This is a genomic window from Chryseobacterium sp. RU37D, assembly GCF_900156075.1.
GTDB lineage: Bacteria > Bacteroidota > Bacteroidia > Flavobacteriales > Weeksellaceae > Chryseobacterium.
Genome location: NZ_FTMM01000017.1, coordinates 1 through 57671, shown reverse-complemented (window position 1 = coordinate 57671; position 57671 = coordinate 1). Strand labels below are relative to the sequence as shown.

Genomic DNA, 57671 nt, shown 5'->3' with positions numbered 1-57671 from the left:
TTGTTTTTGTAATTGAAAAGCACTTTACAAAATATATATATATTTGATCTATGCAAAACAGAATTTTTTCTTTTCCGCCGATTATAGATGATAGGTCTAAAATCTTAATTTTAGGCTCAATTCCAGGCGTGAAGTCTTTAGAAAAACAACAGTATTATGCTCATCCGCAAAATAAATTCTGGAATATTATTTTTGAATTACTAAATGAAAATTTTATTGACGATTATGCCGGAAGGATTAAAATTTTAAACAAACATCATGTCGCACTTTGGGATGTTATCGATTCCTGTGAGAGGAAAGGAAGCTTGGATTCTGAGATTAAAAATGAAGAAGCTAATCAGATCGGAGAGCTTTTAGAAAAACATCCGAAGATAAAAGCTGTTTTTTGCAATGGCGGAAAATCATATAAAAATGCACAGAAAATTTTAGGGAAAAACTTTCCGCTTCCCATCCATCTGCTGCCATCTACCAGCCCTCTTCATACCATTACTTTTGAACGCAAGCTTGAGGAATGGAAAGTTATATTGAATTATTTAAATGCTTAAGGGCAGATTCTTAAGTATTCCATCAAACCTTTTAAAAGCTGAATTTGATTTTTAGTACGATCCAGGTTATGTTCGGGATATTGTACGGAATAGTAGATGCTTCCATTCAGATAATCGGATAAAAACCGTATCATCTGGATATAAATGGCGGCCTGCCCTGCATAATCAAGATTTTCAGATTCTTCGGGAGTCAGTTTTTCTTTCAAATGAAATAGAAATCCATCTTTTACAGCCTCATATATTTCTGCATCAAAATTATTTTTGGCCTTACCGTCGTCTTCGTTGGTTTTGTTGGTATACGATTGTATCATGGTTCCAAAGTCGTACAAAATGGTAGACAGCATCACTGTATCAAGATCAATGACAGCAATAGGAATTTTGTTTTCACTAAAAAGGATATTACTGATTTTGGCATCGGCGTGTATGATTCTTGGAGGGAGCATTCCTGTATTTACCATTGTAATCCATTTTTCTGGTAAGGACAACAATTGATCAGCATAATCAATCTCATTTTCAGCATTTTTTATTAAAATAGGATCTGCGTTTTTTAATGAATTTTTATAATCCGAAATTCTCTTTTCAAAATTAAGAAAATCGGGAAGGGTAATTTCGAGTTTGGGTAATTCTCCTTCGTTAATGGTATTTAAAAAATAGCTGAACGTTTTAGCTGCCCTGAAAGCTGTCTCCTTATCCGGAACTTTCAGGAATGTAATGCTGGATTGTATATAGCTGAGCATTCTCCAAAAACAGCCGTTCTCATCTTTTACCACAAAATCATTGTGAAGCGATGCGATGGGTTCTACGACTTGAAGCTTGTAATCGGATTTATGTAATAATAGGTTGATTTCTAAATGGTTATTGACTATAGATCCTGGGTTTTTAAAGACTTGTGTATTTATTTTTTGAAGGATAAATTTTTCATCCTTATCGTTATTCTCCAGAATATAGGTAGAATTGATGAGCCCGTTGGCAACCGAAAACGTATGGTAATTTGTAGCATTGATAAATTGATTTACAATATTGTTTAATTCCATAAATTTTTAGGGTATTTTTTGTTTTCAATTTCTTTTTCAAGAAAGTTTTTCAAAATAATTTTGTCTTCAGGATAGGTCATCCCTTTCCATATTGATGATGAGGTTTTTACAAGAATATCAATTTCGTGTTGATTAATCATTTTCTGTAAAGCATCAGGAATGTAGAATTCGCTTGTTGGAGATGGGTTTGCCTTTATAAAATCCTGAAAATAAACCGCAAGAAAATCAAAAATTTTAGGATGAAACAATAAAAAATTCATTGATACCAAAGTGCCTGAGCTGATCTCAAAATCACGGCCGTTTTCGGTATAAATTACAGTTTCATTTTCTTTTCTGATGGAGGTCTGCTCGGTAACATCCATTAAAAAATTTTTAGAATCCAGGACACAGATTCCCCGGGCTACATGACCGTTATCACTTAACGTACTTTTTACAGGATAGGCAATAAGCTCAAATCGTTTTTTTGAAATATTCCCTGATGAAATTTCATCCGAGGCCAGCTGATAGTTTTCTTTCCCGTAAAAATCATCTGCATTAATCATCAAAAAAGGCTCATGAATGATATCTTTTGCACAAAGTACTGCGTGGCCTGTTCCCCAGGGCTTATGACGTTCAGCATAATCAAAATTTTCAGGAACATATTTTTCAATATCCTGATATACCCAGTACAGCTCAAAGTTTTTATCTTTTGAAATCTTATTGAGCCGGTCAATATAACTTTCCGGGACAAATCTGTTTATAACAATGATAATTTTATTAAATCCTGCTTCCAGGGCATCATACAGAGAATATTCCAAAAGAGGAGAGCCGTTATCCAGTATCCCGTCAACCTGTTTCAGGCCTTTGTAGCGGCTTCCCAGCCCGCCGGCCAAAATAAGAAGTGTTTTTTTATAATTCATCAGTCATGGCAAATACAGGTTTACGGTTTTTCCATTGTCCTTTTGTAAAATCCGGAATATCGATAATCTGTCCTCCTTTGACGATAGATTCCTCACTGAGTGGAGTAATAGAGTACCATGTTGCCAGATCATAGACATCCATCGGAAACTCTATATTTCTTTTAATACATTCTATAAAAGTATTCATGACAAAAAAATCCATACCTCCGTGCCCAGCGCCTATTGCCATGCTTTCATATTTCTTCCACATGGGATGGTCATATTCTTTCAGCCATTTTTCTGTATTATCCCATTTGTGGGTATGGTTCATTATTTTTTCGAAATAAATATTTCCCTGATTAAATTCTCCCCATCCGAAATCCTGCCAAAGCCCTTCTGTTCCCTGAACCCTGAACCCCAGATCATAAGGACGCTGCAGGCTTGTATCATGGGTTAGAAGTATGGTTTCACCGTTTTCGCATGCGATCTGAGTGGTAACAATGTCTCCCTGGTTAAATTTTACCTTAGCATTGGGGTGGTTTTCCCCGCCTTTGGCATGTTCCACAATGTATTTATGCAGCCCTACGGATTTTGAAGAGAAAGAAGATAATCTTGTCAGCCGGTTTCCTCTGTTGATATTCATTGTCATGGCAATTGGTCCTAAACCATGAGTAGGATAGAGCTCGCCGTTTCTTTTTACGTAATGTTCGGTTCTCCATTTTGCTTCACTAAAACCTTTTTCCCCAAACTCCACACCGGAATTGTATGGGGTAACACCATCATTAAATAAAACTCCGCGAAGATCATGCTGATAGCCGCCTCTTCCATGCACAAGCTCTCCAAATAGTCCTTTCCGTACCATATTGAGCACAGCCATTATATCTCTTCTATAGCATACATTCTCCATCATGAAGATGGGGATTTTTGTTTCTTCGTAAGCTTTTACAAATTCCCAGCAGTCCTGCAGCTTTATGGCTCCGGCCACTTCCATTCCTACGATTTTTTTTGCTTTCATTGCTTCTACTCCTTGTGTAAGGTGCCATTCCCACGGTGTCGCAATGACTACTGCGTCAATATTTTTCAGCTGTAAAAGATTTCGGTAATCATATTCACCATTAGAAAATTCTTTAGCGGCAGCCTTATTATTGGCAGCTAAAATTTTCTGCGAAGCGGCAAGCATAATTTTGTTGGGGTCTGCAAATGCAATGATCTCGACATCGTCTCGTTTGGCAAGTAGTTTTACATGTTCCTGTCCGCGAAGCCCGACTCCGATAAATCCGACGCGAACTTTTTTATCGGTTTTTATCTGAGCCAGATTGGCAAATAATGAATTAGGTAAAATAAGCGCTCCAAAACTCGCTAGAGTAGCGGTCTTAATAAAATTTCTGCGATTGGTGTTCATTTGTGTGTAATTTATTGACTTAAAAGTAATAAATATTTTGATAGATTTGTAAAAATAATGGTGTATTTTAACTGATTTTCTATTTTTTTTGTTTTTTGTTTTAAATTTTATTAAAAATAAAAAGAAAAAATATTTATATCTAATAATTTATGAATGGTTGGTGGATATTTTTTAAAGGATACGAATTTTAAATTTTTTGCATTTTATTAAAAATTTCATCTTATTGTATTAAAACATTCAGAAGAGATTATCCGAAATTAAGGTTTATTAAATTAGACCCGTTTACATTTTGAATCTTAATTAGAGGATACCTGCTTCTGCTTGCGATGATAAAAAATACAGAAAAAGAGGAAGGATTGGTTTTAATTTTTTTAAACGAGTTAAACAAAACGCGTTTCACTTAATCCCGAAATACAAAGATTCAAAATTTCCAGCGGGTTTAAGTAATTATAATATGGTTGTAAACAATACATAAAAAATAAATCACATTAGTTAGAATTTTATTATCTTTGTACAAGTAAAAAAAATATCTTCAAATTTTTAGTATGTATTTAGTCCTCTATTTATGGAGGGCTATTTTTTTAGTTAAAATTTAAAGATTTATAAATTTATTTCATATATAAATTCATCATAAATCAGTTGTAGATTTTTCCAATGAAATATTTTGAGATAAAGAAAGTAGATATTTATTTTAAATATCTGTAAGTATCTCAAACAAGCTGTTTTTTAAGCTTTTAACGTTAGGCGAAATATTTTTAATTCACTTAGAATTGCGATGAATAAAAATTCTATTCCTCTTTGAATCACATCTGTACTACTCTAAAAAAATACTTATCAAGCCGTTCTATTGAACAGTCTTTGTGTACGTGAAGTATTACTATAAAAAATAATAAATACAGCAAACTCCAATAGGAGCATTCTACTGGCGTTTTTACAAAGATGCTTAAAAAAATTTAATTCAGTTGGTAATTTGGGATTACTAAACTCAAGATAAAGTGAACATAATTTTGTTCAACCTCTTTTCTGTTGATCAGTTTATTTTTGTATTCGTAAGAATTAAGCTGTTTTATCAGGCCCTGGTAGATATCAAAATCTTCACCTTTTATTCTTATTCTGATATTACCGTCTTTTCTTGGGACAAGCACATCATCCAAAGTTCTTACCTTAAACAAAACCTCATAAAGCTTTGCGTTACGAGGATTAGATCCGATATACCTTTCAATTAAATTAACTTTAAACGAATCAAATAGAATTGTATGAAAAACAATTTTAGAGTTAGGCTCCTGAGTATTGAGCTCAAGTTTGTAGTTCATGAATTTTAAATTTTGGCAAATATATGTTTATTTATATCAAATTATAGTTCATTTTTCAATTCTTTTTATAGGAGAGGTATTTTTTTCTCAATAATTATGTGTCACATAATTTTTCTCATATAAAAATAAGAATTTTAAAAAATTGTGGTACAATGAGTTAAACTTTTCAATTTTATTCTGATGTAAAAATACAATAATTTTAACAGAAATTGGCGATCAAAAATAATAGTTCATAGTTAAAATTATTAATTTAATTATTACTTTTGCTGTATATTAAAAACACACTAGATGTTGAATTAAAAATAATAATTTTTTTAGGGTTTTTATAGTATGGAGAATTTTGTTAAAATCAAAGTGTTAAAGTAGATACCTAGATGGTTAATTTTTTTATCAACAGTTCAATCATTTATTTTTTCATCATAATTTTTTATTTGTTTATTGGAAATTTCAGCTGAACAGACCCCTAATAAAAAAATAAAAAGTAAAGAATCTGTTGTGCATTTAGAGCAAACACCATAAAATGGAATTTCAAATAATTGAGGAAGAATTTTACTTCCAAAATAGAGATTCAAAATACAAAATATTGTATAGTTCATCTCTTTTTACGAATAATCTCTTTTTATATTTTCATAATCAATTGGATTCCTAAATACACACAGGTTGTAAAGATACAAAAGCCGTTATTTTAATAAAAGTATTCTGGTAACCGAAGTGCCGACTTTGATGGCAGGTTGCCTGGCATAATCCGACAGGCGGTGTGGTTATGGATCAGACGGAATCGCCTATATGTGAGCTTGAACTTGAATTGCTGGGAAAATTTTCTTACCAGAAAATTAAGTATGCTCTGACGGATATTTCAAACCAGAACAGATTAGAGATATTATTCGAAGATTAATCTTATTGCGGTAAGAAAACAGGTAGCTATATAACAATTCAGATTTTTAAGTTTGAATAAAATTCTTGGAAGAGGTTTTTTTTGAATAAAAAAATAAAGTAAAGATAATTAATGGATTAATTTTTTTTTGCTGTTTTGTTTTTTTCGGAATGAAAATTGCTGCAAAATGATTTAACATAATATATTATTCCCTTAATAGTTTTATTATTTTCACTATTTAGTGATATTTATATGTTAAGTGAAAAATATACATAAATTTTATGTATTATGATATTGTTTTTAAAATTAAATAAGGTAGAGTGTAAATAGCATATGAAAAAAACAAATATTATTATTTACCTGATGATGGTATCGGTGATTTTACTATCGTGTAAGCCCAAACAGAATATGGTATATTTGTCCAATCATAATATGCAAGATGAGGTTTCCAGAGCCAAATTCCAAGGATTGCATATTCAGGAAGGAGATATTCTTCTGATTCTAGTTTCTGCATTAGACGAACTTGCAGTGAAGCCTTTTAATCTTAATACAGCTAACAAGGTGGGGAGTGATTCTAGTACTGGGATAAATCAATATGTGCAACCGAGTGAATATTTGGTAAGTGAAGAAGGATATATATATATCCCTGTTATGGGGAATATTTATGTTAAAGGAATGACACAAATACAGTTGAAGCAGGATTTGGAATCTCGTCTGAAAAAATATCTCACGGATCCTATGGTAAGTATCAGTCTTAAAAATTTTAATGTGAGCATATTAGGTGAAGTAAAAGATCCGGGTCAAAAAGAAAGTGTTTCTCAAAAGATTAATGTTTTTCAAGCATTGGGGCTTGCAGGAGATATGACAGATTTTGGCGACCGTACCAATGTAAAACTTATTCGTACAGGAGAAGACGGGGTAGATCAGGTGGTTAATATTGACCTTACAAGATCGGATGTCGTAAACTCACCTTACTATTACATGAAGCAAAACGACATCTTGTATGTTCAGCCGGATAAAAACAAGCAGGTTCAGGCCAATTCTAACCCAAATAGAGCACTTACATTCCAGATTATCGGTGCATTACTGACTGCGGGTACCTTAATTATTGCTTTAACAAGACGATAAAATATGCAGCAAGTAGAATTTCAAGCAGGAGAAGAAAAATTTAATATTAGAAATACAATTTCTAAATATTTATATAAATGGGCATGGTTCATTGCCTCTATTTTGATTTTTGTAACGAGTGCTTATATTTTCCTCAGGTATAGTGTACCAAGATATCAGACTAAAACCACCCTTAAATTTGATAAGAAACAAAACGATCTTTCCTCAGCTTTGGCAGACCTTGATAATCTGGGGATTGGTCTCGGAAATGCAGATGAGCTCAAAAGTGAAGCTGCTGTAGTGAATTCGAGACCGATATTGATGCAGGTAGTGAAGAATCTTAACCTGAATGTAGAATATTTCAGTACGGGAGAGATCAAAGATTCTCAGCTGTTTATAGATGCCCCTATCACGGCAAAGATTTTAACGTATAATGATAAAAAATTTAAATTATCTACATATACCATAACAAATATCAAAGGTGAGCAATTTGTTCTTAAAAACGAAAAGAAAGAAAAGATTATAGGGAAATTCAATACTCCTTTAGCATTGGATTTCGGAACTGTGATCATACAGAAAAGAGCTCCTTTTTCTTTAAAATCAGAATATAAAATCGTTTTTTCAAACCCCACTGAGAAGGTTAAAAAACTTGAAAAGACAGTACAGGTCAATTTGCCAGACGAAAAGGCTATGCTGATGGATATCACCCTGATAGGAACTCTCCCAGAAAAATCTGAGGCTATTCTGAATGAAGTAACCAAACAATATAATATTGATGGCCAGAGAGATAAAAATCTGCAGGCTCAAAATACCCAGGAATTTATAGATAAAAGGCTGGAAGTAATTACCAAAGACCTTTCTGGGGTTGAAAACCAGAAAGAAGACTTCCAAAACCGAAACCGTATTGTTGATCTTCAGGCGCAGGCAGAGCTTGCCCTTCAGAATACCAGTGAAAATACAAAAGTACTTCTTCAGCAGCAGGCACAGCTTGATCTTTTGAATTCGCTTTCTGCAGAGGCTTCAAAAGGCAATAATCAGCTGATGCCTTCCAATCTTGGGCTCAATCCTTCTTTGGAGCAATCAATTTCTCAGTATAACCTGTTTTTAATCAGCAGAAACAAAACTTTGAAGCAGGCAACGAACGAAAACCCTGCAATCATTGAGATGAACAGGGAAATTGCGTCATTAAAAGAAGTCATCAGAGATAATATCCGTGAGCAAAAGCAAAGTGTTCAGGCAGGTATTTCTCAGCTTCAGAATCAGATATCGACAAGCAATAATATTATAGAAAAAGCTCCCAGGCAGTCTAAAATCTACAGAGGGATTGAACGCCAGCAAAACCTTAAAGAACAGCTTTTCCTTTTCCTGCTTCAGAAAAGAGAAGAAAATGCGATCAATCTTTCTGTAAATGTTCCGAAGGCTAAAATTGTGAATCCGGCATTCACTCAGGATGCACCGGTATCACCTAAAAAAGATCTTATTCTTTCCGGGGCTTTTTTTCTTGGAATATTAATTCCTTTTGCTTTTTTTTATTTATTGTTCATGCTTGATGATAAAATCTACAACAGGGAAGATATTAAGCGGCGTTCCGGATTAGGTGTCCTGGTTGACATCCCTTCGCTTAAAGATAATGAAAACCACCTTGTTCAGAAAAATGACTTTTCCGAGCTTGCGGAAGCATTCAGGGTGCTTGTTTCCAATCTAAAATTTGTACTGCCGGTAAAAGATTCAGCTAAAGTTATCATAGTAACTTCTTCCGTGAAGGGGGAGGGTAAAACTCTTGTTTCGGTAAATCTTGCCTTAACGTTGGCAAATAAAAATGGAAGAGCACTTCTGATTGGTTCGGATATCCGTAATCCTCAGATCCAAAGGTATGACAGTGAGTCCGTAAAGAGAAAAGGTCTTACAGAGTATTTATATGATGAATCGATGAATGTTGAAGATCTTATTCATACATCAACCACGAATCTTTCATGTGATGTGATCTATGCGGGGATGATTCCTCCAAATCCTCAGGAGCTGCTTTCTAATGGGAGATATCAAAAGCTTATTACGAAAATGTCTTCTCAATATGCTTACATTATCATAGACTCTGCCCCGCTGATGTTGGTTTCCGATACTCTGAGTATTGCTGATACAGCTGATACCATACTATATGTAGTGAGATCAGGGGTATCTAAAAATATACTGATCGATTTTGCGAACGATCTGGTAAGAGATTCAAAATTATCTAATGTATCCTTTATCATTAATGATGTTTCGAAGCGTGCGGGAGGCTACGGATACAATTACAGCTATGGCTATGGTTATAACAATAGCGAAAAGAAAAGTTGGTGGAAGAAAATCTTTAAATCATAGAAATGCAGAAAATATTAATAACAGGAGGAGCGGGTTTTATCGGTTCTAATTTAACGGAATACTTTTTAAATAAGGGCTATCAGGTAGTTTGCTTAGACAATTTCGTAACAGGATACCGCCATAATGTAGAGCCTTTTCTTCAAAATCCAAATTATCAATTAATTGAAGGTGATATCTGTGATCTGGAGATGTGCCGAAAGGCCGTTGAAAATATAGATTACGTATTGCATCAGGCAGCGTTGGGCTCTGTACCGAGATCTATCAAAGATCCTATTAAAAGCAATGAAATCAATATTTCAGGTTTTTTAAACATGCTTGTTGCAGCTCGTGACGCTAATATTAAACGTTTCGTTTACGCAGCCTCGTCATCCACATACGGAGATTCTGTGTCATTACCTAAAGTGGAGAACGTTATCGGAAGGCCGCTTTCGCCATATGCCATTACAAAATACGTTAATGAATTATACGCAGATGTATTCGCAAAAACATACGGAATGGAATGTGTCGGCTTAAGATATTTCAACGTATTTGGTCGCAGACAGGATTCTAACGGGACTTATGCGGCTGTAATTCCTTTGTTTATTAAACAATTGATGAATCATGAATCTCCTAAAATCAACGGAACAGGAGACTATTCACGTGATTTTACCTATATTGATAATGTAATCAGGATGAATGAGCTGGCAATGTTTACAGACAATCCAGATGCAGTCAATACAGTATACAATACGGCAGTAGGTGATTGTACAACACTGAATGATCTGATTGTTTACCTTAAAAAATATTTAAGTGAATTTGATGAGAAAATAGCAGACATCGAAGCTGTACACGGTCCCAACCGCATAGGAGATATTCCGCATTCGCTTGCTTCCGTGGAAAAAGCAGAAAAATTACTGGGGTACCAACCTTCACACACTATAGAAAAAGGCTTAAAGGAAGCGATCAGCTGGTACTGGGAAAACTTAAAATAAACACTATTAATATAATATTTGTGGAAAAAAAACATAAGATAGCCGTTATCGGATTAGGATACGTAGGGCTGCCATTGGCAAGATTATTTGCTACTCAATATCAGGTTGTGGGTTTTGATATCAATAAGAACAGAATTGGTGAGCTGAAAACAGGATTAGACAGCACGCTGGAAGTAGAGAATGATGTCTTACAATCTGTACTGATTCAGGAAAATCCTTTTAATAATTCAACTGATAAAGGTTTGTACTGCTCTTTTGATATGAATGATATTAAAGATGCAGATATTTATGTTATCACGGTTCCGACTCCGGTTGACCAGCACAACAGGCCTGATCTTACACCTTTATACAAGGCTTCAGAAACTGTAGGCAAAGTATTGTCTAAAAATGATGTTGTGATCTACGAATCTACGGTATATCCCGGTGCTACGGAAGAAGAATGTATCCCGGTGCTGGAAAAAGTTTCAGGATTGAAATTTAATCAGGATTTCTTTGCAGGATATTCGCCGGAACGTATCAACCCCGGAGATAAAGAGCATACCGTAGAAAAAATTGTGAAAGTAACCTCAGGTTCAACACCGGAAATAGGGAAGGTGGTAGACGGACTATATAAATCTGTAATCGTGGCGGGAACTCATCTGGCTCCAACCATCAAGATTGCAGAAGCCGCTAAAGTAATTGAAAACTCACAAAGAGACATCAATATTGCTTTTGTTAACGAATTGGCAAAAATTTTCAATCTTCTGGAAATTGATACCCATGAAGTTTTAAAGGCTGCAGGTACAAAATGGAACTTTTTACCTTTCAAACCCGGTCTGGTAGGCGGTCACTGTATTGGTGTTGATCCTTATTACCTGGCTCAGAAAGCACAGGAAAAAGGCTATCATCCGGAAATTATTTTAGCAGGGCGCCGTCTTAATGACTCGATGGGACAGTATGTGGCTTCTCAATTGGTGAAAACCATGATTAAAAAGAAGATTACCATAAACGGAGCCAGAGTTTTGAACTTAGGAATAACATTTAAAGAAAATTGCCCGGATGTACGCAATACAAAGGCTGTTGACGTTATCCAGGGGCTTGAAGACTATTCTTTACACGTGACGACTTTTGACCCGTGGGCAAACCCACAGGAAGTGCAGCATGAATACAGCCTTAATGTGGTGAGTGAAATTCCCGAAGAGAAATTTGATGCGATTATCCTGACAGTAGCGCACAACGAATTCATGAATGTAAACCTGAATAATTATTTAAAAGAAGGCGGAATCATTTATGATGTGAAGGGAGTTTTACAGAAATGTGACTTCAGACTATAATTAGTTTAATTTAAAAAAGTATAGAAAGCAGCTTTAGGAAAGAAGAGGCACCCGATAAGGATGGAAGTACACCGATCATCAAAATTAGCTTTATTCGCTTTAAGTTTTTTGTTTTTCTTCATAGGTTTTTTAATCTATGGGAATAGCAATAATGACTTTTACGAAAATATTTATCTTTTGCCGGTGGGGTTGGGGTTTTTCTCCCTATTTATCTCTGACATTTTTGAAAAGCTTAAATCTTACTTCATTTTCTGGATCATTACTATTCAGCAGGTTATACGATATGCTGTGATCCCGCTTCTTTTTATTACCGGAGACAAATTAAAGTTTGGAAGCATAACGGTCAACGAGCCTTATGCTGTTGTGATGATGCTTATTGAGTTGCTATTCATATTGATAGCTTATCATATCTGTACTTTTTCGGGAGAAAAGAAGGCAAAAAAATCACATCTTGACTTTTTACCGCTGAATACCATTAATATAGGGTTATTTTTTCTTTTTATACTGATCATTGCCACAAACGGAAGCTTTTTACAGAAATTGAGTTTCGTTTGGGATATTGCAAAGTATTTAAAGGTGAAACTTTCCGGTGATCTTGAGAATGTTTCACCTTTAGTTAGTATTATGTTCCCGGTGATGAGGGCATATATCGTGCTTTTTATCTTTTCGGTAATTAATTCTTTCAAGATAAAGCAAAGAACAAAGCTTATCCTGTCGATACTGATGGTTTTGATTAACGCTACGATTATTATCGGGATTAGCCGTTTCAGTATTGTGTATGCTACCTTTCCTTTGGTGCTTTTGCTGGTCTATTTTTACCCGGCGTACAGGAAAAGAATAGTTAGCTACACATCTATTTTCTTCGGCTTGATATTATTGCTGGCTTCTGTGGCCAAGTTTTCAGGAGAAACAAAAAAAGCAGATGTAGGAGGTTTTTTCAGTCTTCATCAGCTTAATGCGTATTTCGGAGGGGTGGCCAACTATGCAATTGGATATGACTCTTACAAGAAAAATGTAGTAGAACCGTCTGATAAATATTATTATTTCATTTCTGATATTACACAGAATATCCCTGTTTTATCAAATTTTTCGAATGATAATTATAAGACCAATATTAAGTTTAATGATCAGATCTACGGTGCAGGGCGTTCCAGGGACCAGATTGTTCCGGTTTCTGTAGCAGGGCTGTATCATTTTTCGATTTATTTTTTTTACCTCTACATATTTGTATTGAGCATTTTGGCTTTCAGGTTTGAAAGAAAGGCTTACATATCAGATTCGCCGGTTCTATTTTTCCTATATATCATTTTAGCTTTCGGATGTTCCACGACGATGATGATTAATATCGGATCTCTTTCGGCGACATTATTTATCAATCTGCTAGTGTTTATACCATTCTTTACAATGATTAATAAATTAAATTTAAAAAAATGAAAAAGTTAATCTTCTTATTTTTTGTGTTCATATACTTTTTGGGAAACAGCCAGCAATATGTAAAAGACCGTTTTTCAGGATACACTACCGTTAAAAGTCAGTATTTTAAAACGGCAAAAGACCTTACATCTTATCTGCCTGCAGGTTTTTCCAAAACAGGAAATACAGATTATACTTCATACATTCAGAAAGGGATTAATGAAAATGCTGCGGTCATTATGCCGGATTTTCCTGTTCTTGTTAATGAAAGCGGACTTAATTTAAAATCAAATCAGAAAATCCTTTTTCAAAAAAATTCAAAGCTGATTATGAAGCCTAATGCCAAAGACCGCAACGGGATTCTTAATCTTTTTAACATTCAGAATGTTGATATTTATTACCCTAACCTCGTTGGGGACAAGCACAAGCATTTGTCAACCGCCGGAGAATGGGGAATGGGGATCTATATTTTATCTTCCAGCGACATCAATATCATCGGTTCAAACATCCAAAGCTGCTGGGGTGATGGAATTTGCATTGGAGGAAGAAATAACATCAGTTCATCCCACATCACGATTAAAAATTCGATCCTGAATGACCACCGAAGAAACGGGATCACCATCGGCGGGGTCACGAATTTAACAATTGAAAATGCTTACATCGCCAATACTTCCGGAACAAATCCTCAGGCGGGAATTGATATTGAGCCGGACAGCAATAATTACGACATACAAAATATAAAGCTCACCAATATAGAAACCAAAAATAACGGAAACTACGGGATTATAGTTTCGCCGGGCAATATGGTGGGTAAAAAGCAAAAAGACATTTCAATCGCGATTAATAATTTCAAAGACAACGGCTCTAAAATAGGCCTCGGAATGGCGGTAACAAGAGACAAGCCGAGTGTTGGCTTACCCATGCTGGGCGGGAATATCAGTGTAAGCAATTTTTCTTCGCAGAACAATTCTACGGGAAAATTCAGGTCATTCAAAGGGGCTTCGCATAAAGTAAACATCAATTTGGATTTCGGTAAGACGGGAGCGGCTTCCAAAAGCGTAACCAATTACGGGCAGAAGCTTAAAAATAATAACGAAACGATTACCTTAAAATAATGATCAACAGAATAAAAAAGATTTTCAATACGAAAGACAAGAAGGCCCTGCTGGAAAACTTCGTTTCACTGTCTGCACTGCAGCTGGTGGGGATGCTGCTGCCGTTGATCACCCTGCCTTATATCTTAAGGGTAATAGGTTTTGAAAAATATGGAGTTATTGTTTTTTCAGCATCGCTGATTGCATATTTTACGGCTTTGACTGATTTCAGTTTCAGAATTACAGCTACACGTGATGTGGCTGTTCACAGAGACAGCCCGATGAAGCTAAATGTAATTTACAGCAAAGTTTTAACGCTTAAAACCCTTTTCCTGATGCTTTCCTGGCTTATCATCGCGATAGCGGTTTACATTTATCCGCCTTTTTACGAAAATAGGGAAATTTATTTTTACACGAGCCTGCTTTTGCTGGGTTACGTTTTGTTTCCGGAATGGTTTTTTCAGGGGATTGAAAAAATGCGCTATATCACTTATCTGAATTTAGGAATTAAACTTTTCTTCACGCTCTGTGTTTTTATTTTTATTAAAAAGCAAAGTGATTTCTGGATTTATCCGCTGCTGCAAAGTGCGGGATATATCGGGGCCGGTCTGGTGGGACAGTTTCTTCTAATGAAAAAATATAAGCTAAAATTTATTTTTCTGCCTTATAAAACGATTGTAGAAACAATTAAGGTTAATTCGCCGATTTTTATTAATCAATTTGTACCTACGCTGTATAACAATACCAGTACATTTCTGCTGGGGATTTTCGGGACGGCGCAATTGGTGGGGATCTATCAGGCGATTTTAACGGTTATCAATCTGATTGTGGCTTTAATCGAAATTCTTTCCCGTGTGTTTTTTCCTTTCCTGAACAGGAAAAAAGATACTTTTCAATGGTATAAAAACATGATGCTGATCACGGTAAGCGTAATGATCTTCGGTGTTTTAGTATTTAATAAACTTATTTTCTGGTACCTGAACATCAGCTATGATCATGCCTTCTGGATTTTGCTCATCCTTTCTATAGGACTGTTCGGGTATACCTTGTATAATATTTTCGGACTTAATTATTTTATAGTGCACCGCGAGGATAAGCTGGTGATGAAGAATACACTGCTGTTTTCGGTAGTCGGCTTTTTCATTACCATTCCGATGATCAGGTATACTACAATTTTCGGTTCTGCCATAAGTTTAAGTCTGGTAAGATGTTTAATAGGTTCAAGTTTATTTTTAAAATGGTTTAAGCATGATTCTAAAAAAAATCTATAACAAATCTCTAAACATTTTCTTGAACGGATATTATAAAAATTTAAAGGGAATTAACCTTTTGGGAAATGTTCATTTTAAAGCGGCTCCTGTAATTGTTAAACATCAAAATGCTAAGATAACAATCGGGAAAAATACTGTCATCAATTCCTCAAAAAGGAATTATCATATCAATATGTTCTCCTCTTGCAAATTATTAGCAGACCGCCCGCAGGCTGAGATCATTATTGGTGAAAACTGCAGGATACACGGAACCTGTATTCATGCCGTGAAAAAAATTATCATAGGAAATAACTGCTTAATTGCGGCAAATACTAATATCATCGATTCCAATGGTCATATTCTGGCAATGAATAACCCGATTGAACGATTAACAATTGCCGATGAAGGCAGGCCGGTAATCATAGAAGATAATGTCTGGATAGGATCTAATGTGATTATCCTTCCCGGGGCTACTATCAGAAGAGGATCAGTAATTATGGCCGGAAGTGTGGTAAAGGGAGAGGTACCTCCAAAAAGTATATATGGAACAGACTCATATAAAGTGATTAAATAATATGGATAAAATGAACATAGCAGTACATCACCGTAAAGGTAGTTTTTCTGATCGCTGGATAGAGTATCTGGAGGCAAACAAAATACCCTATATTTTGGTCAATGCTTTTGATAATGATATAATAAGGCAGATGAAAGTGCATCAGGTAACACATTTTATGTGGCATTTCAATCAGAACTATTTTGAGGATATGCTTTTGGCCAGAAATTTATTCAGGTCTATCAGTCAGATGGGTGTAAAGACATTTCCTAATGAAGATGCTTACTGGCATTTTGATGATAAAGTAGCACAGAAATACCTTTTGGAAGCATTGGATATCCCTTTGGTAAAATCAGATGTTTTTTATCATGAGAAAGAAGCGGAAAATTATGTTGAAAAAGAAACGTTTCCGAAAGTTTTTAAGCTGAAAGGGGGAGCCGGATCTATTAATGTAAAGCTTATAAAAACAAAAGGTCAGGCTAGAAGAATCGTAAAACAAGCTTTTGGAAAGGGCTTTCCTGCATTCGATTCTAAGGCTGTTTTCACAGATACTATCGAAAGATTCTGGAGGCAGAAAAATGTTCACAACTTTCTTAGGATTGTAAAATGGGGCTACAAAGGAATTTTTATAGATAAGCAGTATAAAGTTTTTCCAAAGCAGAAGAACTACGTGTACTTTCAGGAGTTTATTCCCAATCTTACCTATGATATAAGGCTTATTGTGATTGGTGAAAAGTGTTATTACCTTAAAAGAAATACAAGGGATAATGATTTCAGGGCATCAGGAAGCGGAATGTTGGAATTTGAGCCCGGAGGATTCGATACTAACGCAGTGGGTATAGCTTTTAAAGCTGCCCGTAAGCTGAATATGATCTGCGTGGCCTATGATTTCATATTTGATACTGATAATAATCCTCTAATTGTGGAGATTAGCTACGGATTTCAGCCATATATATACGATCAGTGTTTAGGATTTTATGATATAGACTTGAAATGGAATGAGACAAAAGTTAATGTAGAATGTGAAATGATTCATAATTTTTTAAACTAAATTTTATAAATGTGTTGATTTTTATTTTAAAATATTTTATATGTTAATAAATTTTTAATTTTATTAGTTTATTCAACTTATTGTGAAATATTTTTTCGTATATTTGCTTAGCATAGTAAAATAATAAATCAAAATACGTTTTATTTAAAAAAAATGTCTTGTGAATGAGATTTTTACCTCGTTACTATATAATATCTTAACACACAAATTTGAAAAAAATCATCTTATTTAATGAAAATAATTCAAAAATTCAGAATTGCTCTGAAAATATTTGAAGTTATTCTTCATGTAAAGTTTAAAAAACTTGTAACCTAATTTTTATCTGATTACTGCTAATAAAAAAGTAATAGAATAGAATATGAATATAATATTCCTTGAAGCCGTTCAAATTCATGGTGGTGCCCGTAAGAGTACCATCGAACTGGCCAGGAGACTGAATGAAGAAGGGCACAACTCAGTTGTTGTAGATTTCTGGGGCAATTGTACTGATTTTGTAGAAGACGTAAAAGCGAATGATATTCCGATTAAAATATTAAAGAAAAATAATACCCCGATTGTGATTTTTAGCTCCAAAAACCCAGTGATAATACTGAAAAACATCACTTTATTTCTGTTGGATTGGATGAAACTGAAAAAAGAATTCAGAAATTATCAGAAAGAATTCAAAACCGATGTGGTTATTGTTAATAATATAAAAACCAATTCCATACTTAGAAAAGGAAAAGGCTATAAGATCGCTTATTTTGCCAGAGGATGGTTTGCTTACCACTCGATAAGCTTTCTAAAGAAGCTGATGTTTAAGAATAATTCTGATTATTTTATCGGAGTTTCCCAATCCACGAGGCAGGCCATCTTTACCGGAGGGTTGGCTCCATTAGAAAAAATATTTGTAGTGCCGAATGCTATTGATTTAGCTAAAGTTGAGCAATACAGAAAAGACAGACAGGCAAGAACGGATAATGATCCTATGGTGATTCTGCATTGCGGCGGATTTCTACCGGCGAAAGGGCAGGGGATGTCTATTGTTTTAGCAAAAAAATTAAAGAAAGCGGGTGTTAATTTCAGACTGATTTTAATGGGAGCCGTCTATGATACCTCTGCTTCAGAGAATTTTTTGAAAAAGATCCTCCAGGAAATTAAGCAGTATAGCCTTGAAGATAATGTAGAAATCCTTCTCAACCAGAAAGATCCGTATCGTATTTTCATGAATGCCGATATTCTCATACATCCATCTGATACCGAGGGTTTGCCTCGTGTAATTATGGAAGCGCTCGCTTTTGAGATACCGGTTATCGCTAATCCAGTAGGTGGAGTTACAGATTATGTGCTGCACAATTTTACAGGATATATTGCCACACACAACAATGCAGATGACTACTTTGAATATATCTATAAGCTGTACAATGACAGGGTTTTATATCAATTTATTGCAGGCAATGGAAAAGCTTTGATTGCAAATAATTATGATAAGAAAAATCAAGTGGAAGAATTTAATAAAATCTTTGAAAAAATGGGAAAATTATGAAATTAATAACTGTTTTTACCCCGACTTTCAACCGAGATAAAACACTCGGAAGGCTGTATGAATCATTATGCAGACAGAGCAGCCGAGATTTTAAATGGATCATTGTAGATGATGGCTCTATAGATAATACTTTCGCACAAGTTGGTATATGGATTACAGAAAATAAGCTAGAAATACAATACCATTATCAGGAAAACAAAGGTAAGCTTGCCGCACAGATATTGGCCCTTGATCATATTGATACGGAACTGTTTACCTGTATCGACTCTGATGATTATATGCCGGATGACGCCATTGAAAAGATTTTAAAATTCTGGAGAGCCAACAAAAAAAGCCATTCTGCAGGAATTATCGGCCTGGATGCGTATAAAGACGGGTCTGTGACGGAAGAAAAACTGCCGGAGGTAGAAGAAATAACCTATTCTGAGCTCGTAGATTATTATAAAATTAAAGGAGACAAAAAATATATTTTCAATACCGAAGTATACAAGAAATATCTGCCTTACCCCTATTTTGAAAATGAAATTTTTCATGAAGTAAGCTGGATTTTTCCACTCATTGATCAGAATCATAAATTTTTGATTTCCAATGAAATATACTGCATTATAGAATATCAAGAGGACGGGCTCTCAAATGGATTGTACAAAAGATATAAGGAAAGTCCCATGTCTTTCATTGAATACAGAAAGATGAAAATGAAATACGGGATCAATAAAAAAGTAGTGCTCAAAAACTCAATACATTACATATCTTCCTGTCTTTTTGCAAAAAAGTGGAATTTTTTTAAGGACTCCCCGAATACACCATATACCCTCTTAGCAATCCCCTTTGGAATATTGCTCAATGTGTACATCAACCGAAAGGTGAAACAAAATACAAATCGTATTAAACAAGGAAAATTAAACTAAGAAAATGAACGCGATAATAGTACCCGGAGTAACTGATTTGAATAAAGGTGACCAGGCTTTAGTCTGGGAAAGCTGGAGGCTGGCTAAAGATACCGGGCTTTATAATGAGGTATATATTTTAGATGCTGGTGATAGCAAGGAAGAGAGAGAATTATTATGCAGACAGTCTGAGGAGCATGGCTTTAAGTTATTAGACAATATTCTAAAGCATCCCAGAAGGGCCCGGCATAAATCCGGTGAACATATTAAAGAATCAAAGCTAGAACTGTTAAAGCAGATCAAAAATGCAGGAATGGATTTTAAAAATACAAGATATCTGATCAGAATCTGCAATGATCTTGATAAAGTAAAAAAAGCTTTTGACGATAAAACCTTTCAGACTGTAAAGCAGTTTCATAATGCTAAAACCATTTTTGTAAAGGGTGGAGGGTTCATCCATGCTTATGGCGAAAAAACAGCTCCTTATCTGATGTGGTATTTCTTGTTCTATGTGAGGTTGGCAAAGGCATTAAACAAAAAAGTGGTTTTTTTTCCTAATTCTTACGGCCCGTTTATAGGCCTAACAGTAAAAAACCAGGTGCGTTCGGTTTTCAACAAACTAGATTTGGTGTATGCCCGTGAGAATGTTTCTTCAAAAAGCTTGGGGGAATTATTGGGAAAAAATATTCCGGTAGAGATGGATCTTGGTTTTTTTCTTGAAAAAGGCAGTCAGGAAGAAGCTTTAAAAGTATTGCAGAAATATAATCTTTCAAAAGAGGATAAAATTGTAGGAGTTACGATACGTCCATGGCGTTTTCCAGGCCTGTCGAATCCGGAAGGATTGTATAGAAAGTACATCGATTCCGTAGCGGAGCTTGCAAAGCACCTTTTAAGCAAAGGATATAAGATGGCTTTGTGCAACCAGTCATTAGGACCGAATTCACATGAAGATGACCGAAATGCCATCAAAGATCTGCTGGAAAAAATACAGGATCCGAATATAATCTGGATCAACGAAAACTTATCCTGTGACCTTTTAAAGGCGGTGTATTCCAGCTTTTATTTCTTCATAGGAACACGTTTTCACTCTATTATCTTTTCACTGACTTCCCTTGTCCCTTCCATCGCCATCGGATATGGGGGAAATAAAGCTTTAGGAATTATGAGAGATTTCAGTTTAGACGATTATGTTGTTCAGATTCAGGATGTGCACCCTGATTTGCTGATCAATATGTTTGACAAGGCGATTACAAAATATGACGCGATAAAATCTCAGCTTGAGAAATCAATGGGCTTGGTGACAGAAAGCCGAAACAGGTTAATAAAAGACATTCAATCCTTATATTAATATGAAAATAATTCGGACATCCACAATACCATTGTCTTTAAATATTTTATTAAAAGGGCAATTAAAATTCTTGAACGGATCTTACGAAGTCGTAGGAATATCTTCTGACGGTCAACTGCTTAATGAAGTAAAAGAAAGGGAAGGCATCAAAACTATTGCCGTAAATATGGAAAGAGGCATCAGTCCTGTAAAAGATTTAAAGTCTCTGTACAGATTATACAAAATTTTAAAAGCTGAAAAGCCGGAAATCGTACATTCTATTACGCCTAAGGCTGGGCTTTTAACGATGCTGTCTGGCAAAATGGCAGGTGTCCCGATTCGGATTCACACATTTACCGGGCTTGTTTTTCCCACCAGAAAAGGGGCTGCGAAAAAGCTCCTCATCAGTATGGATCAGCTGCTGTGCTGGGCGGCAACCCATGTTTATCCTGAAGGGGAAGGAGTAAAGAAAGATTTGATTAATTATAAAATAACTTCAAAATATTTAAAAGTTCTTGGAAACGGGAATGTAAACGGTATCGACCTGGGCTATTTCTCCCCGGAACAAGTGACTGAAGAACAGAAGAAACAGCTAAAAAAAGAATTAAAAATAAATGACACAGATTTCGTATTTGTGTTTGTTGGAAGACTCGTAGGAGACAAAGGAATTAACGAGCTCGTAAATGCCTTTTCTCTTTTAAGCAAAAATATTGGCAGAAGCTTAAAATTATTGTTGGTTGGACCTTTGGAGCAAGAGCTGGATCTATTGCGTCCCGAAACTTTAAATGAAATTAAAAATAATCTGAATATTATCTCTGTAGGCTTTCAGAAGGATGTTAGGCCTTATTTTGCAATTTCAGATGTGTTGGCTTTTCCAAGTTACCGCGAAGGCTTTCCTAATGTTGTCATGCAGGCTGGTGCTATGGAATTACCAAGCATTGTCTCTGATATCAATGGCTGTAATGAGATTATTGTAGAAGATGAAAACGGAACGATTGTTCCTGTAAAAAACACGGAAGCGCTTAGAAAAGCAATGGAAAAAATGGTAACGGACACTCATTATTACCAAAAAATAAAAATGAATTCCCGACAGATGATTGAATCACGATATGAGCAGTCTGTCGTCTGGTACGCCATTTTAGGTGAATACAAAAAACTGATTAAAGAAAGAGATTATCGTGTATAATTTTTTTAAAGGCTGATCGACTTTATGATTGCATTAATAGGATTACTTGTTTTATCCCCTGTTTTCATAATGGTCATGATAATGCTCTATTTCGCTAACGACGAAAAACTTCTCTTTTTCTAGGCAAGACCGGGATTAAACAAGAAGATATTCAATATCATCAAGTTTAAAACAATGAATGACAGAAAAGATAAGCATGGCAATTATCTGCCGGATTCTGAGCGGCTGAATCCCGTTGGATGTTTATAAGGCAGAATTCCCTGGATGAGCTCCCATAGTTGATCAACGTATTAAAATGTGATATGGCAATCATAGGCCCACCACCTCTTTTGTCATAATATCTTCCTTTGTATAACGAATCCCGGAGACATAGGCATAGCATCTGTCTGGGGATCACGGGATGGCCCAGGTAAACGGAAGAAATGCTATATCTTGGACAAGAAAATTTGAATTAGACATTTGGTATTATCGACCATTTGTCATTCGCGACAGATTGCAAGGTAATCTTCCTTACTCTAAAAAAGGGATAAGAAAAGGAAGGTATTAATCAGGTAGAGCAAGCAACAATAGAGGCCTTTAAAGGCAATAACTAATTTAAATGTAGATAGAATATGTATTTATACGGAGCAAGTGGTCATGGTAAGGTAGCAGCTGAAATTGCTGAGGCAAGCGGCTATGTTATTGAAGCATATATCGATGAAAACCCGATGAAGGAAAAAGTATTAAGCTACCCCGTCCTTCACGAAATCCCGCCGCATGATATAGAAATACTTATTTCTATCGGCAACAACAGGATACGGAAAAGGATTGTAAATCAGGATTATCCTTTTAATTATGTTACCCTTACACATCCCAGGGCAATTATCTCTAAAAGGGTAAAGCTCGGGGAAGGTACCATAGTGATGCCCGGAGCTACAATCAATGCTTCGGTAAGGATAGGAAAGCATTGTATTATCAATACCAATGCTTCTGTGGATCACGATTGCATACTGGATGACTTTGTGCATATCTCTCCCAATGCAGCACTCGGTGGGAATGTACAAGTAGGAGAAGGAACTCATATAGGGATAGGAGCCAGTGTGATCCAGGGAATAACTATTGGAAAATGGTGTACCATCGGTGCCGGTGCTATTATTATTAATGATGTTCCTGATGAATGTACTGTAGTGGGCAATCCCGGAAAGGTTATTAAAAGTAAAAGTTTAAAAATTTAGAATAGTAAAAAAATATGAACCCAAAAATATGGTTATCCTCTCCCCATATGGGAGGAAATGAATTAAAGTACATCAAAGATGCATTTGATGCCAATTAGATAGCACTTTTGGGACCAAATGCTGGTGGTTTTAAACAAGATCTTGAAATATTCTTAAACGAAGAGGTAAAACTAGCCGCACTTTCTGTAGGATACGCGGAATCTTTAGGCTCTAAATATAAAGGCAGGGCTTGTGGTACATTCGGACGTTTTGGAATTTTATCTTTTAACGGAAATAAAATTATTATCACTTTCGGAGGCGGAGCATTGGTTTGCCATTCCCAGCAAGATAAAGACAAGGTGATATTCCTTTCTACGCAGGCCAGAGACGATGCTCCGCATTATCGGCACTCTCACATCGGGTACTCTAATCTTTCGGATGATGAAAGAGAAAGGTTTGCAAAAGTAATGATAGAAGTTTTTTCCGGAAAGGAAGAATATTCAGTTTAAATACACACAAACCTTCAAGGTTTTCAAAACTTTGAAGGTTTTTAGATGGTAAGCTTATTAAATTTACTTAATTGTAGTAAACTTTTTCAGTGAAAGTTGGCTGGAATTACCATAAAACCTATATTTGCAGCCTAAATTTTATAAATAATGAAAGAACTAATTGAAAAAATCAACTCAGAATTTGAAGCTTTCACTACTGAAGCAAACCAACAAGCTGAAAAAGGAAACAAAGCAGCTGGAACAAGAGCTCGTAAAGCAGCTTTAGAACTTAGCAAATTGTTCAAAGAATTCAGAAAAGTTTCTGTTGAAGAAGCAAAAAAATAAGAATCAGCCGGCCTCAGAGCCGGTTTTTAATTATATTATATAAGCACTCATTCCGGGTGCTTTTTTATGCTTGAATTTTAAAAATACGTTGAGTTTTTGCGTTGTGGGCTATTACTTTTGTTTTAATAAATCTTGCAAGAAATTAAATTAAAACTATGAGCAACACATTAAATTTATCAGAAACAAACGATTTTCCGTCATTATCTCCGGTTCCATCGGGAATTATCAATATAATGCTATAACCGAAGTTCAAAACGGAATGATAACCACATTTAGTAATAACGGTAGTGGAGATGATGATCCTTTGAATCTTCATACAAGCCCTTACGGATATAACACTTATACTGTTGTTCGGGAAAATGGTGCATGGAAGAAAATTCCTGATTATATAGAAAATCTGTCTCACTTTTGAGATAGATTTTTAAAAACACTTTGTCAAAGTTCAAAATCTTTGACAAAGTTTAATTTATTAAAAAATTACAAAATCATGCTCAGCTGAACTCTCTTTCTCGCTTCATCCACATCAGTTACTTTTACCTGGACGTGCTGATGCAGCTTTACCACCTCATTCACATCAGAAACAAAACCGTCCTTTAGTTGAGAAATATGCACTAGTCCGCTTTCTTTAATTCCCAAGTCTACGAAACATCCGAAAGCCGTAATATTATTAATAATTCCGGGTAAAATCATTCCTGGTTTTAAGTCTTTGATGCTTTTTACATTGGAGTCAAACTCAAAAACTTTGGCTGCTTTTCTGGGGTCTAATCCTGGCTTTTCAAGTTCCTTTAAAATATCTTTAATTCCAAGAATACCAATATCTTCCGTGATATATTTTTCTGGCTGAACCAAGGCGATCTTTTCTTTATGAGCTATTAATTCATTGGTTTTTATACCTAAATCTTTGGCCATTTTCTCAACAATTCCGTATGCTTCCGGGTGAACGGCAGAATTATCCAGAGGATTTTTCGCGTTATGGATTCTTACAAATGCAGCTGCCTGTTGAAAGGCCTTTTCGCCTAGTCGGGGAATTTTTTTCAATTGCTTTCTGTCCTCAAAGGCTCCGTTTTCGGCTCTGTAATTGACAATATTTTCAGCCATTTTTTCACCGATTCCGGATACATAGCTTAAGAGTGATTTACTTGCCGTATTTAAATTAATTCCAACAGAGTTTACACATTTCATTACTGTAGAGTCCAGCTCGCTTTTAAGCTGTGTCTGGTCTACATCATGCTGATATTGTCCTACACCAATAGATTTAGGATCAATTTTTACCAGCTCGGCCAAAGGATCCGAAAGCCTTCTTCCGATAGAAACTGCTCCACGCACAGTTACATCATAGTTTGGAAATTCATCCCTTGCAATTTTACTGGCAGAATATACCGAAGCTCCGGCTTCTGAAACTACAAAAACCTGTAATGGCTTATCAAACGCAATTTTTTTTATAAAAAACTCCGTTTCGCGGCTTGCTGTTCCATTTCCGATAGAAATAGCTTCTATATTATAGGCATTTACCATCGACCGGATTTTTTTCATGGCCATTCCGGATTCATTCTGCGGGGCATGAGGATAGATGGTTTCATTATGAAGCAGATCTCCTTTTTCGTCCAGGCAGACCACTTTGCATCCGCTTCTGTAACCGGGATCGATGGCCAGAATTCTTTTCTCACCCAAAGGCGGGGCAAGCAGCAGCTGGGTAAGGTTTTCAGCAAAGATTTCAATGGCTTTTTTATCGGCCTTTTCTTTGGCTTCCTGTAAAGTTTCATTTGAAATAGTCGGTTCCAATAATCTTTTGTAGCTGTCTTTTATGGCTAATGAAATTTGTTCCGAAGATTCGTTATTTGACTTGATGATTGCTTTTTCAATAAAATTAATGGCTTCTTCTTTATCAATTCCGATATTGGTTTTTACGAAACCTTCGGATTCGGCTCTTAACATGGCCAAAAGGCGGTGAGAAGGTGTTCTGCTAAGACTTTCTTCCCAATCAAAATATTGAGAAAATTTTTGGGCGTCTTCTTCATCTTTTTTTGCTTTAACGACTTTTGAAGTTATCGCCGCTTTCCGCTGGAAAAGCCTTCTGAGGTTTTTTCTGACGTACATGTTTTCATTGATCCACTCCGCCATGATATCTCTTGCACCCTGCAGGGCTTCTTCTTCTGAAGATACATTTTCGTTAAGATATTTTGAAGCTAAAAACTGAATATCGTTATTTTTCTGGCTCATAATGATTTTAGCCAAAGGTTCGAGGCCTTTTTCTTTTGCTGCATCAGCTTTTGTTTTCTTCCGCTTTTTGAAAGGTAAATATAAGTCTTCAATCTCCTGAATATCAAAGCTTTCTTCGATTTTCTGATGCAGTTCTGGAGTTAGGGCGTTTTGCTCTTCAATAGATTTTATAATGCTTTCTTTTCTCTTTATTATTTCTTCAAACTGTCTGCTGATTTTTGCAATCTGCTCGATTTGGGTTTCGTCAAGATTTCCCGTTTTATCTTTTCGGTATCTTGAAATGAAAGGGATAGTGCAGTCTTCTGCCAATAGTTGTAGGGTGGCATTAATGCTTTTTTCAGAGATATTGAGGGTTTGTTTTATATAGTCTGTAATGTTCATTTTGAATTTTAAATGGCTAAAATAGGTATTTTTAATCTGTAGCTAAAATTTACAATTGCTATATTTGGATTTGGTATAATTTGATTTCTTGATATATGATAAGGTGAAGTTATGATGACGTTTTATATTTTTGAAAATTATAATTAAGTAAAAGAAAATTTTTACTTTTCAGAAAAATAAATTTTTTTAAACAATTAATAAATATGAAAAAAATTAGTGTAATTGCATTGGTAGGTATCGGATTGCTTGCTGCATCGTGTAACAAGGATAAGGCTGCAAATTCAGCTGCTACAACTACGGAACAGGCTGTTGCAGAAAGCAAAGGGGAAACTTTGACGGTAGATACAGCTGGTTCAGTAGTAAACTGGAAGGCTACCCATAAAGGAGGTATGGCGCCAAGATGGGGAACTCTTACAATAAAATCCGGTGATCTGAACGTAGAAAACAGGCAGGTGGCAGCAGGAAATTTTGTAATTGATATGAATTCTATTAAAGTAGATCCTGCTTCTGTAACGGAAAAAGATAAAAAACCGGCTGACCTTGAGGCTCACTTAAAAAATCCTGATTTCTTTGATACAGCTAAAAATCCTACGGCAGAATTTAAGATCACAAGTGTGACAGATCTTAAAGATGCTCCGAAAGATGCTGTGGCTGGGGCCAACAAAACAGTAAGCGGAAACCTTACGCTGTCAGGAAAAACAATGAATGTAACATTCCCTGCGAAAGTGGACGCTACGGAAAATTCTGCAGCTATTCAGGCTAAATTTACCGTAAACAGAGCTGATTGGGGAATCAAATTCGGGACTTCAGAAGCAGATCCGGCAGAATGGATGATCAGCAAAGACATTGAAATCGCAGTTAATGTAAAAGCTAAAAAATAATAATATTGTTAGATATAAATCTTATAGCCGCCTTTTAGGTGGCTTTTTGTTTAAATTAATATTTTATATATTCAAAAAAATCAATTCAAAATCCCGGAATTCCCAATTCTTACACAATATTCACTCCCAAGATATAAAGGGTTGCCGTACTTTTCGGACCAAAATCCTTCCAGAATATCTTTATTGATACAGCGGTAAACAGCTACTCCTTTATAAATTTTTTGATTATCGCCTTCGTAATTGAAATTAATCACTAAAATATCGTCTTTAAAAAATCCTGTGCCGTTTTGTATATGATCACCTATCATCCATTGTGCAATGATACGGTTATTTTCATCAATGGATAAGGTGAGCAGACCGTAATACGTAATGTAATCTGTTTCTTCCTGGTTGCTTCCCTGAACCGAATAGCTTCCTACGAGCTCCTGTACTGTCATTGATTGATTGGTTTTATTAAAAGACAAAACTAAAAATTCATAGGCTTTTTTAGTAATTTTTTTTTGTTTTATATTTGTCGGAATGGCTTATTTTATAATTATAATCAATTTTATTGCCTTTATTATTTTTGGAGTGGATAAAAAAAGGGCAGAGAAACATCAACGAAGGATTTCAGAAAATATATTGCTGTCAGTCTCTTTTTTAGGAGGAACAATCGGAGCAGTTTTAGGAATGACGATTTTCAGACATAAAATATCAAAAACTTCTTTTTTATTGAGATTTGGATTGGTTGTTTTAATTCAAATTGCTTTATTTTATTTTTTCAGAAAATATATTTAGCATTAAATATTTAAAGCTTAGAATCTTTTTAAATTTTATTCAATAAATTTTTATAGCTTTTCTTAATTTCCTAAATTAAAATAAGCTTGTTCATTCTTGATTTTTAATATTAAGATTTTCAGATGATTAAACCAAAATATACTAAGAAATCAGTACGTCGTTTTAGTAGTTTTTTTAAGCTAAATAAATGATCTTAATTCCTTATATTAAAATAAATTATAAATTTAAACAGGCTCTTAATTATTTAATTAAATATTAATAATAATATCCTTATTTTAAAAGACTATTATTTCAGTTTTCTTTTAAAAGTCTCATTATGAATTTGTTAATTATCAAAACTTATTGATGTATTTTTCATTAAAAATCACTATTTTTGCACCCGTAAAAATCTTATATGCAAAACATTAGAAATATTGCGATTATCGCACACGTTGACCACGGTAAAACTACCTTAGTTGACAAGATTATCCACGCTACCAATATTTTCAGAGAAAATCAGGAGAGTGGGGAGTTAATTATGGATAACAATGATCTTGAAAGAGAAAGAGGGATCACCATTTTATCCAAGAATATTTCTGTTACTTATAAAGACACAAAAATTAACGTAATTGATACTCCCGGCCACGCCGATTTTGGGGGAGAGGTAGAAAGAGTTTTGAAAATGGCAGACGGAGTTATTTTGTTGGTGGATGCTTTCGAAGGGCCAATGCCACAGACAAGATTCGTACTTCAAAAGGCTTTGGAATTAGGATTAAGACCATTGGTAGTTATTAATAAAGTTGATAAGCCAAACTGCCGTCCGGATGAAGTTCATGATCAGGTATTTGATCTGTTCTTTAATCTTGATGCTACTGAAGAGCAGTTGGATTTCCCAACATTCTACGGCTCTTCTAAACAAGGATGGTTCAACACATCTTTGGAGCAGACTGAGGATATTTTACCTTTATTAGACGGTATTCTGAAGTATGTTCCTGCCCCGAAAGTAGCGGAAGGAAACCTGCAAATGCAGATTACTTCTCTTGATTACTCTTCATTCTTGGGAAGAATCGCGATCGGAAAAGTAACAAGAGGTGAGATCAAAGAATCTCAATGGATCGGTCTTGCCCAGGCAGACGGTAAAATAGCTAAAGGAAAAGTAAAAGAATTATATGTTTTCGAAGGTTTAGGAAAGAAAAAAGTAACCGAAGTACAGGCAGGAGATATTTGTGCTGTTGTAGGTTTCGACGCTTTCCAGATCGGAGATTCTTTTGTAGATCTTGAAAACCCTGAACCATTGGAAAGAACAGCGATTGATGAGCCTACTTTGAACATGACGTTCTCTATCAACAATTCGCCTTTCTTCGGTAAAGATGGTAAGTATGTGACCTCTAATCACTTGAAAGAAAGATTAACTAAAGAATTAGAGAAAAATCTGGCATTAAGAGTTCAGCAGACGGATGATGCGAACACTTTCCTGGTTTTCGGTAGAGGTATTCTTCACTTGTCAGTTCTTATTGAAACCATGAGAAGAGAAGGATATGAAATGACGATCGGCCAGCCGCAGGTTATCCTTAGAGAAATCGACGGTGTAAGTTGCGAGCCTTATGAGTCTTTGGTTGTTGATGTTCCTGAAGAATACGCTTCAAGAGTTATCGATTTAGCTACTCAGAGAAAAGGAGATCTTCATGTAATGGAAACTAAAGGTGAAATGCAGCATATGGAATTTGAAATTCCTTCAAGAGGTTTGATCGGGCTGCGTTCTCAAATGCTTACTGCCACTGCCGGTGAAGCGATCATGGCACACCGTTTCACAGAATATAAGCCTTTCAAAGGAGCTATTCCGGGAAGAAATAACGGGGTGTTGATCAGCAAGACTCAGGGGCCGGCTACAGAATACTCAATCAACAAGCTACAGGACAGAGGTAAGTTTTTCGTAGATCCGGGTGAGGAAATCTATTCAGGGATGATCGTTGGCGAACAAAACAAGCCGGGAGATCTGGTTGTAAATATTGTTGAAGCAAAACAGCTAAACAACATGAGAGCTGCCGGAAAAGATAAAGATACCGGCGTTGCTCCGAAAATTTTGTTCTCATTGGAAGAGTGTATGGAATACATTCAGGGTGATGAAGCTATTGAAGTTACACCGAATTTTATAAGGATGCGTAAAAAATTACTATCAGAAGAAGATAGAAAACGTGCTGAAAGATCAGCCAAAGCAGAATAATTTTCTAGAATATTATAAATATAATGAAAAGCTTCGATTATTTCGAAGCTTTTTTGTTTTTAAAATAAATGTAAAATGTTAAATACCAGCTAATTGTGAGTTTTTATCGTTTCCTTTCGTATATTTATACAGTCAAAATGCTATTGCATAATAGAATTTACACCAAACTTTTAATTCAGATATTGTCCAAATCAATATATGAATATACCAAATTTCACAATTATGAAAAATTTTTCGAGTCGATTGTTAAGCAATTACAAATTGTTTATACTACAGTTTTTTTTATGGTTACCAACCGTAGTACAGGCTACCCTCAGTATTGTAGCGGCAGATCCGGCCACAGGAAAGGTAGGGAGCGCAGGTTTTACCTGTATATGTAATTATGATCTGAGGAACAAGATCGCTATGGTTGCTCCTGGGAAAGGCGCTTTTAATGCGCAGGCAGGAGCCATATTACAATTTTTTCCTAATACAAAAAATTATTTGTTAGGAGGATATAATGCCTTTGAAGTCATCAATGCTAATCTTGCAGATAAGAAGGATATCAATGTGTCTCAAATACTTTCTGCCACTTTAAACCCCGGAACGGGAGTAAACTTTGGAAATTCACCTAATGCTTTTGCTTTTACAGGAAACGGAAACGCAAATGTGAATTATTATCGTTATGGCCAAAACTTTGCAATAGCCGGTAATATTTTAATTAGTAAGGCCGTTTTGGATGATGCTTATAACGCATTTCTTAATACTCACGGAGAGCTGGAGGATAAATTAATGGCGGCATTGCTTGCTGCTAAAAGACCAGGCTCGGATTCCCGATGTCTGTCCGTGAATACCTCTTCATATGTCGCTTATATTTCTGTTGCAAAGCCTAATGATCCTTTTAATCAGGGATTTCTTGAGCTGCAGTATATGAACCCTTGCGGTGTAAGTAAAGAACCAGTTGATATTCTTAATACCATGTTTATCAACTGGAAAAGAGCAAACGCAGGGCTTCCGCCAATGGATATTCCTGTTCTCAATATTACCAGTATTATAAATATAAGGCAGCCCACTGGTGATAACGGATACACTTTTAACGGGAGCAGAATGGTAGATTCCAGGGCTAAAGTTTTAAATGCGGATAATTTCGGCATGTACGGCTACACTCAGGCTAAAGTCAATATTAATGATGCTTTCAGCTCACAGGGATCAATTACTCAATCTGCAATTAATAATCTTTCTACTGATCTGCTGTTTATTGGAAGCTTCAGCAAAACACTTCTTGGAGCCTCTGGCTTTACTGCCAGTGAGATCAATGAAGCCTATAACTGGTCATTAGGAGATAATAAAACCGCTTTTATATTCGAAAGCGGAGCCGAATGGAATTCCTTTTTCTCTAAATGGGGCTACGGAGTGACCGCAGAAACTTCTAATCCTAATAAACAATATACTGTTAATGCTAATCAGCCAATCAGTAAAAAAATATTCAGCGGACCTTTTGGAAATATTACAGGTATCCAGCAGGGAGGCGGGCTTCAGGGCTATTTTTCCAAAATGCCTCCCAATGCAATAGTTTTGGCTGTTAATAACTCAAACCGGCCGGTTCTTGTATATGATTGTGCTACAAAAGATATACTTTGTTCCGATACAGACGTGATTACCTCATTGGGAGGAATCAGTGCCGGGAACGTTGTTACAAATGATAATGATAAGTTCCTTGCCAATCTTATCAGCCTGGTCGTAGATATAAAAACAAACCGGATACAGTTACCTGCTTGCACAACAGCGGCTAAACAGTCTTCTGTAAGTAATTCATCATTGAAGGCTGCTAACAATGGTTTAAAAGAGAAGAAAACGAAATTATTGTTTCCCAACCCTGCAAAATCTGAATTTTTTATAGACTTAAACGATTTTAAGAATCAAAAAATAAATATTGCAGTTTATAATCAGAATAATATTCTTCTGTATGCTAAATCGGTAAATAAAACTCAGGACAGTCAGAGAGAAAAAATAGATGCTCAGAATCTGCCTGAAGGAGTATTGTATGTCGTAGTTTCAGATGAAGAGAATAATAAAATCTCAGAAAAAATTATTATTAAACATTAAAAAAAATTATCTGAATTAATATTTAAGGTAAAATTTTTCATTTAATAGCATCATAAGACAGACAGGAACCTCTTTTGAGGTTCTTTTTATTTATTGTAAACCTGATTTTGCATAAATTATTAAATTGTAAATTTGTCGGTCAAAAAAATACAAATCTCAAAAATATTTGTTTAATACACAGACTTTATGAATCTTCAACCCCTTAAAATAAGCGTATTGGCAAGCCTGTTAGCAGTATCAGCAGTTTCCTGCTCAGTTCAGAACGGAACGCAGCCGAAGCCTGTACAGCCAAAAGCTCCGGCAAAAACTTCCGTCGGTACAGTTAAAGAAAATAAAAATATCACCAAAACAAAAACTATAAATATCCCTGCTGCAGAGGAAACATTCAGAACCAGTCTTCCTGAGATCAGAAGAGAATTCCGTGGTGCCTGGATTGCCAGCGTTGCCAATATAAACTGGCCTTCAAGACCTGATTTAACAGTTGATCAGCAGAAAGCTGAAGCTGTCAATATGCTTGATATTTTGAAAAACAACAATTTCAATGCGGTTATTTTCCAAGTAAGACCTTCTGCAGATGCTTTATACACCAGCAATATTGAGCCCTGGTCGTATTTCTTAACGGGGGAAACAGGAAAAGCTCCATATCCAAATTATGATCCATCATTGCAGTTCTGGATAGAAGAAGCTCACAAAAGGGGGCTGGGGCTTCATATATGGCTGAATCCTTATCGTGCTCATCATACAAATGGAGGTTCTGTCAATAATTTGTCTATGGTAAATAAACTTTCAGATATAGTTGTAAGATTAAAAAACGGGATGTATTGGTTTGATCCTGCAAACCCTAAAACACAGGGACATGTTTCTAATGTGGTAAAGGATATTGTGAAAAGATATGATATTGATGCTGTTCACTTTGATGATTATTTTTACCCTTATGCTACCTATAATAAAGGGGCAGACTTTCCAGATAATGCAACTTGGAACGAATATGTAAGAAACGGGGGAACTCTCACAAGAGCCGATTGGAGAAGAGATAATGTTAATAAATTTGTTGAAAGAATCTATAAAGAAATTCATGCTGAGAAAAATTATGTTCAATTTGGGATTAGTCCATTCGGAATATGGAAACCTGGTTACCCTGAGGGTGTTGTAGGCTCTTCGCAGTTTGATGAATTGTACGCTGATGCTAAATTATGGTTAAATAATGGCTGGGTAGACTATTTTTCACCACAGTTATATTGGCCGATTGACTCTAAAGGTCAGGGATTTCAAGCATTGCTAAGCTGGTGGCAGTCAGAAAACATCATGAAGCGCCATCTTTGGCCTGGATTAAACACTGTCGAAATAAAAGTGTCTGACAGACCATCGGAAATTAAAAATCAAATTGAAATTACAAGGGAAGTTTTAGGAAAAAATTCCGGAGAAATTCACTGGAGTATTGCAGGTCTTATCAAAAACTCAAATATGCTTCCGACTTTGAAAAACGGGCCATACAAAGAAAAAGCTTTGGTTCCGAAAACCCCATGGCTAAAGGCTGTCCCTTTACAAATTCCAAATTTATTTATAAATGATAACGGAAGTTTTGCAAAAACGAATTGGAGTATCAAAAATATGGCTGATGTTTTTCAATGGGTGCTTTTCGCCCAGTACAACAGCGTTTGGGAAACCGAAATCCTTACCCTAGACCAGCTTTCAAAAGATATTCCGAAGTTTAAAGATGGAAAAACTTTAAATGCAATCGCTATTAAAGCTATAGACAGGCTCGGAAACGAGAGTGATTATATTGCTAAAAAAGTAAAATAACCTGAATTCGGGTTAAGGATTTTAAGTTAACATCAATAAATCAATTGCTTAAATTGAGTACTATTATCTCTTAGTTTATTTTATTAATTTTCAGCATAAAAATCAATGTGAATAAAAATATTGAATTCGTTTTCACAAAATTTTTAGAAAATGAAAGGCTAAACACTGACATTGTAATTATATTATTTTCATTATCAGCAACTTGAAGAGCGTTTTCGTTCTGTTTCTTATCCCGAACTTAAGTTAAATAATTAAAAAAATGTTTGTAACAATCAAAGCTTCAAGATTTCTATAAAATAAAGTTTAGAATAACTATAAATTATTAGTATAAAATAAAGTGTTTCAATAAATTATAAATTTCAAAATTTAAATTGATTTAAAAAAAACTTCTCGGAATCATTTTTGCATCCATAATTCCATAATCACTAAAAAATATGAATTATGAATACTAAAAGACTTTCCAATGCAATGGAAAAAGCGCTTAGTGATCAGATGAATAAAGAAATTCATGCATCACACGTTTTCTTATCTTACGGGATTTGGGCAGATGATAAAGGCTATCAGGGAATCGCAAATTTCCTTTACAGACATGCTCAGGAAGAGAGAAATCATTCTATTAAATTCATGGAATATATTCTGAACAGAGGAGGAAAACCAAAAATAGATGCAATACCAGCTCCGCCTGCAGATCCAGAATCTTTAACGGAATGTTTTGATGGTGTTTTTAAGCATGAAGTAGATAATACAACATCTATTTACAGGCTGGTAGACCTATCGATGGAAGAAAAAGATTGGGCCACCTGGAATTTTATGCAATGGTTTGTTCAGGAGCAGATCGAGGAAGAAACACTGGCTAAGAACCTTATTGATAAATTGAAAATTGCCGGAGGAGACAGAGCTACTGACGAATCTTTATTTACTTTGGATAAAACATTACAGGAAACACCGAACGATGCCCCTCTTGCTCAGGAAGCGACTGGTGAAAAACCATAAAAGAAGATCATTGGGATCAAAATTTATTAAAATCTGTCAATTTTATTGGCAGATTTTTATTATGAAACTCAGCCCAAAATCACTATCTTTGCACACTCATAATTCAAAGATTGTGGTTCCGAGTTTAAGTTAATCGTTCAATATAACTGTAAGCCTTAAACTCTAAACGCGAAACCTTGAATTTTAAACCTTAAACTTTGAATGTAACGTTATGAAATGTGGAATCGTAGGCTTACCAAACGTAGGTAAATCAACTCTTTTTAACTGTCTGAGCAATGCAAAAGCCCAGTCAGCGAACTATCCTTTCTGTACCATCGAGCCCAATTTGGGAACCGTTTCCGTACCGGATCACAGGCTTTTTGAATTGGAAAAACTGGTAAAGCCGGAAAGAGTTTTGCCAGCAGTGGTAGAAATCGTTGATATTGCAGGACTTGTAAAAGGAGCAAGCAAAGGGGAAGGTTTAGGAAACCAGTTTCTTGCTAATATCCGTGAATGTGAGGCAATTATCCATGTTTTAAGATGTTTTGACAACGGAAATATCATTCACGTAGAAGGTTCGGTAGACCCGTTAAGAGATAAAGAAATTATTGATATTGAACTTCAGCTGAAGGATTTGGAAACTGTAGGAAAAGCAGTGGAAAAAGCAAAAAAGTTCATCAAATCTGGTAAAAAAGAAGATGTTTTAACGTATGAAACGCTTCAAAGCCTTCAAAAATTCCTTGAAGATGGTAAAAATGCAAGGGAATTTGCTACAGATGATCTTACAAAATCTATTATAGGGGATGTTCAGTTGTTGACAAATAAGCCTGTACTTTACGTTTGTAACGTCGATGAAAATTCAATCAAAAACGGAAACGAATGGATCAGAAAGATTGAGGAAATGGCTAAAAATGAAGGAGCGGAAGTTGTAGTTCTTGCAGCTCAGATCGAAGCTGATATCAACGAATTAGAAACTTATGAGGAAAGAGAAATATTCCTTGAAGAGCTTGGCCTTACAGAACCTGGTGTAAACCGTCTGATCAGAAAAGCATATGATTTGTTGAAGCTTCAGACTTATTTCACGGCAGGTGTGAAAGAGGTAAGAGCATGGACAATTGGCCAGGGATGGACAGCACCACAGGCTGCCGGGGTAATCCACACAGATTTCGAAAAAGGGTTTATCCGTGCTGAGGTAATCAAATATGATGATTATATAAACTATGGCTCAGAAGTAAAAGTAAAAGAAGCCGGAAAGCTTTCTGTAGAAGGAAAAGAATATGTGGTGAAGGATGGTGACATCATGCACTTCAGATTCAACGTATAAGAAAATATTAAAGTTAGTTATAATGAAAAACGTTTCCAATGTATTTTTGGGAGCGTTTTTTGCATTCGTGTGTGAAAACTTTTAATTTATGAAGATTTTATACTTTTTTATTTTTATTTTGTTTTTTTCTTGTTCAAAAAATGTTGAAGAGAATTGTTTTATAGACAAGGAAAAGGAATCTGAATATGTGGAAAAAGTTCCGTTAACAGCAAAGGAAATTATTAATGATAAACCCGCATATCTTGAAATAATAGACCTTAAAGAATTCAGAAAGTTTAAAGAAGACAGCTTATATGTTCATAATTATAAATGGAACAATTATGAAGGTAAAATAAAAATTCATGATCAGGAATTAAAAGCTTTCAAAGGCTTGTTTTTCGAACAGTTTATGTGTTTTGCAAAGCAACAGACAGGAAATGTTTTATATTCATTAGGAAGGAATAATTTAGGATATTGGTTATTAAAAATAGAAAATAATAAACCGTTTGCTTATTTTTTAGGATTAAGTTTTAGTCATTATTATTTGAATGAAATACAGGAAAATCCAATTATCAAAGATGGATTTTTGCAGGTTGAAGGAAGTTTGGTGAAAATTATCAAAGTTCCCGGGCTTCCCGGTCATGATGATTATTCTGCAATTGATGAAGGTAAATTATTTAAAATCAATGTAAAAGACTTAATGAAAGACACTGATCATGATGGATATAATGATATTTTTGAAAAAAGCTTTGGTTTAAATCCTAATAAAAAAGATTCTGATTGCGATGGGATTAATGATTTTGAAGATTTGAATCCTATGTTTAAATCAGAGAACAATAAATTTACAGAGCTTTACGAAAGATTGCTACCAGAATATGCAGTGACAATAGATTTCAAAAAAATGCCTTATTACTTTGAAGTTTTTAAAAGCGATTGCTATTATTTTCATAATATAAATCCTAATAGTTACAGAGTTTTATTTGCTTCTGAAGATGAAAATAAACAAACCGATTATATTAAGGTGACCGATGTATTTAATTTTGGGATTTCCAAAATCAGGAGAAATAAAGATTTTCCGGAAAGATTCTATCTTTATAAATGGGGTAGTGGTTCTTCTACCAGCATTGCCGCAGAGTATAAAAACGGGAAATGGGAGATTACGGTTGTTGGGCAAACGGTTTCCTAATAAGTAATTTCAATTATTCGTACATTTGATTTTTACAAATTATCAATCATGGAAAAGATGGCTCACACTTCATACACATCTCTTGATGATTTTTACCGTGAAATGACTCAAAAATTAGGTAAAGATATCGAAAGTATTTTCCCGAAAGGCCTTCACAAAGATATTGGCCATTTCAACGTTTTTGATATTGCCCAAACGATTGAAAAAATGAAACTAACCTCCGAAATGCCCTACAACAGGAGAAAATATTACAAAATTAGTCTGATCAGAGGGAAAAACAGGGCAGAATATGCAGATAAAACTATTCAGATAAAGCAAAATGCTTTACTGTTCGCGACACCTAAAGTTCCTTACCACTGGGTTCCGCAAGATCCGCATCAGTCGGGGAGTTTTTGTGTTTTTACAGAAGATTTTATGCTTAAGAATAAATCGCATAATACGCTGGAAGACCTGCCGATATTTCAACCGGGAAATGTTCCGATTTTTGAGATTGATGATGAATTAGCAAATGAAATCGAACAGCTGTATTCTAAGGTTAAAAAAGAAATAAACTCGGATTATATTTTTAAATACGATTTGATCAGGAACTATGTTTTAGAACTGATTCATTATGGCCAGAAACTGCAGCCCGCTTCAAAATTATCCACCTCAAGTGATACTTCTTTGCGGGTAGTTTCGTTGTTTATTGAGCTGTTGGAAAGGCAGTTTCCTATCGAAAGTTCAGATCAGAGATTGCAGTTGAAAACCGCAAAAGATTATGCCGACCGACTGGCAGTTCATGTGAATTATTTAAACAAAAAATTAAAGGAAAGCACCGGTAAAACAACCACCGAAATCATTGCTGAAAGGGTAATTCAGGAGGCTAAAATTCTTTTAAAACAAACAAAATGGAATGTTTCCGAAATTGCTTATGCCTTAGGATTCGAGGAAATTGCTCATTTTTCCAACTTTTTTAAAAAGAAAACCTCGCTGGCTCCTTTAGAGTTCCGTTCATGATTTGAATTTTGCAAATTTTAGTTTGATTAAAGCAAATACAACATCTTGAAGTTTTCTGAACTTTGTCTCGTCAAAAACAAACAGAAAAATGGAAACAAGAACAAAAATTGCATTAGTTACAGGAGGAAGCCGCGGATTAGGAAAAAACTCTGCCATAAAAATCGCTCAGAAAGGTTTAGATGTTATTATCACTTACAAAAGCAATAAAGAAGAAGCGGATAAAGTAGTTGAAGAAATTAAGGCTTTAGGAAGAAAAGCTATTGCCTACCAGCTTGATACAAAAGATGTTAAAAGCTTTGATGCTTTCGTAAAAACGGTGGGCGACCATCTGGAAGAAAATACAGGAAGCAGAAACATTGATTTCTTAGTGAATAACGCAGGGACAGCTTTATATATGCCGATTCCTGATGTTACGGAAGAGCAGCTGGATGATATGGTAGACATTCATTTCAAAGGGGTATTTTTCTTAACGCAGAAGTTTTTACCATTCATGAACGATAATGGCGGCATCATCAATCTGTCTTCAGGTTTGGCGAGATTTGCAATGCCCGGATCTTCAGTTTACGGCTCTATGAAGGCTGCCATCGATCAGTTGAGTAAATACATGGCGAAAGAATTGGGACCAAGAAAAATTAAAGTAAACGCAGTAGCCCCGGGAGCTATCGAAACTGATTTTGGAGGTGGAAGAACAAGGGACGACAAAAATGCCAATGCGATGGTTTCAAATAATACTGCGTTGGGAAGAGCTGGTTTGCCTGATGACATAGGTGGAGTTGTGGCATTCCTTTGTACAGAAGATGCAAGATGGATTACTGCTCAAAGAATTGAAGTTTCCGGCGGAATGTTTTTCTAATATATAATTACGTGATTTCGAAGCGTAAATCACTATGAGGCTAAAGAGCAATTATATAAAAAACTGGTGGCTGAGGTTCTCTAAACCACCAGTTTTTATTTTTTCACTCCCATATCTAGCATTAAGCCTGTTTTTAATTAAAGAAATCTGCGTAGTCTGCTAAATCCGCGAGAAATTAAATTTAAGTATAAAAATTACAATTTAGCCAAATTCTCAATTGCCCTTTCCAGTGTTTCCTGCTTTTTTGCAAAACACAAACGAATTACATTATCATTCAGTTTATTTTTATAAAAAGAAGAAAACGGAACGCTTGCCACCTTGTAATTGATTGTCAGCTCTCTGGCGAAGTCAAAATCATTTTTATCTGAAACCTTATCATATTTCAAAGCCTGGAAATAAGTTCCTTCACAATCCAGCAATTCAAAAGAGGTTGTTGCTAAGCCCTTTCTCAAAAAATCTCTTTTTTCCTGGAAAAACTGATTTAGCTGATCGTAATGATCAGGATTTTTCATGTATTCTGCCAAAGCAAGCTGAATTGGTGTATTTACTGAAAAAACATTAAACTGATGGATTTTTCTGAATTCGTCTGTTAAAGCTTTTGGAGCTGCACAATATCCCACTTTCCAGCCCGTAATGTGGAACAATTTCCCGAAAGATGCCACTAAAAGACTTCTTTTTTTCAGCTCGGGATACTTGCAGATGCTCAAATGCTGCTTACCATCAAAAACAATATTTTCATAGACTTCATCGCTTAAAATAAGGATGGAAGTTCCTTCTACTATTTTTATCAATTCCTGAATATCATTTTCCTTTAAAATTTTTCCTGAAGGGTTATTGGGATTATTTAAAATAATCATTTTTGTTTTGTCGGAAACTAGATTTTTTACCATATTCCAGTCGATTTCAAAATCGGGAGCATTCATTTCAAACCTTTTTACCACTCCCCCGAAAAGCTCTACAGTAGGCTCATAGCAGTCGTAGGCAGGCTCAAAGATAATGACTTCGTCGTCTTTTTTAATGAAAGTGGCAATGGTGGTGAAAATAGCTTGTGTTCCGCCGGCTGTAATGGTTATTTCAGTATCAGGGTGATAAACAGACTTATGAGAATTTTCAATCTTTTTTGCAATTTCTTCTTTTAATCTCATCATTCCGCCCATAGGAGCGTATTGATTGAAACCCTCTTTAATGAATCTGTCAACATAATTCAGAAGCTCAGGATCAGGCATAAAATCAGGAAAACCCTGCGAAAGATTGATCGCTTCGTTTTCATTGGCCAGCTGTGTCATTTGGCTGAAAATGGTGGTGCCTACATTACAAAGCTTAGATAAAGGAAGTTTTATCATTAAAGAAAAATTTTAATTGTATCGAATTTAATTTATTTTTTTAAAATGAAGGCTAAAAAATCTTAATATTGCAGCAATAACTTTTAATTATTTGGAAATGTTTAACGATGAATTAGATTATAAGATTCACGGAGAAGAAATGCAATGTGTGGAAATTGAGTTGGATCCTAAAGAAAGCGTAATTGCCGAGCCGGGAAGCTTTATGATGATGACAGAAGGAATTCAGATGGAAACATTATTCGGAGATGGAACTGAAAAAGGACTGATGGGAAAATTATTCTCTGCAGGAAAAAGAATACTCACAGGCGAAAATCTTTTCATGACAGTATTTACAAACACCACTTCGCAGAAAAGACAGGTAACTTTCGCTGCACCGTACACGGGAAAAATCATTCCTTTTGACCTGAGTAAGCTGGGCGGAAAGATCATATGTCAGAAAGATAGTTTTCTGTGTGCCGCAAAAGGTGTGAATGTAGGTATAGAGTTTCAGAAAAAGCTTGGAACAGGATTATTTGGCGGTGAAGGCTTTATTATGCAGAAGCTCGAAGGCGACGGTATGACTTTCGTTCACAGTGGAGGCCATGTTATTGAAAAAGATCTTCAGTCGGGAGAGATTTTGAAGATTGATACGGGATGTATTGTCGGTTTTACCCATACAGTGGATTATGATATTCAGTTTGTACGCGGAATTAAAAATACCATTTTCGGTGGCGAAGGATTGTTTTTTGCACAGCTGAAAGGGCCAGGCAAGGTTTGGATTCAGACACTTCCGATTTCAAGATTAGCCAGCAGGATTTTACAATACGGAACTACAAAAAGTAAGGAGCAGGGAAGTGTCCTAGGTGGGCTAGGAAACATCTTGGATGGTGATGGGTTCTGAAAATTAAAAAGCTTGAACTAATAAAGTGAGAATGGTTGCCTTACAAAAAGGCAATCATTTTTGTTTTTCAAACGAGACTACCACAGGGATATCACGAATTTAGAAAAGCATAATAAAAGGGACATTGTTTTTCACTTAGTATTGAATAATGTAAGTTTTATTAAAAATAATCTAATGATTAAGGATAATTGTTGATAAAAAAAATACCAAAATATTCGGATAATCTTGGGCAATTTCGTATTTTTGTATGTTTGATGTAAATACATATGTCGCAAGAAATAAATCCAATCTATTCCGAAGATAATATAAGAACCCTCGACTGGCAGGAGCATATCCGTCTGCGTCCCGGAATGTACATCGGGAAGCTGGGAGATGGCTCGTCTGCTGATGATGGTATTTATATCCTGCTTAAGGAAATCCTCGACAACTCTATTGATGAGTTCAGAATGAAAGCAGGAAAAAGAATTGAAATTAAGCTTGATGATGGTAAGGTTACCATTCGTGACTTTGGACGTGGTATTCCGCTTGGAAAAGTAGTTGATGCTGTTTCCAAAATGAATACCGGAGGGAAATATGACAGTAAAGCGTTCAAAAAATCCGTAGGATTGAATGGGGTCGGTACAAAAGCCGTAAATGCCCTGTCAGATTATTTCCGGGTTCGCTCATTCCGTGATGGGAAAATGAAAATGGCCGAATTTTCAAGAGGCCTCATCAAAGAAAATTTTGATGAAAAGGATACTTCTGACAGAAACGGTACGGAAATCTCTTTTATTCCGGATGGGGAAATTTTCCTTCATTTTAAATTCAGAAAAGAGTATATCGAAAGAATGCTCCGTAATTATGCTTATCTGAATCCGGGATTGAAAATTCTGTTCAACGGAGAAACCTTCTACTCTGAAAACGGACTTAAGGATTTGCTGGAAGAAGAGCTTGAAAATGAAACTTTATATCCTATCGTCCATCTTAAAGATAATGACATCGAAGTTGCGATTACGCATACTGACAAATCTCAGACAGAGACTTATTTTTCATTCGTAAACGGTCAGAATACTACACAGGGTGGAACTCATTTGAATGCCTTCCGTGAAGCATATGTAAAGACGATCCGTGAATTTTTTAATAAAAATTTTGATGCCTCTGATGTCAGGAAATCAATAGTTGCTGCTGTTTCCATTAATGTGGAAGAGCCTGTTTTTGAATCTCAGACCAAAACAAAATTAGGATCAAATGATATCGGGCCAAACGGTCCCACGGTAAGGACTTTTATCATTGACTTTTTAAAAAGTAAATTAGATAATTTCTTACATAAAAATCCTGAAGTTGCAGAAGCTATTCAAAGAAAAATATTGATTTCCGAGAGGGAAAGAAAAGAACTTTCGGGAATCCAGAAACTGGCTAGGGAAAGAGCTAAAAAGGTTTCACTTCACAACAAAAAACTTCGCGACTGCAGACAGCATTACAACGACCAGAAAAATGAAAGAAAAGGGGAAACCCAGATATTTATTACAGAGGGAGATTCTGCATCCGGATCCATCACAAAATCCAGAGATGTGGAAACGCAGGCCGTATTTTCTTTGAAAGGTAAACCTTTGAACTGTTATGGATTAACCAAGAAAGTGGTATATGAAAATGAGGAATTTAATCTTCTTCAGGCGGCACTGAACATCGAAGAAAGTTTGGAAGACCTCAGGTACAATCAGGTTATTATTGCGACGGATGCCGATGTAGACGGGATGCATATCAGGCTGCTGATGATCACATTCTTCCTGCAGTTTTTTCCTGATTTAATTAAAAATGGACATCTCTATATCCTTCAAACCCCACTATTCAGGGTGAGAAACAAAAAAGAGACGAGATACTGTTATTCTGAGCAGGAAAGAATTAAAGCACTTAATGAGTTGGGAAAGAATCCGGAAATCACAAGATTCAAAGGGTTAGGAGAAATCTCTCCGGATGAGTTTAAGCATTTTATCGGAAAAGATATCAGACTGGAGCCTGTAGTAGTGGGAAAAGATCAAACGATAGATCAGCTGTTGGAGTTTTATATGGGGAAAAATACTCCGGACAGACAAATTTTTATCCTTGAAAATCTTGTAGTTGAAGATCCGGATATAGATAAAAAAGAATTATTAAGTAAAGCCATAAATGAGAATTAATTAGAACGTATAGATTAAAAACGCAAATATTTGAAACAAAATGAGATTAAGTAACCGTAACAAAAGCTCAGTTTACAATTTCGTAAACACTCTTCTGATATTTTTCCTGATAGCGGGAATTGGAGCTTATTTTTTAGAAGAATACAGATTTAATATTTTAGGATGGGAAAGTTTATTTTTGATCATTATTCCTATGGTTTTGGTATTGCTTTTTTACTTCAATGGTAGGCAGATTTTTGAGTATGACAGCGATGGGGAAGCACTCCATTTTAAAAATCGGAATATTATTCCTTTTTTAGACAAACCGTTGAGTGATGAGTTTCCGAAATATAAGCTTTTAAGCTATGAAGTGATTGATCTTTTCTTTGTAAAAAGACTATATATTACAATTTCCAGTAAAAACAGCGGATCAACCATATTGAAATATGAGATTTCGTATTTAACAAGAAAAGAAATTAATGATTTAAAATTCTCTTTAAGTAAAGTCATAAAAACTAATAACGAGAAAAAGAGTTAATATAATAGATGATGACAGAAGAATACTCGCATGAAGGTGAAAGCTTGAAAAAAGTTTCCGGGCTATACAAAGACTGGTTTCTGGATTATGCTTCTTACGTTATTTTAGATAGGGCCATACCATCGATATATGATGGTTTTAAGCCTGTCCAGAGAAGAATCATGCATTCCATGCGGGAGCTGGAAGACGGACGGTACAATAAAGTTGCCAACATTGTAGGAAATACCATGAAATATCATCCTCACGGTGATGCTTCCATTACCGATGCAATGGTGGGAATAGGGCAGAAGGAACTATTAATTGATACTCAGGGAAACTGGGGGAATATTTATACAGGAGATTCTGCAGCAGCGGCAAGATATATTGAAGCAAGGTTGACTCCTTTTGCGCTGGAAGTGGTTTTCAACCCGAAAACTACAGAATGGGCAAAATCTTATGACGGCAGAAATAACGAACCAATAGATCTTCCTGTAAAATTTCCGTTGCTTTTGGCGCAGGGTGTTGAAGGGATTGGAGTGGGGCTTTCCACAAAAATACTTCCGCATAATTTTAATGAATTAATTAATGCTTCCGTAGCATATCTGAAAGGGAAAAAAATTGAAATTTTTCCTGATTTTCTTACGGCCGGCTATCTCGATGTTTCAGAATATAATGATGGCCACAGAGGAGGAAAAGTGAGAGCCAGAGCGAAAATTTCACCCGTGGATAAACATACTCTGGTCATTTCCGAGCTTCCTTATTCCAAAACAACGAGTGATCTGATCGATTCGATCTTAAAAGCCAATGAAAAAGGTAAAATTAAGATCAAAAAAATTGAAGATAATACTTCAGATAAAGTTGAAATTTTGATTCATCTTCATAATGATGTTTCGCCTGATAAAACGATTGATGCGCTTTATGCATTTACAGACTGCCAGGTTACCATTTCACCCAATGCCTGTGTAATTGTTGGTGACAAGCCTATGTTCATGAGTGTTTCCGAGATTCTTAAAATGAATACGGATCACACGGTTTCTTTGCTTAAAAAAGAGCTTGAAATTGAGCTTCATGAATTGCAGGAAAGCTGGCATTTTTCTTCATTGGAAAGGATTTTCATCGAAAACAGGATTTACCACGATATCGAAGAGGTGAAAACCTGGGAAGATGTATTAAAAACCATAGATAAAGGCTTAAAACCACACACCGGTCATCTTCTAAGAGCCGTAACGGAAGAAGATATTTTAAAATTAACCGAAATCAGGATCAAGAGAATTTCAAGATTCGATTTAGATAAATTTAAAGAAAATATTGCTGCGCTGGAAGGTAAAATAGAGCAGGTGAAGCACCATCTGGAAAACCTTATCCAGTATGCAGTGGATTATTTTTTAAACATTCAGAAAAAATACGGGAAAGACAGGCAGAGAAAGACCGAGCTTAGGATTTTTGATACGATTGATGCGACAAAAGTGGCGGTGGCCAATGAGAAATTCTATGCCAATTTTGAAGAAGGTTTCATAGGAACTTCTTTAAGAAAAGATCAATATTTATTTGACTGTTCGGATATTGACGACATTATTACGTTCAGAAAAGACGGAAGTATGAAAGTAGTAAAAGTGGAGGCAAAAACCTTCATCGGAAAAGATATTCTGCATGTTGCCATCTGGAAGAAAAACGATAAGCGGACGGTTTACAATATGATCTACCGCGAAGGAAGGGAAGGCCCTTACTACATGAAACGTTTCTCTGTAACCGGTGTTACCCGGAACACGGATTATCCCTTGGCATCAGATAAAAAAGGTTCGGAGGTACTGTATTTCTCTGCAAATTCTAATGGTGAAGCGGAAACAGTAACGGTACTTTTAAAGCCAAACCCAAGAATCAGAAAAAATAAAATGGATATTGACTTTTCTGAACTGGCCATTAAAGGCCGTGATTCAAAAGGAAATCTTGTCACAAAATATTCCGTTAAGAAGGTAGATTTAAAAGAAGAAGGCGTTTCTACCTTGGCTCCGAGAAGAATCTGGTTTGATGATACCGTAAGAAGGCTGAATGCTGATGCAAGAGGGACATTGCTCGGAAGCTTTAAAGGAGATGATAGAATATTAACAATCAATACAAACGGTGAAGCAAAGCTTGTTTCTTTCGATCTTGGAAACCGTTTTGACGATGAATATTTAGTCCTTGAAAAGTGGAGGCCGAACCAGCCCGTGACCTGTATCTATTTTGACGGAGAAAAAGACATTTATTTCATTAAAAGATTCTTGTTTGAAAATACACCAAATTTACAGACTTTCATGCCTTCGGAACACCCGAAATCATTTATCGAAAATGTAATCGTTGCCAATAACGCAACTGCCGAAATCATTTTTGCGAAAGATAAAGGCAAAGAAAGAGACACAGAAACCATTAATATTGATGAATTTATTGCGGTAAAAGGGATTAAGGCAATCGGGAATCAGTTTACAAAATTTAAGGTAAAAACCATCAATATTACAGTCCCCGAACCTGAAGAAGAGGAGCCTGAAATATACGAAGATCCCGAGCCAATGAACGGGATGGACGAAGATGGCATGATTGGTGATCTGTTTCAGGGTGAAGAAAATCAGGAAAATTAAATGTTGAGAAAATGAATATTTTAATATTAGTTATAATAATTACTGCTATTATAAGCTTCGCAGTACCTAACGGAAGCAGCAATTTTGAGAAATACAAATTCAGTGTAGGAGCTATTTTAAATAGAAAGGAATATGTCAGATTGCTTTCTGCAGGCTTTCTGCATGCGGATATTTTTCATTTGGTTTTTAATATGCTTACGCTGTACTTTTTTGGTCCGGTTGTTATTCATGGATTTGGGAATTTAGGATTTTTGATTATTTATTTCGGATCAATTTTATTGGGAAATATCTTTTCATTATTTATTTACCAGAGACAGCCGTGGTATTCCGCAATTGGTGCGAGTGGTGGTGTTTCCGGGATTTTATTTGCTTCGATAGCATTGTATCCAAGTATTGGTATTTATATGTTCTTTATTCCAATTCCAATTCCGGGATATATTTTCGGATTAATATATTTCGGATATTCTGTTTATATGATGCTGAGTCCTAGACAATACGACAATATCGGCCATGCCGCCCATTTGGGAGGTGCGTTTTTCGGTTTAGTTTATGCTGTGGCAAATCAGCCGCAGGCTGCAATGGCTAATTCTTTATATATCGGAATTATGGCGCTTCCCTTGATTTATCTTGGTTATGAAATTTTTGTAAGGAAAAGAATAAGATAGAAATAGTTATAAAAATCAGCAAATAATTTGCTGATTTTTATTTACTGCGAAAGTTTTTCCAGCGCTTTTTCTAAGCTCTCAACAAAATTAATGTGCTTCGTTTTATTGCTTTCAAAAATAAAATCTTTAATGCTTTTACTTTCATATTTATTTAAATCTCCAATAATAGCCAATCGTACGCGGTAATTTGAAAATTTTTGAAGAATTTCACCGGCAATTTTTGTCTTTAAATCAAAAAATTCTGGAGTGATATTTTCCTCATTCAAAATAACTTTATCAAAATCCTGATAATAGATATTTCCCAAAAGATCCAATCCATCCTGCGTAGAATTGATGATCATTTTTTCAGAAATTATTTCTGCAATTTTTGTATTGTTGATTTGATGTGTTTTGATTTCCATACTACTTATTTTCGCCCAAAAATAAAGCGGTCGTTTTCCGATAAATCCTTTATTAAAAGGGTTTCTTTAAAATTATTGACATACAGATCTAAAGTTTCCGGGCCTAATTTTTGATTAATTTCTAAAAATAACAACCCACTTTCATTTAAAAATTTTTCAGAGTCTTCAGCAATTTTTCTATAAAAAACTAAAGCGTCTGAGGTTGGTGAAAAAAGTGCCATTTTCGGTTCAAATTCCTTGACGGAATCGGCTATTTCATGTTCTTCTTCAATGCAGATATAAGGAGGATTAGAGATGATAATATCAAAATTCTCATCCAGATCAAAATTAAGATAATCCGCATGAATAAAATTAATTTCAAGTTGATGAAAATTGGAATTTTTTTTCGCTACTTCTAAAGCTTTTTTAGAAAAATCAATAGAAGTCACTTCTGCCTGTGGAAAATGCTTTTTTAAAACTAAAGGAATAATTCCGCTTCCGGTTCCAATATCCAATATTTTAAAGTTTTCAAGATTAATCAATAGACGTTGAACTTTGTCAATGGCAAATTCCAATAATTCTTCCGTTTCAGGACGTGGAATCAGCACATTTTCATTAACAAAAAAAGTCATTCCATAGAAGTCCGTTTCTCCCAGAATCTGCTGATACGGCTTTCCGGTTTTTAATTTAGAAATGATTTTTTGAAGGTTATTTTCATCTTCTGTCAGCAATTCCCGGTCCGCAAATCTTCTTTGCTGAAAATTGTCAAATCCCACTGTTTTTTCTATAAAAACCGAAGCCAAAAAACTTGTCTCCGAATCCGTATATAGTTTGGAAAGCTCTGTCTTAAAGAGCTTTTTATATTCTAAAATTGTCATTTACCTAATGAAAACCAGTTTTGTATCTGTAGATTTTTCCTCATCAATCAGGTAGCCTTCATAATTGAAAGCCCTTACGTCATTCAGCGTTTTTGCATTATTTTCAGCACAAAATCTTACCACCATGCCTCGTGCATGCTTTGTGTAAACGACGATAGTTTTCAGTTTTCCTTCTTTTTGTTCATAAAAATCAAAGTCAATAACTTTATGGTTCAGTTTTTTACGATCTACAACTTTAAAATATTCGTTGCTTGCGAGGTTAAGAATAATTTCATTCTTTTTTAATTCTGAGTTTAACTGTTCCGTAATTTTCTCTCTCCAAAATTCGTAAAGATTCTTATATTCATCAAATTCGAAAGGACGACCCATCTCCAGCCTGTAAAGCATCACTCTGTCTGAAGGTTTCAAAAGACCATACAATCCGGAAAGCATTCTGTAGTTTTTTTGTAAATAATCTACAGCATTTTTATCCAATGTTTTTACATCTAGCCCTCTATACACCTCGCCTGCAAAGGCAAACATAGCAGGGGCAGACTCTTTTGCTGTGGGTTTTGCTTTCCATTTCTGATTTCTTTCCCAGTTTTCATCTGCCAGCTTGGTAGATATTTCCATCAGCTCAGAAAGATATTTGGGAGGTTTTTGTTTTAAATAAGAGTGTATGAATGTTGCCTCTTCAATGAATTTAGGGGTAGTCGCTTTCAACAGGTCTGTTGAGTTTTCTACATTCATTAATTTGGCAGGAGATGTTATTATTTTCATTTAAATTTTAAAAAATTATTAAAATATATAAGCGATAAAGCGGTTAGATAACTCCTTTTCCCTGACGGATCACTTCCGGTTCGCCAGAGGTAAGGTCAACAATTGTAGAAGCCATATTATTGCCATATCCTGAATCTATTACAATATCTACAAGGTGATAGTATTTTTCCGCAATCAGTTCAGGATCAGTGGAATATTCGATTATTTCGTCGTCATCCTTTATCGAGGTAGAAGCTATCGGATGGCCAAGCTTTTCTACAATAAGTTGCGGGATAGGATGATCCGGAACACGGATACCAATGGTTTTATGATTTTTATAAGCTAGCGGTAAGCTTTTGTTAGCATCAAGAATAAATGTAAAAGGTCCTGGAAGATGGCTTTTTAAAAACCTGAATACTGAAGTTTCAATAGGCCTTGTAAAATCAGAAAGGTGGCTGAGATCATTACAAATAATAGAAAATTGTGCCTTTTCCAATTTGATTTTTTTCATGTGGGCCAGTTTTTCCATAGCCTTTATATCAAAAATATTACAGCCCAGTGCATATACAGTATCTGATGGATAAATGATTAATCCGCCGTTGTTTAAAGTTTTAATAACTTCATTAATAAGGTTTTCCTGTGGATTTTCAGGGTATATTTTTAATATTTTTGCCATAGAACAAAGATACAAATATTACAATAGTTTTTATAAAAGTCCTTTATTTAAAAGAAAAAATTAGGATTTTAAAAATTTTGTCGTATATTTGCAATCCAATATCGCGGGGTGGAGCAGTAGGTAGCTCGTCGGGCTCATAACCCGAAGGTCGCACGTTCGAGTCGTGTCCCCGCTACTAAGATCAAACGTCGGCGGTGACGTTTCTAAAAATACACCGCGGGGTGGAGCAGTAGGTAGCTCGTCGGGCTCATAACCCGAAGGTCGCACGTTCGAGTCGTGTCCCCGCTACTAAGTTATGCTTGCGGTAAGCGTTTTAAAAATACACCGCGGGATGGAGCAGTAGGTAGCTCGTCGGGCTCATAACCCGAAGGTCATCGGTTCGAGTCCGGTTCCCGCTACTATATTAGAGAGTATTACATATTTTGTGATACTTTTTTTATTTCTCTTCAATCTATCCCTTCTCTAAAATGGCTTGATTTAAAAGATTAGTAGGTGCTTTTCCTTTTTCGAATAAATTAAGGTAACTACATACAACTTTACACTAAAATAATTTGTGTTTGTGTAATTAACTTCTTATATTTGTAAAAGAAATATAGGAAGTAATGATAAATATAAACTTTAAATCACTTTTAGACCTTGTAAAAGCATTTCCAGACGAGCAAACGTGCATTAATCATTTGGAAGAGTTAAGATGGGATGGCGATGTAATAAGTCCTTTCGATCCTTCTTCTAAAGTATACAAATGTAAAGATAATAAATACCGTTGTAAAAATACAGGTAAATATTTCAACGTTAAAACAAATACCATTTTTGACAACACTAAATTAGGGTTGCAGAAATGGTTTCTTGCTATCTATATAGTTACTTCTCACAAAAAGGGAATTTCTTCACTTCAATTAAGCCGTGATTTGGATATTACACAGAAGTCTGCTTGGTTCATGCTTCAAAGAATAAGAAAATGCTTTGGAATTGAGAATAACAATGAATTGAATAATGAAGTTGAAGCAGATGAAACTTATATTGGAGGTAAAAATAAGAACCGTCATGCAAATAAGAAGGTTGAAGGATCACAGGGAAGAAGCGCAAAAGACAAAACTCCTGTGGTCGGAATGGTTGAAAGAGACGGTAAATTAAATGCGAAAGCTGTAGATAATGTAAAACATGAAGCATTAAGCCGTGAAATCATCAGCAATGTAAAAGAATCTGCAAAACTTTACACTGATGAATGGGTAGGATATAAAGGGTTAGAAAGAATTTATGACCACAGTATTGTAAAGCATAATCAATCAGAATACGTAAAAGGAAGAGTTCACACCAATACAATAGAGGGGTTTTGGTCTATCTTAAAAAGAGGTATCGTTGGAATCTATCATTTTACATCTAAAAAACATTTACAGATGTATGTTGATGAGTTTGTATTTAGATACAATACACGTAAACAGACAACCGAAAACAGATTTAACATACTACTTTTAAATTTGGAAAATAAAACAACTTACAAAACTTTAATATATGGAAGATAAATTATTAAAAGCAATTTACGGCTCGGATAAAACACCCTTAATTTTAGGAAATTTAGAAATACCATGCTATGTTTTAGAAGATGGCACAAGGGTTTTTTCAGGCAGAGGAATACAAAAAGCATTAGGAGCAAAACCTAATGTTTCAGGAACTTGGTTGTCCAAATTCTTAAATGATTCACCAATTACTCCCTATTTAAATCCCGGGGTTTTAGAACAGCTAAACACTCCTATACAATTTCAAAGACCAAATGCAAGTGGTTTTCAATCAATGACTTACGGGTATGAGGTGACTTTGTTAGTAGATATTTGTGATTCAATAATTGAATCAAGTAAATCCCGGGATTTTAAAGACAAAAAAATTGTGAATAATGCAGAATTAATAATCCGTTCTGTCGCTAAAGTAGGTATTGTTGCATTAGTTGATGAGGCGACAGGTTATCAGTATGAAAGAGAGAAAGATGCATTACAAGTTATTCTAAAAGCATATATTAATGAAGAGTTATTAAAATGGCAAAAAATGTTTCCAGATATTTTTTATTATGAAATATTTAGACTTAATAAGTGGGATTTTTCTGTAAATGGAATTAAAAAGAGACCTGGTGTAATAGGAAGTTGGACTAATAAATTGATATATGAACAGCTTCCAAAAGGAGTTTTAGATGAACTTAAAACAAAAACTCCTAAAAGCAAAGAAGGCAATTATACTGCTCGCTTTTTCCAGAGCTTAACCCCAGACATGGGACATCCAGCTTTAACAGCTCAAATATATAAAGTTATTGGATTAATGAATATTTCTAATAATTGGAATGAGTTTAAGAGTCATTTTAATAGAATGGTTGATAGAAATAACGGACAGATGGAAATTGATTTTGACTCTGTTGAAAAAAAACTTAAAAAAGAGTTAGAAAATGAAAAAGAAACATTATCTGATTTCAATGAGAATTTAAAAAAAGGATTAGACTATAATCCAAAAGATGAGGACTAAGAAGATGACGATAATTTAGAAGTAGAATTAGCATAAATAAAAATCCCCTACGAAATAAGGGGATTAATTTTTGGAGAAATTTGTGTAAAATTGTATGTAGTTACCTAAATTAATTCTTGCTATCGTACTATTTTATTTTTCTATATTATGAAAATTTGGTTTTAGGTTGTGAGCAGAATTTTAAAAACCTAATGAAAAATTTTAACAAATTGTAAGATAAAAAATCCCGCTTTTAAAAAGCAGGATCAAGGTATCATTTAATTAATAAAATAATTATTGTGCTAATTGATTGAAAGGAGTAAGCTTATAATCATCTGCCATGGTCTGTCCCAGGAAATCCGTTTTTTGAGATCCTTTCATTCTTCCTGCTGCATCGCTTGCATTGAAATAAGATTCGCTTAGCTTTGTAGCCACTTCAGAAGGATTAAGCTCAAATTTCGTATCACCTTCTACACCGAGGTATCCGTTCTTTCTTGTAAGGTTGGTGATATAATTATTATAATTGATCATTGTATCTCTGAACATTGTATTGTGATATTCCATACATTTTTTTGCTTTTTTAGAAGAGTTATTAAGGATACAATTGTTCATATTTCCTCTGTAAAGGCGCCATTCCAGCTCTACTTTTCCGTATTCTTTCGCTACGGCAGTTTTACCATTGGTAAGGATGTTCGGGTCATTTTCCTTATTGCTTATGTCCTGCAAATGTTTGATAACTAACGGAACTGTATTTTCGATCTTTGTCTTAGCCTCTTTTACAGCACTGAAATCCGCAGCGGGCGAACCTTTCTTCTGTGCTGTTGTCACATTGAAAATAAGTAGTAATAGTACAATCAGTAAATTATATCTTTTCATGAGAAATTTTTAAAGCACTAAAATAAATATATTTTCCCGGTTTTAGCAAATTCATTTTAATTTTATTTAATAAAAATTAACAAGTTTTAAGAATTTCTTTTCTAAATAAACCTTTTAGTGGCGATTAACTAGGTGATAAATTATGACGGTTAAAAATTTAACAAATTATAATAAAATTTATCTATTTGATTTTCAGTAATTTATATGCAGTATGGTTTTATCACTAAAAAAATAGTTGTTTAAAACGATTTTATTTCTACATTTGTATAACTAATTTCTTAGTGATATGATTTTAGTTAATTTAGGATTAAATAAAAAAGGATATGAAGATTCAGACTTTAACAAAAGCAGAAGAGCAGGTAATGCAGTATTTATGGAAACTGGAAAAAGGATTTCTAAAAGACGTCCTTGATCTTTTCCCTGAGCCTAAGCCGCATACCAATACAGTTTCTACTATTTTAAAAGTATTGAAAGACAAAGAATTCGTAGACTATAATGTTTACGGAAGGCAGCACGAGTATTTCCCGCTGATCTCCAAAGAGCAGTACTCCGGGAAAACGATGAAAAGCCTTGTGAAAAATTATTTTAAAGGGTCTTACAAAAGCGCCGTTTCTTTTCTTGTAGAAAAAAACGAAATGACCGTAGAAGATCTTGAAATGCTTCTTGATGAACTAAAAAATAAAAACTAATAACCATGGAAACTGTACTTTTATACTTCGGAAAAGTTATTTTATGTTCTGGTGTAATGTTTTTGTATTATCAGTTGTCTCTTAAAGACAAGACATTTCATCACTACAACAGATTTTATCTTTTGTCGGCGATGCTGATCTCCTTGCTGCTTCCTTTGGTAAGCATAGAAGATTTTACCATTGAAGTAAGCAATGACATATACAGGCTAATAGATAAGGTACAGAATTTTAACACAAATAAAAACGTAAGCAATGACCACATTTATCTTAGAATTACTTTTTCAGCTTTGGGACTGGTTTCTTTCTATTTTTTAGGAAAATTTATCTACGGGATTTTCAGAATCCACCAGCTTAAAAATCAGTTTCAAAAGGAGAGTTTTGATGGTATCAATTTTTACTATACAAACCTTAGTGAAGCTCCGTTCTCATACTTTAGAAACCTTTTCTGGAAGAATTCCATCATGCTGAATTCTGACATCGGAAAACAGATCCTGAAGCACGAGATGGTGCACATTGAGCAGAAACATTCATTCGATAAAATCTTTATTGAAATCGTTACTTCTGTTTTCTGGTTCAATCCGTTCTTTCATATCATTAAAAAAGAACTCAATTTAATCCACGAATACCTGGCTGATAAAAAAGCCGTAAAACAATCGGACACCAAAGCATTTGCGCAGATGCTTTTAGCAAGCCACTTTTCCGGAACACAGTTGCCTGCGACCAGTCCGTTCTTAAGTTCAAATTTAAAAAAACGACTCAAAATGTTACAAAAACCTAAAACCAAATTCGGATATGCGCATAGAATTTTTGCATTGCCGGTTGTATTTTCGTTAGCCTTTGCTTATCTGGTGAATGCTAAAAATCAGGAAATTAAAGCAACAAATATGGAAATAGAGAAAGCGGTTTCCCAGATCAAAAAAGACAGTAAAGGAGAAATGGTATTGACTAAAATAAAAAAAGATACCATCATTCCGGATGCTAAAAATAGTGCTGTTGCTCCAAAAATCTATAAAAGAGAAAATGACGATAAAAAAATCGCTGAACTCAGCAAACAAATCAAGGAGAAAACCGATGGCCTAAAAAACCTTAAGCCAGAAAGTAATGAATATAACCAAAATCTTGAAGAAATAGGGAAAATTTCCGGAGAAATCGGCAAAATTGCCAGCTCTGAAGACTATTTGAAAAGAGCAATGGTCGTAAGAATGGACGGGAAAAATGTAGACATACGTGAATATTTTAATTCAAAAGAATGGAAAGATAAGGTAAAGGAATTTGAAAATATGAAATTTGAAATGTCTGAAATTCCTGAAATGAATTTTGACTTCCCAGATCCTCCCATACCGCCAAACGCTCCCAATGCCCCTAAAGTAAAAGTATACAGCTACAAAACTGTTGGTGATATGAAATGGTCTCCCGATGCGGATATGGCTTTCAGATTCGGGGAGAGGACAAAAGAATCTGCCTCTACCGCGAGAAAAAGAGCTAAACTTGAAAAAGAAAGAGCCAGAATAGAAGAAAAAAGAGCTAAGCTGGAAGGTGAAAGAGCTAAAATTGAAGCAGAAAGAAGAGCTTTGGACGGCAACCGCGGGGTTTATATTTATGGCAGTTCTTTCAACAAGCCGATGAAATTTGATAATGTAAGAGTAATGAAAGTGGATAACAATGCCATGGGGGGCCCCGGTATGAAAAGGATTTCCGGTGATTTGGGGAACATGAAGCTGTACATTGACGGAAAAGAAGTGACAAAACAAGAGCTTGACGCCCTAGATCCCAACAAGATCAAAAACATGAACGTCAATAAAAGAACAACGGATGGTAACAGCTCCGGGGAGATAAGAATTGAAACAAAAAAATAAAGTTCCAGAAATTGTTATGAGTACGGGATGCGGCCACTAAACAACATCCGTGTCCCGAACTCAATTAAACCAAAACAGCGATGAAGAATTGTATACTTTTTTTATTTTTAAGCGTATTGACCAATGCGCAGATCAACAGGTTTTTCTACGAATACAAATATATTCCTGATTCCAACGACAAAGCAGATGTGAAAAAGGAAATAATGCTTCTGGATATTGATAAGAATGGGTCTAATTATTACAGCCGCGGCAAATTTGTGTCAGACTCCACCGCAATGGCGGACCTTCAGAAGCAGATCAAAGGGGGAGCAGGAAATATCAATATCAGCAGAAGAGATAACCCCGGGCAAGTTTCTTATAAAGTAACAAAATCTTATCCTGATTTTAAAACCTATCTTTTTACAAGAGTTTCAATGGATCAGTATAAAGTAATAGAAGATCAGAAGCCGGAATGGAAAATCCTTCCCGAAAAACAGAAAATAGGTGAATATAATACTCAAAAAGCTACAACAACTTATGGTGGAAGAGACTGGATCGCATGGTTCAGCACGGATATTCCCTTTCAGGATGGACCTTATAAATTTTATGGTCTTCCGGGATTGATCGTAAAACTTGAAGATATTACAGGCTCTCACATCATGACTTTAGTCGGAAATAAAAAGATTGAAGCTCCTCTTGCAGCAAGTGAGCCGGAAATGCCGGGAAATGTAAGGCTGATGGGGATCGGAGGTAAAGAAATTGAGGTTACTAAAGACCAATACAAAAAAGTATGGAAAGCCTACGTGAATGATCCGTCAAAAAATATGAGAGAAATGATGATGAGAAACGGGGGTGGTGATAATACCAGAGTTGCCTTCAAGGTAAGAACGTCAGACGGAAAAGAAATTTCTGATCCCAACCAGGTTTTCAGGGAAATGGAAAAAAGAACAAAAGAAACTTTAGCCAAAAACAATAATCCGATAGAGCCGGATTTAACAAAATAAAGCAAACGTAATTTTTTTAATTTAAACAGGATGGAAATATTTTTCATTCTGTTTTTTATCTTTAAACATGAAAAAAATAATTTTTATTTTAAGAAGTTGTTTAAACTTTTAATTTTTTGATTAATCTTAAAGAAAATGCTAAAAAATGCAGATTCTTCCAAGTAATATCCAACGTTTCAAATCTTA

General features: G+C 35.2%; 49 protein-coding genes, 3 tRNA genes and 2 pseudogenes. 42 read left to right on the top strand and 12 right to left on the bottom strand.

Annotated features, from left to right (window positions below):
* Positions 1–50 precede the first annotated feature (50 nt).
* The gene (locus tag BW926_RS09625; protein ID WP_076446591.1) at positions 51–545 is read left to right on the top strand and encodes a DNA-deoxyinosine glycosylase; all 495 of its coding nucleotides are present in this window, start codon (positions 51–53) and stop codon (positions 543–545) included.
* Here the strand turns inward: BW926_RS09625 and BW926_RS09620 are convergent.
* From BW926_RS09620 to BW926_RS09605, 4 genes are all read right to left on the bottom strand, one after another.
* Positions 542–1579 (bottom strand): phosphotransferase enzyme family protein, encoded by a 1038-nt coding sequence (locus tag BW926_RS09620; RefSeq protein WP_076446589.1) that lies wholly within the window; start codon positions 1577–1579, stop codon positions 542–544. The genes BW926_RS09625 and BW926_RS09620 overlap by 4 nt on opposite strands.
* Positions 1570–2478, bottom strand: coding sequence for a nucleotidyltransferase family protein (locus BW926_RS09615; protein WP_076446587.1), 909 nt, complete (start codon positions 2476–2478; stop codon positions 1570–1572). The genes BW926_RS09620 and BW926_RS09615 overlap by 10 nt, the downstream gene beginning before the upstream one ends.
* Positions 2468–3859 carry a Gfo/Idh/MocA family protein gene (locus BW926_RS09610; RefSeq protein ID WP_076446586.1) on the bottom strand — a complete coding sequence of 464 codons (1392 nt, stop codon included), beginning with the start codon at positions 3857–3859 and terminating at the stop codon, positions 2468–2470. Before BW926_RS09610 ends, BW926_RS09615 begins: the two co-directional genes overlap by 11 nt.
* Positions 3860–4812: 953 nt before the next feature.
* Positions 4813–5172: a prevent-host-death protein gene (locus tag BW926_RS09605; RefSeq protein WP_076446585.1), complete on the bottom strand. Its 360-nt coding sequence runs from the start codon at positions 5170–5172 to the stop codon at positions 4813–4815.
* Positions 5173–6379: 1207 nt separating this feature from the next.
* Between BW926_RS09605 and BW926_RS09600 the strand changes: the two genes are divergently transcribed.
* The 18 genes and pseudogenes from BW926_RS09600 to BW926_RS14390 all read left to right on the top strand — a co-directional run bounded on the left by BW926_RS09600 (position 6380) and on the right by BW926_RS14390 (position 24519).
* The gene (locus BW926_RS09600) at positions 6380–7174 is read left to right on the top strand and encodes a polysaccharide biosynthesis/export family protein (RefSeq protein WP_076446584.1); all 795 of its coding nucleotides are present in this window, start codon (positions 6380–6382) and stop codon (positions 7172–7174) included.
* A gap of 3 nt (positions 7175–7177) precedes the next feature.
* The gene (locus tag BW926_RS09595) at positions 7178–9511 is read left to right on the top strand and encodes a GumC family protein (RefSeq protein ID WP_076446582.1); all 2334 of its coding nucleotides are present in this window, start codon (positions 7178–7180) and stop codon (positions 9509–9511) included.
* 2 nt (positions 9512–9513) lie between these two features.
* Complete coding sequence (locus tag BW926_RS09590; protein WP_076446580.1) at positions 9514–10482, top strand: SDR family oxidoreductase; 969 nt, start codon at positions 9514–9516, stop codon at positions 10480–10482.
* A gap of 20 nt (positions 10483–10502) precedes the next feature.
* Positions 10503–11795 carry a nucleotide sugar dehydrogenase gene (locus tag BW926_RS09585; RefSeq protein ID WP_076446578.1) on the top strand — a complete coding sequence of 431 codons (1293 nt, stop codon included), beginning with the start codon at positions 10503–10505 and terminating at the stop codon, positions 11793–11795.
* 60 nt (positions 11796–11855) lie between these two features.
* Positions 11856–13229 (top strand): O-antigen polymerase, encoded by a 1374-nt coding sequence (locus BW926_RS09580; RefSeq protein ID WP_076446576.1) that lies wholly within the window; start codon positions 11856–11858, stop codon positions 13227–13229.
* Positions 13226–14323, top strand: coding sequence for a right-handed parallel beta-helix repeat-containing protein (locus BW926_RS09575; protein WP_076446574.1), 1098 nt, complete (start codon positions 13226–13228; stop codon positions 14321–14323). The genes BW926_RS09580 and BW926_RS09575 overlap by 4 nt, the downstream gene beginning before the upstream one ends.
* Positions 14323–15573, top strand: coding sequence for an oligosaccharide flippase family protein (locus BW926_RS09570; RefSeq protein ID WP_076446572.1), 1251 nt, complete (start codon positions 14323–14325; stop codon positions 15571–15573). The genes BW926_RS09575 and BW926_RS09570 overlap by 1 nt, the downstream gene beginning before the upstream one ends.
* Positions 15551–16126, top strand: a complete 576-nt coding sequence (locus BW926_RS09565; RefSeq protein ID WP_076446570.1) for an acyltransferase — start codon at positions 15551–15553, stop codon at positions 16124–16126. Before BW926_RS09570 ends, BW926_RS09565 begins: the two co-directional genes overlap by 23 nt.
* A 10-nt stretch (positions 16127–16136) precedes the next feature.
* Positions 16137–17156 carry an ATP-grasp domain-containing protein gene (locus tag BW926_RS09560; protein ID WP_076446618.1) on the top strand — a complete coding sequence of 340 codons (1020 nt, stop codon included), beginning with the start codon at positions 16137–16139 and terminating at the stop codon, positions 17154–17156.
* A gap of 358 nt (positions 17157–17514) precedes the next feature.
* Entirely contained in the window at positions 17515–18681 is a 1167-nt protein-coding gene (locus tag BW926_RS09555) for a glycosyltransferase family 4 protein (RefSeq protein WP_076446568.1), read from the top strand.
* Positions 18678–19589 carry a glycosyltransferase family 2 protein gene (locus tag BW926_RS09550; protein ID WP_076446566.1) on the top strand — a complete coding sequence of 304 codons (912 nt, stop codon included), beginning with the start codon at positions 18678–18680 and terminating at the stop codon, positions 19587–19589. Before BW926_RS09555 ends, BW926_RS09550 begins: the two co-directional genes overlap by 4 nt.
* Positions 19590–19593: 4 nt before the next feature.
* On the top strand, positions 19594–20916 hold the full coding sequence (locus BW926_RS09545) for a polysaccharide pyruvyl transferase family protein (RefSeq protein ID WP_076446564.1): 1323 nt from the start codon (positions 19594–19596) through the stop codon (positions 20914–20916).
* A 1-nt stretch (position 20917) separates the two neighbouring features.
* Positions 20918–22081, top strand: coding sequence for a glycosyltransferase family 4 protein (locus tag BW926_RS09540; RefSeq protein ID WP_076446562.1), 1164 nt, complete (start codon positions 20918–20920; stop codon positions 22079–22081).
* A gap of 24 nt (positions 22082–22105) precedes the next feature.
* Positions 22106–22674 (top strand): annotated as a pseudogene (locus BW926_RS14395) (sugar transferase).
* 18 nt (positions 22675–22692) lie between these two features.
* Positions 22693–23295 carry an acetyltransferase gene (locus tag BW926_RS09530; protein ID WP_076446560.1) on the top strand — a complete coding sequence of 201 codons (603 nt, stop codon included), beginning with the start codon at positions 22693–22695 and terminating at the stop codon, positions 23293–23295.
* Between the two features lie 14 nt (positions 23296–23309).
* Positions 23310–23702 (top strand): annotated as a pseudogene (locus BW926_RS14085) (DegT/DnrJ/EryC1/StrS family aminotransferase); the annotation flags it as partial.
* Between the two features lie 228 nt (positions 23703–23930).
* On the top strand, positions 23931–24107 hold the full coding sequence (locus BW926_RS09520; protein ID WP_076446558.1) for a histone H1: 177 nt from the start codon (positions 23931–23933) through the stop codon (positions 24105–24107).
* A gap of 259 nt (positions 24108–24366) precedes the next feature.
* Complete coding sequence (locus BW926_RS14390; RefSeq protein ID WP_179078000.1) at positions 24367–24519, top strand: hypothetical protein; 153 nt, start codon at positions 24367–24369, stop codon at positions 24517–24519.
* Positions 24520–24584: 65 nt separating this feature from the next.
* Here the strand turns inward: BW926_RS14390 and BW926_RS09515 are convergent, their stop codons facing one another.
* On the bottom strand, positions 24585–26708 hold the full coding sequence (locus BW926_RS09515) for a Tex family protein (RefSeq protein ID WP_076446556.1): 2124 nt from the start codon (positions 26706–26708) through the stop codon (positions 24585–24587).
* A 203-nt stretch (positions 26709–26911) separates the two neighbouring features.
* Here BW926_RS09515 and BW926_RS09510 point away from each other — a divergent pair, with 203 nt between their 5' ends.
* A complete protein-coding gene (locus tag BW926_RS09510; protein ID WP_076446554.1) occupies positions 26912–27589 on the top strand; it encodes a YceI family protein in 678 nt (225 codons plus the stop codon).
* Positions 27590–27669: 80 nt separating this feature from the next.
* Here the strand turns inward: BW926_RS09510 and BW926_RS09505 are convergent, their stop codons facing one another.
* On the bottom strand, positions 27670–28026 hold the full coding sequence (locus tag BW926_RS09505) for a hypothetical protein (RefSeq protein ID WP_076446552.1): 357 nt from the start codon (positions 28024–28026) through the stop codon (positions 27670–27672).
* 82 nt (positions 28027–28108) lie between these two features.
* On the opposite strand from BW926_RS09505, the gene BW926_RS09500 reads away from it, so the two are divergent.
* The 9 genes from BW926_RS09500 to BW926_RS09460 all read left to right on the top strand — a co-directional run bounded on the left by BW926_RS09500 (position 28109) and on the right by BW926_RS09460 (position 39767).
* Positions 28109–28366, top strand: coding sequence for a DUF1294 domain-containing protein (locus BW926_RS09500; protein WP_076446550.1), 258 nt, complete (start codon positions 28109–28111; stop codon positions 28364–28366).
* 394 nt (positions 28367–28760) lie between these two features.
* On the top strand, positions 28761–30569 hold the full coding sequence (gene typA / locus BW926_RS09495; RefSeq protein ID WP_076446548.1) for a translational GTPase TypA: 1809 nt from the start codon (positions 28761–28763) through the stop codon (positions 30567–30569).
* A 222-nt stretch (positions 30570–30791) separates the two neighbouring features.
* Positions 30792–32654 carry a DUF1028 domain-containing protein gene (locus BW926_RS09490; protein ID WP_179077999.1) on the top strand — a complete coding sequence of 621 codons (1863 nt, stop codon included), beginning with the start codon at positions 30792–30794 and terminating at the stop codon, positions 32652–32654.
* Positions 32655–32840: 186 nt separating this feature from the next.
* Positions 32841–34457: a glycoside hydrolase family 10-like protein gene (locus BW926_RS09485; protein WP_076446543.1), complete on the top strand. Its 1617-nt coding sequence runs from the start codon at positions 32841–32843 to the stop codon at positions 34455–34457.
* A gap of 441 nt (positions 34458–34898) precedes the next feature.
* Positions 34899–35450 (top strand): ferritin, encoded by a 552-nt coding sequence (locus BW926_RS09480; protein ID WP_076446541.1) that lies wholly within the window; start codon positions 34899–34901, stop codon positions 35448–35450.
* Between the two features lie 211 nt (positions 35451–35661).
* On the top strand, positions 35662–36753 hold the full coding sequence (ychF, locus tag BW926_RS09475; protein WP_076446539.1) for a redox-regulated ATPase YchF: 1092 nt from the start codon (positions 35662–35664) through the stop codon (positions 36751–36753).
* A gap of 88 nt (positions 36754–36841) precedes the next feature.
* Positions 36842–37918, top strand: coding sequence for a hypothetical protein (locus BW926_RS09470; RefSeq protein WP_076446537.1), 1077 nt, complete (start codon positions 36842–36844; stop codon positions 37916–37918).
* Between the two features lie 48 nt (positions 37919–37966).
* Positions 37967–38914: a helix-turn-helix domain-containing protein gene (locus tag BW926_RS09465; RefSeq protein WP_076446535.1), complete on the top strand. Its 948-nt coding sequence runs from the start codon at positions 37967–37969 to the stop codon at positions 38912–38914.
* A gap of 88 nt (positions 38915–39002) precedes the next feature.
* Positions 39003–39767, top strand: a complete 765-nt coding sequence (locus BW926_RS09460; protein ID WP_076446533.1) for an SDR family NAD(P)-dependent oxidoreductase — start codon at positions 39003–39005, stop codon at positions 39765–39767.
* A 194-nt stretch (positions 39768–39961) separates the two neighbouring features.
* On the opposite strand, the gene BW926_RS09455 is transcribed toward BW926_RS09460, so the two are convergent.
* Complete coding sequence (locus BW926_RS09455; RefSeq protein WP_076446531.1) at positions 39962–41110, bottom strand: methionine aminotransferase; 1149 nt, start codon at positions 41108–41110, stop codon at positions 39962–39964.
* A gap of 97 nt (positions 41111–41207) precedes the next feature.
* Here BW926_RS09455 and BW926_RS09450 point away from each other — a divergent pair, with 97 nt between their 5' ends.
* The 5 genes from BW926_RS09450 (at position 41208) to BW926_RS09430 (ending at position 47922) form a co-directional block, all read left to right on the top strand.
* On the top strand, positions 41208–41990 hold the full coding sequence (locus tag BW926_RS09450; RefSeq protein WP_076446529.1) for a TIGR00266 family protein: 783 nt from the start codon (positions 41208–41210) through the stop codon (positions 41988–41990).
* Between the two features lie 266 nt (positions 41991–42256).
* Positions 42257–44146 carry a DNA topoisomerase IV subunit B gene (locus tag BW926_RS09445; protein WP_076446527.1) on the top strand — a complete coding sequence of 630 codons (1890 nt, stop codon included), beginning with the start codon at positions 42257–42259 and terminating at the stop codon, positions 44144–44146.
* Positions 44147–44186: 40 nt separating this feature from the next.
* A complete protein-coding gene (locus BW926_RS09440; RefSeq protein ID WP_076446525.1) occupies positions 44187–44663 on the top strand; it encodes a hypothetical protein in 477 nt (158 codons plus the stop codon).
* 8 nt (positions 44664–44671) lie between these two features.
* Entirely contained in the window at positions 44672–47257 is a 2586-nt protein-coding gene (locus tag BW926_RS09435) for a DNA gyrase/topoisomerase IV subunit A (RefSeq protein ID WP_410493252.1), read from the top strand.
* An 11-nt stretch (positions 47258–47268) separates the two neighbouring features.
* The gene (locus BW926_RS09430) at positions 47269–47922 is read left to right on the top strand and encodes a rhomboid family intramembrane serine protease (RefSeq protein WP_076446521.1); all 654 of its coding nucleotides are present in this window, start codon (positions 47269–47271) and stop codon (positions 47920–47922) included.
* A gap of 41 nt (positions 47923–47963) precedes the next feature.
* On the opposite strand, the gene BW926_RS09425 is transcribed toward BW926_RS09430, so the two are convergent.
* From BW926_RS09425 to BW926_RS09410, 4 genes are read right to left on the bottom strand one after another with little or no spacing between them, the layout of a single operon-like run.
* Positions 47964–48323, bottom strand: a complete 360-nt coding sequence (locus tag BW926_RS09425) for a DUF4180 domain-containing protein (RefSeq protein ID WP_076446519.1) — start codon at positions 48321–48323, stop codon at positions 47964–47966.
* A 5-nt stretch (positions 48324–48328) separates the two neighbouring features.
* Positions 48329–49180 carry a peptide chain release factor N(5)-glutamine methyltransferase gene (prmC, locus tag BW926_RS09420; RefSeq protein ID WP_076446517.1) on the bottom strand — a complete coding sequence of 284 codons (852 nt, stop codon included), beginning with the start codon at positions 49178–49180 and terminating at the stop codon, positions 48329–48331.
* Complete coding sequence (gene yaaA / locus BW926_RS09415; protein ID WP_076446516.1) at positions 49181–49939, bottom strand: peroxide stress protein YaaA; 759 nt, start codon at positions 49937–49939, stop codon at positions 49181–49183.
* Between the two features lie 43 nt (positions 49940–49982).
* Positions 49983–50594 (bottom strand): L-threonylcarbamoyladenylate synthase, encoded by a 612-nt coding sequence (locus tag BW926_RS09410; RefSeq protein WP_076446514.1) that lies wholly within the window; start codon positions 50592–50594, stop codon positions 49983–49985.
* Positions 50595–50696: 102 nt separating this feature from the next.
* On the opposite strand from BW926_RS09410, the gene BW926_RS09405 reads away from it, so the two are divergent.
* The 5 genes from BW926_RS09405 to BW926_RS09385 all read left to right on the top strand — a co-directional run bounded on the left by BW926_RS09405 (position 50697) and on the right by BW926_RS09385 (position 53102).
* A tRNA-Met gene (locus BW926_RS09405) sits at positions 50697–50769 on the top strand.
* A gap of 40 nt (positions 50770–50809) precedes the next feature.
* Positions 50810–50882: transfer RNA gene (locus BW926_RS09400), tRNA-Met, on the top strand.
* A 37-nt stretch (positions 50883–50919) separates the two neighbouring features.
* Positions 50920–50992 (top strand) — tRNA-Met (locus BW926_RS09395).
* A 204-nt stretch (positions 50993–51196) separates the two neighbouring features.
* Positions 51197–52117 carry an IS1595 family transposase gene (locus BW926_RS09390; protein WP_076446512.1) on the top strand — a complete coding sequence of 307 codons (921 nt, stop codon included), beginning with the start codon at positions 51197–51199 and terminating at the stop codon, positions 52115–52117.
* A complete protein-coding gene (locus BW926_RS09385; protein WP_076446511.1) occupies positions 52107–53102 on the top strand; it encodes a P63C domain-containing protein in 996 nt (331 codons plus the stop codon). Before BW926_RS09390 ends, BW926_RS09385 begins: the two co-directional genes overlap by 11 nt.
* 273 nt (positions 53103–53375) lie before the next feature.
* Here BW926_RS09385 and BW926_RS09380 read toward each other — a convergent pair whose 3' ends face one another.
* The gene (locus BW926_RS09380; RefSeq protein ID WP_076446509.1) at positions 53376–53957 is read right to left on the bottom strand and encodes a hypothetical protein; all 582 of its coding nucleotides are present in this window, start codon (positions 53955–53957) and stop codon (positions 53376–53378) included.
* A 323-nt stretch (positions 53958–54280) separates the two neighbouring features.
* On the opposite strand from BW926_RS09380, the gene BW926_RS09375 reads away from it, so the two are divergent.
* The 3 genes from BW926_RS09375 (at position 54281) to BW926_RS09365 (ending at position 57485) form a co-directional block, all read left to right on the top strand.
* Positions 54281–54646 (top strand): BlaI/MecI/CopY family transcriptional regulator, encoded by a 366-nt coding sequence (locus BW926_RS09375; protein ID WP_076446507.1) that lies wholly within the window; start codon positions 54281–54283, stop codon positions 54644–54646.
* Between the two features lie 5 nt (positions 54647–54651).
* On the top strand, positions 54652–56502 hold the full coding sequence (locus tag BW926_RS09370) for a M56 family metallopeptidase (protein ID WP_076446505.1): 1851 nt from the start codon (positions 54652–54654) through the stop codon (positions 56500–56502).
* Between the two features lie 80 nt (positions 56503–56582).
* The gene (locus tag BW926_RS09365; protein ID WP_076446503.1) at positions 56583–57485 is read left to right on the top strand and encodes a GLPGLI family protein; all 903 of its coding nucleotides are present in this window, start codon (positions 56583–56585) and stop codon (positions 57483–57485) included.
* Positions 57486–57671: the final 186 nt, after the last annotated feature.

What these genes read in the sequence shown, in the direction of transcription:
- BW926_RS09625 (WP_076446591.1), top strand. Translation starts at nt 51, where the DNA reads ATGCAAAACAGAATTTTTTCTTTTCCGCCGATTATAGATGATAGGTCT.
- BW926_RS09620 (WP_076446589.1), bottom strand. Translation starts at nt 1,579, where the DNA reads ATGGAATTAAACAATATTGTAAATCAATTTATCAATGCTACAAATTAC.
- BW926_RS09615 (WP_076446587.1), bottom strand. Translation starts at nt 2,478, where the DNA reads ATGAATTATAAAAAAACACTTCTTATTTTGGCCGGCGGGCTGGGAAGC.
- BW926_RS09610 (WP_076446586.1), bottom strand. Translation starts at nt 3,859, where the DNA reads ATGAACACCAATCGCAGAAATTTTATTAAGACCGCTACTCTAGCGAGT.
- BW926_RS09605 (WP_076446585.1), bottom strand. Translation starts at nt 5,172, where the DNA reads ATGAACTACAAACTTGAGCTCAATACTCAGGAGCCTAACTCTAAAATT.
- BW926_RS09600 (WP_076446584.1), top strand. Translation starts at nt 6,380, where the DNA reads ATGAAAAAAACAAATATTATTATTTACCTGATGATGGTATCGGTGATT.
- BW926_RS09595 (WP_076446582.1), top strand. Translation starts at nt 7,178, where the DNA reads ATGCAGCAAGTAGAATTTCAAGCAGGAGAAGAAAAATTTAATATTAGA.
- BW926_RS09590 (WP_076446580.1), top strand. Translation starts at nt 9,514, where the DNA reads ATGCAGAAAATATTAATAACAGGAGGAGCGGGTTTTATCGGTTCTAAT.
- BW926_RS09580 (WP_076446576.1), top strand. Translation starts at nt 11,856, where the DNA reads ATGGAAGTACACCGATCATCAAAATTAGCTTTATTCGCTTTAAGTTTT.
- BW926_RS09575 (WP_076446574.1), top strand. Translation starts at nt 13,226, where the DNA reads ATGAAAAAGTTAATCTTCTTATTTTTTGTGTTCATATACTTTTTGGGA.
- BW926_RS09570 (WP_076446572.1), top strand. Translation starts at nt 14,323, where the DNA reads ATGATCAACAGAATAAAAAAGATTTTCAATACGAAAGACAAGAAGGCC.
- BW926_RS09565 (WP_076446570.1), top strand. Translation starts at nt 15,551, where the DNA reads ATGATTCTAAAAAAAATCTATAACAAATCTCTAAACATTTTCTTGAAC.
- BW926_RS09560 (WP_076446618.1), top strand. Translation starts at nt 16,137, where the DNA reads ATGAACATAGCAGTACATCACCGTAAAGGTAGTTTTTCTGATCGCTGG.
- BW926_RS09555 (WP_076446568.1), top strand. Translation starts at nt 17,515, where the DNA reads ATGAATATAATATTCCTTGAAGCCGTTCAAATTCATGGTGGTGCCCGT.
- BW926_RS09550 (WP_076446566.1), top strand. Translation starts at nt 18,678, where the DNA reads ATGAAATTAATAACTGTTTTTACCCCGACTTTCAACCGAGATAAAACA.
- BW926_RS09545 (WP_076446564.1), top strand. Translation starts at nt 19,594, where the DNA reads ATGAACGCGATAATAGTACCCGGAGTAACTGATTTGAATAAAGGTGAC.
- BW926_RS09540 (WP_076446562.1), top strand. Translation starts at nt 20,918, where the DNA reads ATGAAAATAATTCGGACATCCACAATACCATTGTCTTTAAATATTTTA.
- BW926_RS09530 (WP_076446560.1), top strand. Translation starts at nt 22,693, where the DNA reads ATGTATTTATACGGAGCAAGTGGTCATGGTAAGGTAGCAGCTGAAATT.
- BW926_RS09520 (WP_076446558.1), top strand. Translation starts at nt 23,931, where the DNA reads ATGAAAGAACTAATTGAAAAAATCAACTCAGAATTTGAAGCTTTCACT.
- BW926_RS14390 (WP_179078000.1), top strand. Translation starts at nt 24,367, where the DNA reads ATGATAACCACATTTAGTAATAACGGTAGTGGAGATGATGATCCTTTG.
- BW926_RS09515 (WP_076446556.1), bottom strand. Translation starts at nt 26,708, where the DNA reads ATGAACATTACAGACTATATAAAACAAACCCTCAATATCTCTGAAAAA.
- BW926_RS09510 (WP_076446554.1), top strand. Translation starts at nt 26,912, where the DNA reads ATGAAAAAAATTAGTGTAATTGCATTGGTAGGTATCGGATTGCTTGCT.
- BW926_RS09505 (WP_076446552.1), bottom strand. Translation starts at nt 28,026, where the DNA reads ATGACAGTACAGGAGCTCGTAGGAAGCTATTCGGTTCAGGGAAGCAAC.
- BW926_RS09500 (WP_076446550.1), top strand. Translation starts at nt 28,109, where the DNA reads ATGGCTTATTTTATAATTATAATCAATTTTATTGCCTTTATTATTTTT.
- typA (WP_076446548.1), top strand. Translation starts at nt 28,761, where the DNA reads ATGCAAAACATTAGAAATATTGCGATTATCGCACACGTTGACCACGGT.
- BW926_RS09490 (WP_179077999.1), top strand. Translation starts at nt 30,792, where the DNA reads ATGAAAAATTTTTCGAGTCGATTGTTAAGCAATTACAAATTGTTTATA.
- BW926_RS09485 (WP_076446543.1), top strand. Translation starts at nt 32,841, where the DNA reads ATGAATCTTCAACCCCTTAAAATAAGCGTATTGGCAAGCCTGTTAGCA.
- BW926_RS09480 (WP_076446541.1), top strand. Translation starts at nt 34,899, where the DNA reads ATGAATACTAAAAGACTTTCCAATGCAATGGAAAAAGCGCTTAGTGAT.
- ychF (WP_076446539.1), top strand. Translation starts at nt 35,662, where the DNA reads ATGAAATGTGGAATCGTAGGCTTACCAAACGTAGGTAAATCAACTCTT.
- BW926_RS09470 (WP_076446537.1), top strand. Translation starts at nt 36,842, where the DNA reads ATGAAGATTTTATACTTTTTTATTTTTATTTTGTTTTTTTCTTGTTCA.
- BW926_RS09465 (WP_076446535.1), top strand. Translation starts at nt 37,967, where the DNA reads ATGGAAAAGATGGCTCACACTTCATACACATCTCTTGATGATTTTTAC.
- BW926_RS09460 (WP_076446533.1), top strand. Translation starts at nt 39,003, where the DNA reads ATGGAAACAAGAACAAAAATTGCATTAGTTACAGGAGGAAGCCGCGGA.
- BW926_RS09455 (WP_076446531.1), bottom strand. Translation starts at nt 41,110, where the DNA reads ATGATAAAACTTCCTTTATCTAAGCTTTGTAATGTAGGCACCACCATT.
- BW926_RS09450 (WP_076446529.1), top strand. Translation starts at nt 41,208, where the DNA reads ATGTTTAACGATGAATTAGATTATAAGATTCACGGAGAAGAAATGCAA.
- BW926_RS09445 (WP_076446527.1), top strand. Translation starts at nt 42,257, where the DNA reads ATGTCGCAAGAAATAAATCCAATCTATTCCGAAGATAATATAAGAACC.
- BW926_RS09440 (WP_076446525.1), top strand. Translation starts at nt 44,187, where the DNA reads ATGAGATTAAGTAACCGTAACAAAAGCTCAGTTTACAATTTCGTAAAC.
- BW926_RS09435 (WP_410493252.1), top strand. Translation starts at nt 44,672, where the DNA reads ATGATGACAGAAGAATACTCGCATGAAGGTGAAAGCTTGAAAAAAGTT.
- BW926_RS09430 (WP_076446521.1), top strand. Translation starts at nt 47,269, where the DNA reads ATGAATATTTTAATATTAGTTATAATAATTACTGCTATTATAAGCTTC.
- BW926_RS09425 (WP_076446519.1), bottom strand. Translation starts at nt 48,323, where the DNA reads ATGGAAATCAAAACACATCAAATCAACAATACAAAAATTGCAGAAATA.
- prmC (WP_076446517.1), bottom strand. Translation starts at nt 49,180, where the DNA reads ATGACAATTTTAGAATATAAAAAGCTCTTTAAGACAGAGCTTTCCAAA.
- yaaA (WP_076446516.1), bottom strand. Translation starts at nt 49,939, where the DNA reads ATGAAAATAATAACATCTCCTGCCAAATTAATGAATGTAGAAAACTCA.
- BW926_RS09410 (WP_076446514.1), bottom strand. Translation starts at nt 50,594, where the DNA reads ATGGCAAAAATATTAAAAATATACCCTGAAAATCCACAGGAAAACCTT.
- BW926_RS09390 (WP_076446512.1), top strand. Translation starts at nt 51,197, where the DNA reads ATGATAAATATAAACTTTAAATCACTTTTAGACCTTGTAAAAGCATTT.
- BW926_RS09385 (WP_076446511.1), top strand. Translation starts at nt 52,107, where the DNA reads ATGGAAGATAAATTATTAAAAGCAATTTACGGCTCGGATAAAACACCC.
- BW926_RS09380 (WP_076446509.1), bottom strand. Translation starts at nt 53,957, where the DNA reads ATGAAAAGATATAATTTACTGATTGTACTATTACTACTTATTTTCAAT.
- BW926_RS09375 (WP_076446507.1), top strand. Translation starts at nt 54,281, where the DNA reads ATGAAGATTCAGACTTTAACAAAAGCAGAAGAGCAGGTAATGCAGTAT.
- BW926_RS09370 (WP_076446505.1), top strand. Translation starts at nt 54,652, where the DNA reads ATGGAAACTGTACTTTTATACTTCGGAAAAGTTATTTTATGTTCTGGT.
- BW926_RS09365 (WP_076446503.1), top strand. Translation starts at nt 56,583, where the DNA reads ATGAAGAATTGTATACTTTTTTTATTTTTAAGCGTATTGACCAATGCG.